We start from the raw sequence: 53705 nt of genomic DNA, 5'->3' as shown, positions 1-53705 counted from the left end.
TGCGCCAGGACGATTGCCTTCGTCGAGGGTATCGATCCGGCCGCATTGGCCTCAGGTGCGGAGCGCGAGGTGGAGCTGAAGTTCCCGAACGGCATGGGATACCGCTTCAACGGGCAGGCCTATCTCACCGGCTTCGCGCTACCGAACTTCTTCTTCCACGTGACCACCGCCTACGGGATCCTCCGCAGCGCTGGAGTGAGCCTCGGCAAGCCGGATTTCCTCCAGCATCTCGGGCCGCCGAACATCCACTCCGCGAAGTAATCGTTCAAGCCTCCCACGCCCAAATCCGATCTGCGGGATTAGGCGAACGCGCGCATGAGGATTTCGCCACCCGAAACCGGACTGGCCGGAAACCACCCCACCCGGACGTAGGTCATCCTCTACCAAGCTGCCGCGAAGCGGGCCTTCCGAGCGGCTCTGAGCGGGCACAAGCGGGCTGGGCCGAGCTGTCAAGCTCTGACCACGAGAGCCTGCGGCCCCTTGCACCTCACGCCGCCGCCGGCGGCTCCGGAGATTCGGGCTCCTCCGGCGAGTTCAGGATGTCCTCGAGTTCGTCCACCAGCATGTCGATCTGCTCCGGCGTCGCCAGAACCCGCAGGGTCTGGCCGGATTCGGTGGCGAGGGCCAGCTCGATGCCGCCGCCGGAGCGGCTGGCGAGGATGCGGGCGAGTTTCTGCGGCGTACTCATGCGCGGGGTCTCTCTTCAGGACGTCAGGTGGGATCGGCGGCCAGCAGCGCCACGGAGACGGCGGGGCCGCAGGTGGAGGCCCAGTCGGCCCCGGCCTCGGCGCGGGGGCCGGCGACGAGGTCGGTGAAGGCGAGGGCCGGCCGGCCGAGGCGCGCGGCCAGGCGCTCGGCCAGGAAGCGGCCGGCGCCGCACACCACCACGGGCGCCCCGTCTGGCAGGGGCCGGCGCGACAGTACCAGGCCGGCCGCATCGTGCAGAAGCCGGAGCTGCCGTTCGGCGAAATGGGCCGCCAGGGCGCGCCACTCGGCGGCGCTGCCCTCGTCCCGGTCGCGTCCGACGATGCGGGCGAGGCGGGTCTCGCTCTCGGGGATCGACTTGCCCTTGAGGTCGACGCTGTGCTGCTGGTCGGCGCCCTCCGGCAGATCGCCGAGGATGCGGTGGATGTCGGCGGCCGTGGCGAAGGTCTCGGCCATCAGCCCGGTGCGCCGGCCCCGGAACGGGGCGTGGTCGGCCAGCGCCACGAGGTGCGAGCGCACCACGCCCGTATAGACGAGCTCCCCCGTCTCCAGGCGCTCGGCGTCGCTGTAGCCGGCCGCCACCGGCGCCCCGGCCGCGATCGGGATGAGGTCGGCGGTGGTGGAGCCGATATCGACGAGGAGCCCCTCGGCGAGGTGGCGGCCGATCAGGGCCGCGGTGGCGTGCCAGTTCGCCGAGGCGATGTCGGCGGCGTGGGCCGCGGCGGCGGCGGGGGCGAGGAGGCCGGAGCGTCCGCCATAGATCCGCACCCGGCCGGTGAGGGTCGTCCCGGCCCAGGCGGAGATCTGCCGCACCCCGTCGGTGCGCCCGGCGAAGCAATCGGTGAGTTCCCCCGTCATGGTGACGACGTGGTCGGCCGCCCCGCGCGCCCAGTCGGGCAGTTGCGCCAGGGTCTCGTCGAGGGCGGGCAGGCCGCGCCAGAGGCGGCACGGCGCCTGAACCACGTCGACCAAGCGGCCGTCGCGGACGAGGGCCGCCTTGACATGGACCCCGCCGAGATCCCAGCCGATCACCGGCGCGTCTGCGGACGCGGCGGGAGATCCAGAGGCGGGAGATCCAGACGGTGGTGTCACGGGCGGGCCTGAACGCGGGAGGAAGCCGGATGGCGGACGAATTCGAGATCATTCCGGTGATCGACCTGCGCCACGGAATCGTGGTGCGGGCGCGGGCCGGGGACCGCGCCTCCTATGCCCCGATCGTCACGCCCTTGGCAAAGGGATCGGCGCCGGCGGACGTGGCCCGCGGGCTCCTGGGGGCCGTGCCGGCCCGGATCCTCTACGTGGCCGACCTCGACGCGATCGTCGACGGGGCCGCGCCCGACCACGCGAGCCTGGCCGCCATCGCGGCCGCCTGCCCCGGCACCATCCTCTGGGTCGATGCGGGATTCGCCGCGGCGGCCGGGGTCGAGGCCTTCCTCGACGCCGGGCTCGGCCGGCCGGTGCTCGGCAGCGAGAGCCAGGCGGATGCCGCGCTCGTGCGCGCCCTGGGCGACCGGGCGGTGTTCTCCCTCGACACGCGGGACGGCGAGCCCCTCGGACCGGCCGCCCTGCACGAGACGCCGGCCCACTGGCCGCGCGACGTCATCGTGATGACGCTCGGGCGGATCGGGGTCGGGGCCGGGCCGGACCTCGACCGCCTGGCGGCGGTGGCGGCGGCGAGCCCGGGGACGCGCCTCTACGCGGCGGGCGGCGTGCGGGGGCCGGCGGACATCGCGGCCCTACGGCACCGGGGCGTGGCCGGCGCCCTCGTGGCCTCCGCCATCCATGACGGGGCCTTGCGGAACGGAGGCCCGTGCGTCTGACGCCCGGCGCAAAAGAGAGGGGCGGCCCGAAGGCCGCCCCGTCATGTGTTCATCGTCCGAGGAAGATGGAAGCCAGTCGCTGGAGCAGGCCCCGCGGTGCGGGCGGAGGCGCGCTCTGCCCAGGACTGCCCCCGATCTAAGCGTTCGACGCGAAGGGGTGCGAAGCGGAGTTGCGCTGCTCGGTGACGACGGCGGCGGTGGGCTCGCCCTTGACGGCGCGCTCGATGGAGAGCTTCACGGCGTCGTAGTTGTACTTCTGGATCTTGGCGTCGTCGGCCGCTTCCCAGTGGATGAACACGCCGACCAGGATGAACAGGTCGTCGGCCTCATCGGCGGGGATCGTGCCCTCGGCCACGCAATCCTGCACGGCCTTGGCGACGCCGTGCTGGGCCGGGCCGAACATCTGGACGGCCTGACGGGCGTCGTTGATGGTGACCTTGTTGAACATCAGGGTGTTCGGCTTGCAGGGCAGGTTCGGCGCGATGACCGCGAGCAGGCTGGTGAAGCCGTGCTTGTTGTTCACGAGGCCGTTGCAGAAAGCGGCCTCGGCCGGCGAACCGCGCGGTCCGATGATGAGATCGATGTGGGCGACCTCGTTGCCATCGCCGACGAGGGCCTCGCCGACCAGAACCTTGTTGATCTTCGCCATGTGGGGTTTCTCCCAAAGTCTTGAAAAGACGTGACCGCCCCCGAGCTTCAGGCGCGGTCGGCAGCTATCCTTGTTCACGGCGTCCAGTCCATCGAGGGACCGGACCGGTTAGCCCGGATCGCGGCGCGGACCCTACTCTGGGGCCTTGCCGGGAACAACCCTGCGCGGGGCGTACGGCCTGGCAATTTATTCATCGCCGGGCGGAACCTTCGTTTGAGTCGGCGAAATCTTGACCGGGCCGATCGGTTTCGGCCCCGGCCTCGAGGAGGCGGGCGAGAAACAGCGTGGCCACCGTGAAGTCCGCGCTGGTGCCGGGGTTGAGGCGGGCCGCCTTCCAGGCCCGGTCCCGGTCGAGCAGGGCCTCCACCGGCGCCGCTTCGAGGTCGAGGGCGAGCAGCGCCTGCGCCTCGGCGCGCAGGGCCTCCGCCCGGTCGAGGCCGTGCTTGCGGGCCACGTGGCTGTCCGGCACCCGGGCGAGGTAGGCGAGGTAGACGGCGGTGGTGCACCAGGGCGGCGCCAGACCCCGCGCACGGGCGGCCGCCAGGGCCGGCAGGCCGATCGCGAACAGATCGGCGAATCCGGTCACGTAGGCCCGCGCGATGGCGTCGCGCGGGGCGGCCTCCGCCATGGCGGCCCGGAGCGAAGCCGGGGCCGCCGCATCGGTGACGTCGTGGCGCTCGGCCCGGCCGAGGCCGCCCGGATTGGCCCGGCGGATCGCGGCGTAGACGTCGCGCGCATCGGCGGAATCGAGGCCGTCGAGCAGGGCCGCGAGGGCCGGGCGCAGGGGCGGGGCCGCCTCGGCCGCCAGGGCCAGGGGCGCGCAGAGGAGCAGGATGCCGAGGTTGGTGTTCTGGCCGACCCGGTCGATCGTCGCCGCGACCGCCCCGCGCACGCGCCGGCCGACCGGCGCCCCGGCCTCGGCGAGGTACGGCGCGGAGACCTCCGCGCTCGCCACGAAATCCGCCACCGCCATGCGGTGGCCGTCGGCGAAGGCGTGGACGTTGCCGGGCTTGAGGGCGTCGAGCTCGTCGAGGCAGCTCGCGCGGTAGGCGGCGGCGATGGCCTCGGGTGCGATCATCCGAGGGCCGAGACGAGGCGGGGCGGGCGGGCCGCCCGCACGGCGTTCAGGAAGCCGCGGGCGACGGCGAGCGCGATGTCGACCTCGGTGACTCGCTGCAGCCCGGACCAGGCCGGCATCGAGTTCACCTCCAGCACGAGGTAGCCCCCCTGCCCGTCCTCCACGAGATCGATGCCGGAATAATCGACGCCGACCGCGGCGGCCGCGCGCTCGGCGAGCTCGGCGGCGGCGGGCGGCATCGCCCAGGCCAGGGGCCGGCCCCCGCGATGGACGTTGGTGATCCAGCCGTCGCCCTCGCGGATCATGCCCGCGATGGCGCGGCCCTCGCAGACGAAGACCCGGTAGTCGCGCCAGAGGCCGTCGGCGCGGGCGATGTAGCGCTGGAGGTAATAGACCCGGGACACCGCCTCCTCGTCGGGCAGGTCCTCCGGGCGCTCGATCAGCTGGAGTCCCTCCCCCTGCGAGCCGAACAGCGGCTTCAGCACCAGGGGACGGCCGGGCCGCGCCTCCCGCGCCACGATCTCGGCGGCGGCCTCGCGCTTCGAGAGCACGTAGGTCTCCGGGGTCGGCAGGCCGGCCCGGGCGATGAGCAGGCTCGTCATCGCTTTGTCGACCGAGCGCTCGATCGCGCCGGGGGAGTTCCACACGGTGGTGCCGGCGGCCGCCAGGGCGTGCAGGACACCGAGGCGCATGGTCGTCGCCTCGAAGGTGCCCCCCGCGATGGTGCGCAGGAGGACGCCGTCCGGCAGGGTCGCGAAGCCGGGCACCCGCAGGGGCTCGGGTCCCCCCGTCACCACCGCGACGTCGGCCATGGAGAACAGCACCGGCGCGGCGCCGAGCTGTTCGAGGGCGGCCTTCAGGCGCGCCTTGTGCCAGTTGCCGTTGTCGGCCGCGAGCCCGATCCGCATGGGTTTCCCATAGCCTCGACGTGAATGGCGTCTCCCTCTTGCGGGAGAAGGTGGCCCGCGCGGCGGGACGGATGAAGGGAGCGCCGAATCCGGAGCGGTCGTCCCTTCCCCCCGCCTGCCCTGCGGGCACCCTCGCCCGCACCGGGGCGAGGGCTTGGAACCGGCGCTTTACCGGAAGGACGCCTCGACCAGCTCCGGCATCAGCTTGCCGCCGCGGAAGCTCCTGCCGGTGGTGACGGAGGTGACGATCACCTCGGCCGGGCTGAAGAGGGCGCCGTCGATCTTGTAGAAGTCGCCGTTCACCCGGGCGAAGATGTCGGCGAAGGGGGCGCCGTGATCGGCCGAGTTCGACGAAGGGACCTGCTCGGCGAGCTGCTGCGCATCGGCGTCGTCGGCCTCGACGAAGAGCTGCACGCGGCCGCCGTAGATGATGGCGTCGTTGGTGCGGCCCATGGCCTGGATGAAGTCCGGGTGCTGCGGCGAGAGCGGGGCGGAGCCGATGCCGTCGACGATCCTGTGGAGGTCGAAGCCGACGGTGTGGGCCTTGTGCAGGGCGACCTCGAGGACGCGGGCGACGACCTGGGTCGAGCCGGCCAGGCTCTGGGTCGGGGCGTAGATGAAGGTCAGCTGCTCCGGCGCCAGGCCGGTGGCCTCGGCCACCTTGGCGACGACGGAGGCCGGCGGGCCGCCGGCCGCCTCCAGCACCAGGGCGGTCTGGGTCGCGGTGTCCTTGTAGCCGAGCTCGCCGTAGAGGTCCTCCACCACCGCCACGGCGCGGCCGGGGCCGGAGCCGAGGGCGAAGAAGCCGGAATCCCCGATCTCGTCGGCCAGGGACCAGCCGGCATACTGGCTGCCGAGGCAGGCGATGACCGGATCGGCGGCGTGCACGATCACCGAGTAGGGCCAGGACGCGATCGGGCCGGAGGGCGCGATCGAGACGGTGCCGAGGCCGCCGAGGCAGATCTCGGCGATGCGGCGCCCGGCCTCGATGGAGCCGCGCACGGTCGCGCCGGCATCGACCATGCGGGCGCCGTTCTCGGTGGTCACGGACAGGCGCAGGGCCTCGGCATCGGCGACCAGCCGCTCCACCAGGGGCGCGGTCAGGGCGTTGACGCTCGGAAACGGGAATTTCGCGCCGCTCGGGCTGGTGGTCATGGGTGTCCCTCCGTCAGGGCGAGCAGGGTCCGCAGTTCCGCGGCCCGGCTTCGCAACATCGCTCTCGTGGCGGCCGAGTCCGGCCCTGTGGCGAACAGGGTGCACAGCGGTGCGTGGCGCGCCACCGTGGTGCCGGGTCTTGGGCGGTCGCGCACGAAATCCGGCCAGGAGATCGGCGGCATCGGCGCGTAGCCGCTGGCCGCGTAGCAGATTTCCGACGCCGCCGCATCCATCGGTGCGGGTTCCGGATCGGGCAGACGGCCGAGGCTCGCCGCGATGTGCTGGGCGAGGAGCGGGGTCCGGCGCCGGTCGAGCACGTCGAGGGTGGCGCCCGGGCGCGGGTTGATCTCGGTGAGCCACCAATCCCGCCCGTCCACGAGGCAATCGGCGCTGGCGAGCCCCCTGAGGCCGGTCGCCGCCGCGAGGCACGCGACCCCGGCCGCCATCGTCGCCAGGAGTTCGGCCCCGAGCACCGGCGGCTCGTGGGGCGCCCGCTCCAGGGCGCCGGCGTAGCGGAAGGGCCGGAGGGGAGACGGGGCGCTCCATTGCTCGGTGACCCCCACCACCCGGATCGCGGCGCCGTCGGCCAGGACCGCCAGCGACACGGCCCGTCCCGGCGCCCGGGCCTGGAAATAGGCGCCCGGCGGGGCGGGGCCGCCCGGCGCGGCGCGGATATGCGTGCCGCCCGAACCCCCGGCCCGCTTGAGCAGCCAGGCGGACCTGTCGGGCACGGGATCGCGGGTGACGGCCGGGTGCGGGACGGCCTGCGCCCGACACAGCGCTGCGAGGGCGAAGGGATCCTTGAGGGCGGCCACGCAATCCGGACCGGCGCCGAGGAGGCGGTGGCGTCCCGCGATGGTCCGCATCAGGTCGGGGGCGGCCTCGAAGCCGCTGCCGAGGACGAGGCCGAGGGGTTCGCCCGGCCCCTCGGCCGCGAGGATGTCGAGATGGCGCAGGATCGCGTCGCCGCCGAGCAGCCCGGCTCCGAACCGTCCTTCGGCCTGGCGGTAGCCCTCGGCCAAAGCGCGGGTGTCCGCGTCGCCGAACAGGTCGAGGACGAGGGGCGCCAGGCCCGCCCGCCGCGCCGCCTGGGCGAGGGCGCGGCCGGACTGGGCGGCGATCAGGAGGGTCCGACCGGCGAGGGCCGGTGCCGGCTCCGACGGTTCGGGCGTCAGCCCGCCACCTCGACCGCCAGCGTGTAGGCGTCGCGGAAGTCGAGGCAGAGCGGCTCGTCGGCCTCCAGCATCCGGCGGAAGAGGCGGGATTCGGTCTGGTACTTCACGTTGCCCACTGCCAGCGCCCCGATGCCGACGCCCCGACCCGTGGGCAGGGGCACGTCGACGGCGTTGACGTCGATGCCGGCGATGCCGGCGGGCGGCACGGCGTTGACGTCGGAGGCCACGAGCAGCTTCGGGGCGGCTTCGAGGTCCTCGGCCGTGAGGATCGGGATGCCGGCCGGGCCGGCCGAGAGGATGACGTCGGCGTTCACGATGGCGGCGCGCCGGGCGGCCACGGTGGAGCCGTCCACCGCCTCGACCTCGACGTCGAAGCGCCAGCGCATGGTGTTGGCGATCTTGCTGACGCGCTCCTCGCCGTCATGGCCGACGAGGACGGCCTTGGCGCCGTGCAGGGCGCCGATCACCGCGGCGACGTAGGCGACGACGCCGGCGCCGCCGAAGATGACGATGCGCTTGCCCTCGAGGCCGGTGTCGAACTTCGCCTTCAGGGCGCGGGTCACCTCCGCGACCATGGCCGCGCCCGTGGTGAAGGAGCCGGCCGGATCGGCGAAGATGTGGTTGGCGAAGGGCGGCACCAGGGCCTTCTTGGCCCGGTCCATCATGTCGAGGGCGTCCTCGGCGTTCTTGCCGCCGATGAAGATCCCGGTGCGCACGCCGTCCTGGGGGGCGCGCGAGAAGATCGAATCCTGCACGAGCGTCGTCACGTCCGCGAGCGTCGCATTCGCGTAGGTGGCGATGGTTTCGAAGCCCGCATCCACGGCCATGTTCACGTCGAACGGGCTCATGTGCTTGAGAGGCGTGATCATGTGCAGGATCGAGCGGGCCATCGTCGGACTCCCTTCGTGCTGTGACGCGGCCCGATCGTGCGCCGAGGCGTCGAATTGTCAAAGCCTGCCCGGTGCGGGCGGCCCGAAGCTCGGATCTACAGGACGTCGTCTTAAAGCGCGGTGACCGTCGCGCCGGTGTTGCGCCCCCGGGCGACCAGGAACTTCAGCGGGCCGGGGCGCTCCAGCATGGCCACCAGGGCGCGGGCCTCGGCCTCCGAGGGCACCAGGGCGAAGCCGGTCGGTCCCCAGGAGCTCTGGCCGTAGCCCACGATCCCGAATTCGGCGATGGCGGCGAGCGCCTCGGCCACGGCCGGGCTGGCGAAGCGGCCGCCCTGGTGGGGCGCGAAGTGGTCGCCGATGAGCTGCTGGATCCGGGTGATGCCGGCGCCGAACCCCTCGGGCTCCGCGGTGACCGCGGCGGGCAGCACCTGCATCAGCACGATGCGGCAGATCTCGGCGGCCTGGGCTTCCGGGAAACGCGGCAGGTCGCGGAAGGCCGCGACCTCGCGGGTGCCGTGGACGCCGGTCATGCCGGTGTCGAGGATCAGCACGACGCGCCAGGCCTCCGGATAGGCCAGCCGGGCGATCACCGGCGGCGGGTTGCCGTCGGGGTCACGCCCGCCATCGACGATGAGGCCGCCCTGCGTGAAGGCCGCCAGCCCGACGCCCGAGCGGTTGCCCCGGTCGAGGGCGTTGGCGAAGTCCTCCGGCGCGAAGGGCCGCCCGGCGAGGCCGGCCAGGGCCGCCGCCACGCTGAGCGCCAGCTGGGTGCCGGAGCCGAAGCCCGCATGGGCGGGAATGGCGGATTCGATGGTGAGCGCGGCGTGACCGGCGATGCCGAGATGCCCGGCGGCCGCCAGGGCGTAGGCGGCGGCGCGCCGTGCCTCCGGCCCGGTCACGTCGAGGCGCCCAGCCGGTCGCGCCGTCAGGGTCACGGCCGGGGCGTCGAGGGCGAGGCCGATGCTGCCGAAGCGCCGGCCGAGCCCGCCATGCAGGTCGAGGAATCCGAAATGCAGGCGGGCGGGAGCGTGCACCCGCAGGCCGGTGCCGGGTTCGCCCGGCCCGCTCGGGGGCCGCATCACGTCGATCCCCTCCATCGCGACCCGTCCTCCCGTTCCATGCGGCCCCGTGCCCCGTCGGGCCGCCGATCCCGCGCCGCCGGCTTCTCCCACGGAGCGCCGACCCGTCGCAAGCGCATCGGGCAAATCTCCCGGCGCGGCGCCGGGGTCCCGATGTCTCCCCCCCGCGGCGCCGGGCTCCTGATTCGCGCCGGACGGTCCTGGGGGGTTGCCTGGGGGGCGGCGCCGATGCAAACGTGCCGCCCCAACGACATGGACTGGCTCAGTCCCGCCGCGCGCGACGCCGAATACGGTGCGCGCCGGGCCCTCGATTTTCCAAGGTGCAACGCATGGCGGCCTGGGTGAAGGGTGGTGCGACGGATGCGGACGCGGCGGTGGAGGCCGCCGCCACGCTCCTCGCTTCAGCGCAGACGGCTGTCCTGGCGGGTCTCTGCGCCGAGTTGAGCGCGGTGCGCGCGGCCTATCACCTGGCCGACGCCCTCGGCGCCTCCGTCGATCCCGTGGCCGGCCCGAGCCTCTATGCCGAGCTCGGCTCCCTGAGCCGCACCGGCGCGATGACGACGACGCCGGCCGAGGCCGTCGGCCGGGCCGACGCGGTCCTCATCGTCGGCAACGCGCCCTGGGACCGCCCGATCGTCCAGGACATCGCCGGCTCGCAGGCGACCCGCGGCCGTGCCGCCGGCTCGGAGCGGGTCATCCTGTCCCTCGGCGGCCCGCGCAACGGCGCCACCCGGCACGTGGCCTACCCGGCCGAGGCCGGCGGCCTCGCGGTCTCGATCGCGCATCTGCGCGCCTTCCTGAAGGGCAATCTCGGCGGCGAGGCGGCCTATGCCGACCTCGCCCGGCGCCTGAGCACCGCGCAGTACGGCGTCGTCCTGTACGACCCGGCCGAGATCGGCGAACTCGGCGTCGAGATGCTCCAGGGCATGATCAAGGACCTCAACGAGGTCACGCGCTTCTTCGGCCTGCCCCTCTCCGACCCGTTCCAGGGCCGCGCCCTCCTGCAGCTCGCCGCCTGGACCACCGGCCAGGCCCCGCGCGTCGGCTTCGGCCGCCACGTGCCCGAGCACGATCCCTGGCGCTTCGACAGCGCCCGCCAGATCGCCGCCGGCGAGGCCGACGCCGCCCTCTGGCTCGCCTCCCTGCCCGCCCCGCGTCCCGACTGGCTCGGGACCCTGCCGAGCGTCGCCATCGTGGGCGTCGGCAGCCCCGAGGCCGGCGGCGACGTCGCCGACGTGGTCTTCGCCGTGGGCGTGCCCGGCGAGACCGCCGGCGGCAGCCTGTGGGACGAGCGCCGGGCCGCGATCACCTATACGCCGGCCTCCGGCCAGGCGGCCGAGCTGAGCGCGGCCGGCATCCTCACCGCCATCCAAGATCGTATCCAACAACGCCTCACGCAGAAGAAGGGCGCCGCATGCTGATCCGGATTCACGGGGGCCGGGTCGTCGACCCGACGGCCGGCCGCGACGCGGTCGGCGAGGTCTGGATCGAGAACGGCCGCGTGGTGGCCGCCTCCGACCGCGCGCCCGACCGGACCATCGACGCCACCGGCTGCGTGGTGATGGCCGGCGGCGTCGAGGTGCACTCGCACATCGCCGGCGGCAACGTGGTGATGAGCCGGCTGCTCCTGCCCGAGCTCTACGCCAGCGAGGCCGCGCCCGAGGGCCATCCCTTCGCCCATGCCGGCGGCTCGGCCGCCTGGATCGGCGCGAACTACGCGCGGATGGGCTACACCCTGGCGGTCGAGCCCGCGATGCCGCCCGCCAATGCGCTGGCCACCCAGCTCGAGCTCGCCGACATCCCGCTCCTCGACCGCGGCGCCCTGACGGTGATGGGCAACGACGACCACCTGCTCCAGCTCCTGCGGGCGCGCGAGGGCAAGGCGGCGGTGCGCGACCTCGTCGCCCTGTCGGTGGCCACCTCGCGGGGCCTCGGCGTCAAGTGCATCAATGCGGGCGGCGCCTCGGCCTTCAAGGACGGGATGCTGAAGCTCGGCCTCGACGACGAGATCCCGGTCTACGGCCTCTCGACGCGCCGGATCATGGGCGCGCTCCTCGACGCGGTCGAGGAGATCGGCGTGCCGCACCCGCTGCACGTCCACTGCAACAACCTCGGCATCCCGGGCGCCGACGAATCCTTCGTGGCGACCCTGGAGGCGGCGGAGGGCCGGCGCATCCACTTCGCCCACGCCCAGTTCTACGGCTACGGCGTCGCCGACCCCGAGAATCCCCAGACCGGGGGCTTCCGCTCGGCGGCCGAGCGCATCACCGAGGCCATGGAGGCGCACCCCAACGCGACCTACGACGTCGGCCAGGTCGCCTTCGGTCAGACCGTGACGATCTCGCTCGACATCCTGCGCCAGTTCGCCGGCCGCAAGGGCGCCAACCCGAAGAAGTGGATCCTCACCGCGGGCGACGCCGAGGGCGGCGGCGTGGTGCCGTTCCTCTACAAGCCGCGCGGACCGGTGAGCTCCCTGCAATGGGCGATCGGCCTCGAGCTGATGCTCCTCTCGAAGGAGCCGGAGCGCACCATCCTGACCACCGACCACCCCAACGGCGGTCCCTTCACGGATTACCCGCGGATCATCCACTTCCTGATGGACAAGGAGGAGCGCGACCGCGAGATCGCCTCCCTGCACAAGGTCATCGCCGAGCGCTCGGGCCTCTGCGCGATCGAGCGCGAGTACAGCTTCTCGGAGATCGCCCAGCTCACCCGCTCGGGACCCGCCAAGCTCCTCGGCCTCGCCGACCGCGGCCACCTGCGCGAGGGCGCCCGGGCCGACGTCGCGGTCTATCGCGACGACCCCGACCGCACGGCGATGTTCGCCCGCGCCAGGCTGGTCCTGAAGGACGGCGAGACCATCGTGGAGGACGGCGAGGTCGTGGCCTGGCGCTCCGGCCGCACGCTGGAACTCACCGTGGAATCCGACAAGGCGATGGCGGCCCGCGCCGAGACCTACCTGCAGGACCGCTTCGGCACCGGCCTCAGGAGCTTCGCGGTGCCCGACGAGGCCTTCCCGAAGCCGGACGTGTTCGCGGAGGTCGCATGTCGTTCCTGAGAAGCATGTCGGACCTGAGAAGCCTGCCGGGCTCGATCGAAATGCGTCGCGTGGGGACCGGTGACTGAGATGACGGACCTCACCCTCAACGGCATTCCGGTGATCGACACCTTCGCGGAGGCGTTCGACGTCGCCGGCACCGCGATCGTCATCACCAACGACACGCCCAAATGGGCGATGATCGCCGCCACCGTGATGACGGGCTTCGCCACCTCGGTGATCGGCTGCGGCGCCGAGGCCGGGATCGACTGCGAGCTCTCCCCCGAGGAGACGCCGGACGGGCGCCCCGGCGTGCGTGTGCTGCTGTTCGGCTTCGAGCCGAACGGCCTCAAGGACCAGCTCCTCAAGCGGGTCGGCCAGTGCATCCTCACCTGCCCGGGCACCGCCTGCTACGCGGGCGTCGACGGGCCGACCAAGATCAAGCTCGGCGGCGCGATCCGCTACTTCGGCGACGGTTTCGCCGTGGCCAAGCGCCTGACCGACCCGGTGACCGGCAAGGCCCGGCGCTACTGGCGCATCCCCGTCATGGACGGCGAGTTCCTGTGCGAGGACTTCGTCCGCGCGGTGGACGGCGCGGTCGGCGGCGGCAACCTGCTGTTCCTCGGGCGCAGGCACGCCGACACCCTCAGGGTCGCCGAGATCGCGGTCGAGGCCGCCCGCGCGGTTCCGGGCGCGATCCTGCCCTTCCCCGGCGGCATCGTCCGCTCCGGCTCGAAGGTCGGCGCCCGCACCAAGGGCATGATGGCCTCCACCAACGACGCCTATTGCCCGACCCTGAAGGGCCGGGCCGGCACCGAGCTCTCGGCCGAGGTCGGCGTCGTGCTGGAGATCGTGATCGACGCGCTGACCTCCGACGCCGTCGCGGAATCGATGCGCGCGGCCCTGCACGCGGCCACCGAGGCCGGGGCCGCCCACGGCCTCGTCGCGGTCACGGCCGGCAATTACGGCGGCAATCTCGGCCGCCACCACTATCACCTGAAGAACCTGCTCTCGAAGGAGCCGGGCAGCGAGGCCGGAGCGGCATGAGCACCCTCACATGAGCACCCTCACCCTGCGCCAGGAGCCGCCGGAGCGGCTCGACCTCCTGCACGTCACCCCGCTGTCCCTGAGCGGCCTCAGCGAGGCCGAGGCGGCCAGGCTCCCCGTCGGCACCAGCCGGCGCGGCCTGACGCTGGGCGATTGCTTCACGCTCGCCCTCGACGGCTCGGACGACCTCGTCATCGAGGGCGGCTCGTCCCGCCTCGACCGGGTCGGGGCCTCGCTCGGCGGCGGAAGCATCCGGGTGATCGGTGATGTCGGCCAGCGCCTCGGGGCGGGCATGCAGTCTGGCTCCGTCACCGTCACGGGTTCGGCCGGCCCCTTCGCGGGCTCGGGCGCCACCGGCGGCACGATCACGATCGAGGGCGATGCCGGCGACCATGCCGGCGGCGCGGTCTACGCCGCCAAGGCCGGGCTCGACGGCGCCACCCTGGTGATCCACGGTTCGGCGGGCGACCATCTCGGCGACCGCATGCGGCGCGGCCTGATCCTGGTGGGCCGGGCCGGCGCCTATGCGGGCGCGCGGATGATCGCCGGCACCATCGCGGCCACGAGCCTCGGCGACCATCCGGGCTTCGGCATGCGCCGCGGCACCATCCTGGCCGGCGGTGTCGGGGCCCTGACCCCGAGCTTCGTGGAGACCGGCACGCACGACCTCGTGTTCCTGCGGCTGCTGGCGCGCTCGCTCCGGCCCCTGAGCCCCGCCCATGCCGATCTCGCGGCCGGGGCGCTGACCCGCTACTCGGGCGATCTCGCGACCCTGGGCAAGGGCGAGCTCTGGGTGGCGGCGGCCTGAGGGCCGCCCCGCCATCACGAGTCCGGTCGATCTGGCCGGCGGACTTGCACAATCCTCCCGATCGGACGACCTTCGTCGGCCGCGGGATGGCACCATTGTGCCGGCCTCCCGCGCCTCCCCCGCGCGAACCCGGCGTCACCGATGCTCATCCTGCTCTCGATCTGCCTCCTGTCGCAGCCCTCGCAATGCCGCGAGGACAAGATCGACCTCTCCTACGAGGCGCGCAGTCCCTTCATCTGCCTGCGCAACTCCCAGAGCGCCATCGCCAAGTGGCAGGAGGAGCACCCGGAATGGCACGTCACCAAGTGGCGCTGCGCCGTCCGGGGCAGCCAGCCGCGCGACCTGTGAAGGCGCGCGGGTAGGTAGTCGGGAGCTTCGTCCGAACCCCGTCGCCTTGCCTCACCGGCGGAGCTCGGCCTAGAGAACTCGGCCTGGAGAACCTGCCGGGGACGGAACGGATCGGCGCATCCGGCAGGACGCGGAACGCGTCGGGACGAACGCAGGATAGGCTGGCAGAACCATGCGCTCGCTGAAGGTCCGGTTCGCGCTGCTCCTCGGCGCCACCGCGCTCCTCGTCGTCCTGGCCGCCCTCGGGGTGCTCGCCTCGATCAGCGCGGCCGAGCGCACCATCGACCGGACGCTCGCGGCGCAGGGACGCCTGGAACTCCTCGTCGAGCTGTCGGGGCGCATGACCCAGTACGGCCTCGCCGCCCTGGAGGCGGTGAGCAACCCCGACGCGCAGCCGGAGGGCCTGGCGGTGGCGCGCACCAACGTCGACCGGGCCCTGGTGGCGGTGGACGAGGCCCTCGGGCGCTCCATCGCGTCCAGCGACGATCCCCTCGACCGCACCCAGTACGCCGCCCGCACGCGGCCCCTGGCGCAGCTGCGCGCGGCGCGCGCGATCCTCGACCGGCAGGTGACCCAGGTGCTGCGCCAGTCCGAGGACGAGTCGCGCAAGGCGGCGATCCGGGGCGCCCTGAACGGCTTCGGCGCCATGACCGGGCAGCCCCTCTCCTTCCTGATCGAGGTGGAGCGGCGCTCGATGATCGCCGGCTCGGACGCGGCGCGCGCGCTCTCCAGCACCCTGCGGGTCGCCTCGCTCGCCGCCGTGGCGGGGGCGCTCGCCATCGTGCTCCTGCTCTACCGGGCGGTGACCCGTCCCGTGCTGGCCCGGATCGAGGCGGTGCGCCGTGCCGCCAGCGCCGTCGGCCGCGGCGAGCTCGACACCCGCCTCTCCGTGGCGACCCGGGACGAGCTCGGCCTGCTGGTCGCGAACTTCAACCGCATGGCCGCCCGCCTCGCCCGGCGCGAGGGCCGCCTCGCCGCCGACCGCGCCGCTCTGGAGGACACCGTGGCGGTCCGCACCCTGGATCTGCGCGCCGCCAATGCTCGGCTGGAGGCGGTGGACCGCTCGCGCCGGCGCTTCTTCGCCGATGTCAGCCACGAGCTGCGGACGCCCCTCACGGTCATCCTCGGCGAGTGCGACATCGCGGCCCGCTCGGCCGGGCGCCAGCTCGACGTCACGCCCGTCTTCGCCACCATCCGCAAGCGGGCGCTCCGCCTGAAGCGCCGGGTCGAGGACCTGCTGCGCGTCGCCCGCTCCGAATCGGGGCAGATCGAGCTCGACCGCCGCCCGGTGGGCGCGCGCGAGATCCTGGCCGACGCGGTCGACGGCATGGCCTCCGAGGCCGCCCGCCGCCGCGTGGCGCTGAGCCTCGATCCGTCCGAGGCCGACCCGACGCTGCTCGCCGACCGGGAATGGCTGCGTCAGGTGGTGGAGAGCCTGATCGACAACGCCCTGCGCCACGCCACCGGGCTCACCCGAGTGGTGGTCACCCTGGCGCGGGCGGAGGGCGGGCACGCGGTGGTGACCATCACCGATGACGGGCCGGGCTTTCCCGACCTCGGCGACGGCCTGTTCGAGCGCTTCCGCCGCGACAGTCCCACGGGAGAGGCCGGCTTCGGCATCGGACTGGCCCTGGCGCGCTGGGTCGTCGAGCGGCATGATGGCACCATCCGCCTCGGGGCGGGGCCGGGCGGGCGCGGTGCGCAGGTCTGCCTGGACCTGCCCGCGCTGTCGGCCGGCGGCGCCGAACTTCCCCCTTCGTCGTCCCCGACGGGCACCCAGGAGACCGTGGCATGACGCGCGTACTGATCGTCGAGGATGACAGCGACATCCGCGCCATGCTCGCCCGCGGCCTGGAGGCGGAGGGCTTCATCGTCGGCGTCGCCGGCCGGGTCGACGACGCCCTCGCGGTCGCCCGCGCCGAGGCGCCCGAGGCGGTGGTGCTCGACATCACCCTCCCGGACGGCTCGGGCCACGACGTCTGCCGCTCCCTGCGCGAGGGCGGCTATCCGGGACCGATTCTTTTCCTCTCGGCCCGGGACGAGGTGCGCGACCGCGCCGAGGGACTGGCGCTGGGGGCCGATGACTACATCGTGAAGCCCTTCGTCTTCGACGAGCTGCTGGCCCGTCTCCAGACCCACCTCCTGCGCCGCAAGGCCTCGGAGGAGCCGCGCAGCATCGTCACCGCCGGCAAGCTCATGCTCGACCTGACCGTCCGGCAGGTGGGATTCGCCGATGCGACGGCGCGCCTCACCCCCCGTGAGGCGGAGCTGCTCGCGCTCCTGATGGACAACGCCAACCACCCCGTTTCCCGGGGCGACATCTTCGACAAGCTCTGGGCCGGCCAGGGCGGCCTCTCCCTGAATGTCGTTGATGTCTACGTGGGTTACCTGCGGACCAAGCTCTCCGACTTCGTGCGGCTCGGCGGCCCGGTCCTCGTCACGGTACGGGGCAAGGGCTTCATGCTCGATCTCAAGGGACAGGATTTCCGCCACTGATTCCGGCACCGCGCGTTAACGGCGGCAGCGGATTCGCGGGGGTGGCTGGGAGAAACCGGCAATTTAGCGCTTGAACTGCCGAGCCAAATTGTCGATATCAACTCGGCGACAGAAATCACTGCGCCGTCAGTGTCTTACGATCTTCTTAGAGGCGATCGGGATGCTGCTGACGTTCAGAAGAAACTTTCAGGAGAAACACCATGACCTGGGCTGCCCCCATCGTTTCCGAGATCTGCGTCGGCATGGAAGTCACCAGCTACGAGTCGGCTGAGATCGACACCTTTAACTGAGCCCTCGCAACTCAGTTTTCGTCGAACCCGAGGATCTCAAGGCAGCGTCGGTTCCACCATGCATGTCCTGATCCTCGGTTCGGCCGCGGGCGGCGGCCTTCCCCAGTGGAATTGCCGCTGCCCGATCTGCGCCCTCGCCCGCGAGGACGAGACCCGCGTCAGGCCGCGGACCCAGTCGAGCATCGCCGTCTCTCCCGATGGAGAGCGCTGGCTCCTGGTGAACGCCTCCCCCGATATCCGCCAGCAGCTGTTCGACAACCCGGCGATGCATCCGCGCGACGGGCTTCGGCACTCGCCGATCCATGCCGTGCTGCTGACCAACGGCGACGTCGACCACGTCGCCGGCCTGCTGACCCTCCGGGAGGGCCAGCCCTTCACCCTCTACGGAACCAGCGGAATCCTCGAATCGGTCGGCGCCAACCGGGTGTTCGACGTGATGGCCGCCGGCGTCGTCGCCCGCGAGCCGATCGCCCTCGACCGGCGCTTCGAGCCGGTGCCGGGCCTGCACGTCACCCTGTTCGCGGTGCCCGGCAAGGTGCCCCTGTGGCTCGAGGACGAGACCCTGGAGATCGGCGCCGAGACCGAGACGACGGTCGGCGCGATGATCGAGGCCGGTGGCCGGCGCCTCGCCTACATCCCCGGCTGCGCCCGGGTCACCGCGGATCTGAAGGCCCGCATCGGCGGGGTCGACGCCCTGCTGTTCGACGGGACCGTGCTCCTCGACGACGACATGATCCGCGCCGGCGTCGGCACCAAGACCGGCTGGCGCATGGGCCACGTGCCGATGACCGGCGAGGGCGGCTCCATCGCGGCCCTGTCCGACGTGGCGATCGGCCGACGGGTCTTCGTCCACATCAACAACACCAACCCGGTGCTGGTCGAAGGATCCGGCGAGCGCCGCCAGGTCGAGGCGGCGGGTTGGACCGTGGCCCATGACGGTTTGACGCTGACCCTTTCGTGAGGCGTCCATCTGGCAGTTTAGTGCCGACGGCATACATTGTGTCCGATTGAATTGCGTCTGCGCGCCCGCGGCCTTCACGGGGTGCGGCGCGATTGATAAGAAAAGTTCCTAAAACCGCTCCACGCTGATCCGCGAGCCACGCCATGACCGCGCCCTTCCCCACGCCGCAGACCGACGAGGCCCAGCGCCTGCTCTCGCCCGAGGAGCTGGAGGCGGCCCTGCGCGACATCGGGGCGCGCCGCTATCACAACCTGCATCCGTTCCACCGCCTGCTGCACGACGGCAAGCTGAACAAGGATCAGGTCCGGGCCTGGGCGCTGAACCGCTACTACTACCAGGCGATGATCCCGGTGAAGGACGCCGCCGTGCTCGCGCGCATGACCGACGCGTCGCTGCGCCGGGTCTGGCGCCAGCGCATCGTCGACCATGACGGCGACGCGCCCGGCGACGGCGGCATCGAGCGCTGGCTCAAGCTCGCCGAGGGCGTGGGCTTTGCCCGCGACTACGTGGAATCGACGCACGGCATCCTGTCGGCGACCCGGTTCTCGGTCGATGCCTACGTGCATTTCGTGAAGGAGCGCTCGCTCCTCGAGGCGATCGCCTCCTCGCTGACCGAGATGTTCTCGCCGACCATCATCTCGGAGCGGGTGGCCGGGATGCTGAAGAACTACGACTTCATCACCAAGGACACGCTCGCCTACTTCGACAAGCGCCTGACCCAGGCCCCGCGCGACGCCGATTTCGCCATCGCCTACGTCAAGGAGCACGCCACCACGCCGGCGCTGCAGCGCCAGGCGATGGAGGCGCTGACGTTCAAGTGCAACGTGCTCTGGACGCAGCTCGACGCCCTGTACTTCGCCTACGTCGCCCCCGGCCTGATCCCGCCGGATGCCTGGACGCCCGGCACCGGGCTGGTGCCCGAGCCGGTGGCGTCCCAGGCCGCCGGCACCGGCACCCTCACGGCGCAGGACGTGCCGCGCCTGCCCCGCGGCGTGCGCCTGCGCCACGACGCCGTGCGCGACCAGCACGTCCTCCTGGCGCCCGAGCGCACCTTCGACCTCGACGCCAACGCGGTCATGGTCCTGGAACTGGTCGACGGCCGACGCACCGTGCGCGACATCGCCGGGGTGCTGGCCGAGAAATTCACGGCGGACGTGACCGTGATCGAGGCCGACATCCTCGTGATGCTGAACGATCTGGCCACGAAACGGGTCCTGGAGCGATGAACGCGATCACGCCGAACGCCCCCGCCCTGCCGGCCCCGGTCGGGCTCCTCGCGGAGCTCACCCATCGCTGTCCCCTGCGCTGTCCCTACTGCTCGAACCCGCTCGAACTCGACCGGCGCTCCGGCGAGCTCGACACCGCGACGTGGCAGCGGGTGCTGACGGAGGCGGCGGCCCTGGGCGTGCTGCACGTCCACCTCTCGGGCGGCGAGCCGACGGCACGCAACGACATCGTCGAGATCACCGCGACCTGCGCGAAACTGGGCTTGTATTCCAACCTCATCACCTCCGGTGTCGGGGGCGCCCTGCAGAAGCTCGACGCGCTCTACGATGCCGGCCTCGACCACGTGCAGCTCTCGGTGCAGGGCGTCGACGCGGCCAATGCCGAGAAGATCGGCGGCCTCAAGAACGCCCAGCCGCAGAAATTCGCCTTCGCCGAGCGGGTGACCCAGCTCGGCCTGCCGCTGACGCTGAACTCGGTGATCCACCGGGGCAACATCCACGAGGTCGAGGGGTTCATCGACCTCGCGGTGAAGCTCGGCGCCAAGCGCCTGGAGGTCGCCCACACCCAGTATTACGGCTGGGCCTACGTGAACCGCGCCGCTCTGATGCCGAACAAGGCCGAGGTCGACCGGTCGATTCGCATCGTCGAGGCCGCGCGCGAGCGCCTGAAGGGCCAGCTCGTGATCGATCTCGTGGTGCCCGACTACTACGCGAAGTACCCGAAAGCCTGCGCCGGCGGCTGGGGCCGCAAGCTCATGAACGTCACGCCCCAGGGCAAGGTGCTGCCCTGTCACGCGGCCGAGACGATCCCGGACCTCGAATTCTGGTACGTGTCCGACCATTCGCTCGGCGACATCTGGGCGAACTCTCCGGCCTTCACGGCCTATCGCGGCACGGACTGGATGAAGGAGCCCTGCCGCTCCTGCGACCGGCGGGAGAAGGATTGGGGCGGCTGCCGCTGCCAGGCCCTGGCGCTCGCCGGGGATGCCGCGGCCACCGACCCGGCCTGCTCCCTGTCGCCCCTCCACGCCAAGGTGCGCGATCTCGCCACCGAGGAGGCGGCCGAGACGCCGCCCGACTACGTCTACCGGACCATCGGCAGTAACGTGCAGCCGAATGTGCGTACGCCGCTGAATGAGGAAGCGCCGCTTTGAAGCCCGTCACACTTGCCGCGTTCTTGATGCTCGCGGGCGCGCCTGCGCTCGCCCAGACCGTGCCCGCCGCACCCCAGGCATCCGAGGCACCCGCCGTCACCAAGGCCAATACCGCGACGCCCCCGAACGCCTCGGACCTGCTCTTCGAGCAGCCGCAGATGAAGAACGTTCCGCCCGGGACGAAGCTCACCTACGATTACCTGCGCCGCAGCGGCATTTCGAAGGGCCCGTTCGGGCCGCCGCTGAACGATACGATCAAGCTCGGGGTCGAGCCCGGCAACGCGGCGGACAACCGCAACATCCGTGTGGAGATGTTCTCCGGCGCCAACCGCTTCCCGGCCGGCCCGTTCGAGGACATGCCCGGGAACCCGGTGATGATGCTCTTCCTCGAGCATCACCTCATCGACCTCGCCCGCGTGCTGATGGCCAACCCGCGCTATATCAAGAACGCCATTCGCAAGGGCCTGCGCGACAACGCCACCGTGACGCCGACGCAGGTCGACTTCAAGGGACGCAAGGTCGACGGCTGGCGCATCGAGACGCAGCCCTTCCTCGACGACAAGATGAAGGAGCGCATGCGCGGCTTCGAGAACCTGAAATACACCTTCGTCACGTCCGAGGCCGTGCCCGGTGAACTCGTTTCGATCGAGGCGAGCTCGAAGAACGCCGAAGGTGGCGAACTCCTGCAGGAGAACCTGACCTATGATCCGAACGCTGGTTGAGCGGCTCCCGCACCTCGTCGCCGTCGCCTGCGCCGCGGCCCTCGTGGCGAGCGCGGCGGCCGCGGCCGAGCCCGAGAACGACTATCCGACCGAGGCGCGGGCCGACTACATCTTCGGCTGCATGGCCGCCAACGGCCAGTCGCGCGAATCGCTCTCGCGCTGCTCCTGCTCCCTCGACGCCCTCGCCGCTGTGCTGCCCTACGACAAGTACGTCCAGGCCAGCACCGTGCTGTCGCTGCGCCAGGGCATCGGCCAGCGCACCACCGCGTTCAAGTCGACCAAGGTCTTCGACGACCAGGTGGCCGAACTCCGCCGGGCCCAGGCCGAGGCCGAGATCCGCTGCTATCGCGGCGGCACCTGACCGGGGTTTCGGACCCCGTAGCGTCGCTGCCCGGAGCGGCGGCGCATGACCAGGCGCCGTCCGGCGCCGGCAGGGCGTTGCTCCGATCCGGCATTGGGTTCAAGACAGCGGCATCCCGTCCGAGGACGCGCCCCGGACGCGCCCGCCTTCGAACCCGAGCATCCCGTGCCCCCAGACTTGCCGGCCCCCCTCACGACGCTCCTGCCCGATCTCGGGCGGCGCGTCCTCGTGATGGGCATTCTCAACGTCACCCCCGATTCCTTCTCCGATGGCGGCCGTTTCGCCGGCCTCGAGGCCGCCCGCACCCAGGCCGAGGCCCTGGTGGCGGAGGGCGCGGCACTGGTCGACATCGGCGGCGAATCCACCCGCCCCGGCCACGTGCCGGTCTCGGCGGAGGAGGAGCAGGCCCGCATCCTGCCGGTGATCCGCGATCTCGCTCCACGCCTGCCCGTCCCGATCTCGGTGGACACCTACAAGGCCTCGACCGCGCGGGTGGCGCTGGAGGCCGGAGCCCGCATCGTCAACGACGTCTGGGGCCTTCAGCGTGAGCCCGACATCGCCCGGGTCGCCGCCGACCACGGCGCGCCGGTGATGATCATGCACAACCGCGAGGCCATCGATCCGGCCCTCGACATCGTCGCCGACATGCTGCGCTTCTTCGAACGCTCGCTCGCCATCGCCCGCGCCGCCGGACTCCGCGACGGTGACATCGTGCTCGATCCCGGCATCGGCTTCGGCAAGAGCTGGGCGCAGCACCTCGAAGCCCTGCGGCGCCTGCCCGAGATCGTGGCCCTCGGATTTCCGGTCCTCGTCGGCGTCTCGCGGAAATCCCTCCTCGGACGCCTGCACGACGCAGAGACCAGGCCGGTGGACCGGCTCTTCGGTTCGATCGGCAGCCACGTGCTCGCCGCCACCCTGGGGGCGCAGATCGTGCGCGTCCACGATGTCCGCCCGCACGTGGACGCTCTGCGGGTGGTCGATGCCGTGATGGGACGATCCGCATGAGCGACCGCATCCTCGTCGACCGCATCGCGGTCTTCGCCTTCCACGGCCTCCTGCCCGAGGAGGCCCGCCTCGGGCAGCGCTTCTACGTCTCCGTCGACGTGCGCCTCGATCTCGGGGCGGCCGGGCGCTCCGACGACGTCGCCCGGACCGTGAGCTACGCCGACCTCACCGAGATCGTGACCCGGATCGCCACGCAGCGGCGCTTCGCCCTGATCGAGGCCCTGGCGGAGGCCATCGCCGGCGAGATCCTCGACCGGCACAATTCCATCACCGAGATCCGGGTGCGGGTGGACAAACCGAGCGCGCCGGTGCCGGCGGTGATCGACGGCGTCGCCATCGAGATCGTGCGCCGTCGCGAGGCCACCCGATGAGCGGCGGCCCGCGGATGCACGCCGCCTATCTCGGACTCGGCAGCAACATCGGCGACAAGGTTGCGACCCTGGCCGACGCGGTGGCGCGGCTCGCCGCGACGCCGGGCATCCGAGTCACCGCGCGCTCGTCGGACTACCGCACCCCGCCCTGGGGCGACACCGACCAGGACTGGTTCCTCAACGCCGCCGTCGGGATCGAGACCAGCCTGACCCCCCACGAACTCCTGGAGGCGGGCCTCGGCATCGAGACCGCCATGGGTCGGGTGCGCGTGCGCCGCTGGGGGCCGCGGGTGATCGACATCGACGTGCTGTCCTACGAAGGGGCGGCGATCTCGGATGCCCGCCTGGTCCTGCCGCACCGCTTCGTACGGGAGCGCGCCTTCGTGCTGGTGCCCCTGGCCGAGATCGCGCCCGATCTGCGCATCGGGCCGGAGACGGTCACCGAGGCCCTGGCCAAGCTCGACGCCCGTGGAATCGTGCCGGCCTGATCAGGGCCGGATCTCGATCGGGGTGCCGGTGTCGACCCGGGCATAGATCGCCGCCATCTCGGCATTGGTGACGCCGACGCAGCCGTTGGTCCAATCGATGAGCCGATGCAGGGGGCCGAGCCAGGACAACCCGTTGAACAGGCCGTGGATCATGATGTCGCCGCCGGGGGCATGACCCGCGGCCTTGGCGCTGCGGGCCTGGTCCGGCGTCGGGTACGAGACCTTCAGCGAGAGGTGAGCGACGCTGCGCGGGTTGCGATAGGCGATCGCGTAGATGCCCTCCGGCGTTCGGCCGTCGCCCTCGCGGGATTTCTGGCCCTCCGGTGCGAAGCCCAGGGAGACCGGGTAGGTGGCGAGGACCCGGCCGTCGCGCAGCAGCGTCAAGCGCCGGGCGGCCTTCTCCACCAGGATGCGGTCGGCCCGGTCCGGTTCGGCTACGAGGGCCGGCTCGACCCGCAGCCATTGGCGCCGGTCGACGACGACGAGGGCGAGCAGGGCGAGAACGACGATGGCGGCGCCGGAGCCGATCCGCCGCCGCCATCGCAGTCTGCCTGTCCTGTCGACGCCCACCATTTCAGGGCGCCGGAGAGGCGAGGAGCTTGTTGCCCTCCTCCTCCAGGAGCGGCACGTCGTAATCGCGCAACACCTTCTCGATGTCGGCGCGCCGCTTGCGCAGGATCGTGTTGAGCGTGCGCTTCCAGTCGTTCTCCTCCAGGCGAACCCCGAGGGCGATCCGGAAGGTCAGCGGCGGCCGGTCCGGCTCCTGCAGCAACGGCACGACGGCCATCGGCACGCCGCTCTGCTTGGCCAGCCAGCCGGCGGCCGGTCCCCAGAGAATCGCCGCGTCGATGCGCTTCTCGGCCAGATCCGCGATGACCTCGGCCGAGACCGTCTGGTGCTTGCGGGCCGGATCGAGCTGGTAGGGCGCGTAGGCCTTCATTGCGCTGACGAGGCCGACCTCGCCCATGCGGTTCACCGGGGGCGTGCCGCCGATGACGCCGATGGACTTGCCCTTGAGCTTGGGGTCGTCGAGGCGGGTGACCCCGTCGAACTCGCCCGTGCGGGTGACCAGCGTGTAGGCGGAGCGATAGTACGGGTTCGAGTGCTGGACGAGTTCGCCGCCGGCGGCCGAGCCGATGATGAGGTCGCACAGACCCGTGCCGAGGGTGTTGCGGACGAAGCCCGGACCCTGGGTCAGCCAGTAGTATCGGATCTTGACCTTGAGTTCGTCGGCGATGATCGCCGCGATCCGGTTCTCGAAACCATCCTCCTTACGCTCGGAGAACGGCATGTTGCCGGGGTCGCCGCAGACGCGCAGGGTGTCCGTGGTGACGAGGTCGGGAAGCGACTGCGCCGAGGCGCCTCGCACCCCTGCCGACATCAGCAGGAGCGCGAGGGCGAGACGTGTCCTGGTGCGTGAGCGCGCCATCAGCCGCCCAGGCACTCCTTCTCGGCCGTCTTGGCAGCTTCCGGCTTCTCTTCCTTGTCGGTCGGGCGGACACGCGGCATCGCGCCGGAGGCCCGGGCCTTGAGGTAGACGTAGAGGTCGTCGGCGTAGCACATGACGTTCTTGTTATCGCCGAAGGCCGGCATCACGCGCTCCTGACCGGCCTGCGAGTCGCGCTTGCCGCCGGCGAGGATGCCGATGAACTCCTCATAGTTGATCGTCTTGAGCGAGTCCTTGAGAGCCGGGGCGTAGGTCGAGCCCATCGCATCCGGACCGTGACAGACGTGACACTCGGCGTGGTAACGGCGGTAGCCCGAATAGGCATACCAGTCGAACTTCTTGCCATCGTTGGTGATGTGGAAGGTCGGATGGCCCTCTGCGTCCTGATACTTTCCGTCCTCGACCTTCACGGCCGCGAACTTGTCGATCAGCTTGGCATCCTTCTCGGGCGCATTCGGGTCGAGCTGATTGGCCAGGGCCGGGTCAGCCTTCTTCGCATCCTGTGCCTGGACGGTGAGGGTCGAGATGGAGGCGAAGGCGAGGGCCGCCACGAGAGGACGGATGGCGGCTTTGCTGATGGTGTGCAACGACGTTTCTCCCAGGAACTCCACGTCGGCTGAGCAGCCGCGTGTTTCACATCTTGTTCTTCCAACTCTAATCATAAAGGTGCCGGCGCGGAAACCCGCGCCGGCACCCAAGGTCTTACCGTAACGTGCGACCGATTAGTTCGGCAGCGAGAACACGGTCAGCTGACCACCGAGGTTGGTGTAGTTCGAGAGGGCGGCGTAACCACCCACCGCACCGAGGCCGGCGTTCGGGTCGGTCAGGCCGGCCGCGAGGCCGATGCCAGCCCAGCCACCGACACCCGACAGGATGCCGACGAACTGCTTGCCCTTGTGGCTGTAGGTCATCACGTTGCCGATGATGCCCGACGGGGTCTTGAACTTGTAGAGTTCCTTGCCCGTCTTGGAGTCGACAGCCTTCAGGTAGCCTTCCAGGGTGCCGTAGAACACCACGTCACCGGCGGTGGCGAGTGCGCCCGACCACACCGAGAACTGCTCGGCGTTCGACCACTTGATCTTACCGTTTACGCCGTCCCAGGCGATGAAGTTACCCATGCCGCCGTGGCTGTTGGGGGCCGGGTACATGGCCAGGGTCGCACCGACGTAGGGCTGGCCGGGGGTGTAGGAGACCCGGAACGGCTCGTAGTCCATGCAGACGTGGTTGGTGGGCACGTAGAACAGGTTCGTCTTCGGGGAGTAGGCAGCAGGCTGCTGGTCCTTGGTGCCGAGAGCGGCCGGGCAGATGCCCTTGGAGTTGGTGTCCTCACCGTTCTGCTCGGTGGAGTACTTGGCCTGGACGAGCGGGCGGCCGTAGTTCTTGGAGCCCTTGTCCATGTCGACCTTGGAAGCCCAGTTCACGACCGGATCGAACTTCTCGGCGACCAGGAGCTCGCCGGTGGCGCGATCGAGGGTGTAGCCGAAGCCGTTACGGTCGAAGTGGGTCAGGAGCGGACGCTCCTTGCCGTCAACCTTCTGATCCGTGAGGATCATCTCGTTGATGCCGTCGTAATCCCACTCGTCGTGCGGGGTCATCTGGTAGACCCACTTGGCGGCGCCCGTGTCGGGGTTACGCGCCCAGATGGTCATGGACCACTTGTTGTCGCCCGGACGCTGCTTGGGGTTCCAGGTCGAGGGGTTGCCCGAGCCGTAGTACATCAGGTCGAGCTTGGGATCGTAGGAGAACCAGCCCCAGGTGCAGCCGCCGCCGGTCTTCCACTGATCGCCTTCCCAGGTCTTCAGCGAAGAGTCCTTGCCGACCGGCTTGCCGAGCGAGGTGGTCTTCTCGGGGTCCATCAGCATGTCGGCATCGGGGCCCTGGGAGTGGCCGCGCCACACCTTCTTACCCGTCTTGGCGTCGTAGGCGGTGACGTGGCAGTTCACGCCGAACTCGCCGCCGGAGATGCCGACGATGATCTTGTCCTTCACCGGGAGAACGGTGGCGGTGTTGGTCTCACCCTTCTTGGGGTCGCCGTTGACGACGGACCAGTTCACCTTGCCGGACTTGGCGTCGAGCGAGACGACCGTGGTGTCGGCCTGGTGCAGGATGATGGCGCCATCGGCGTAGGCGAGACCACGGTTGACCGTGTCACAGCACATCACCGGGATGACCGACGGGTCCTGCTTGGGCTCGTACTTCCAGGCGATCACGCCGTCCTTGTCGAGGTCGAGGGCGTAGACGATGTTCGGGAAGGGGGTGTGGACGTACATCATGTTGCCGACGACGAGCGGGGAGCCCTCGTGGCCGCGCAGCACGCCGGTCGAGAAGGTCCAGGCAACCTGGAGCTGCTTGACGTTGCTGGCGTTGATCTGGTCGAGCTTCGAATAGCGCGTGTTGGCGTAGTCGACGGTCTGAAGGACCTGCTCGGCCGGGTTGGCCGTGCGCTTCAGGACGTCTTCGTTGGCGAACGCCGTGGTCGAAGCGACCATGCCGGCGCCGAGTGCGAGAAGATGTACCGCTCTCATGGATTCCTCCGACAGATCTTGCAGCCGTCATCATGCGGAAAATCCGCAGGATCACGCTGTGATCTGACTGTTTGCGACAGGGATAGGTTCGCCTCGGTAGCGGACACCAAACCCTTGGAACCAAACCTGGAAAGGTCGGTGCTGGGTCTGTGTGGTCAGGGGCCGCTATCCCTTTGCGGCGCCCCTCGAAACCGAAGCTTGAATGAACTCTAAGAAAAATTCTGTCGGCGTCAACACGCTTGCGCACCGTCCTCCCAGGCTTCGCACAAGACCTCGTGAGCCTCCCAACGACATTCCGACCGGCCCACGCTTCGCACCATAAGATTGTGCGGCGCAATATTCCGATTTGGTAAGACAAAGCGATTTGAACAGCTTCGCCGCATCTTCATGCATCCTGTGCATGCTCGCGCAGCTTGGCAGGAGGCGATATGTCCGTGACGAGGTTTCAGCGTTCGATCCACTGCACCGCCATTCAGCGGCTTAGAAATAAAGCGCCAAAACTGTTATATAATGCAAAAACGTCGGCGGCTTAGGATCGGGAGCGCGCGTCGGTTGTGAAGAATACTGAAACGGTGCGGTGACGATCCGATGCGCGGTCTCGCCGCATCCGAGCCCTGGCGATGTGGGGACATCGCGCCGTCCGGACGCGAACCGAGGGCGAATCAGCCCGCGATGACGCTGGGAAACCGCCCGGCGAGGGAGGCACGGTTCGCCTCGATCCAGGCACGGTCGCGCTGCCCCCGAGGCCGATCGAGGGGGATGGTGCCGAGCAGGCTCGCCGGACGTCCGGAGACGAGGAGCAGGCGGTCGGCGATCTCCAGAGCCTCGGCGACGTTGTGGGTCACCATCAGGACGCCCATGCCCGACGTGCCGACCGCCGCGACCACGAGGCCGCGCAGGGCGGCGGCGGCGTTGTCGTCCAGGGACACGAAGGGCTCGTCGAGGATGAGGATGCGTGGCTTCTGCGCCAGGGCCCGCGCCAGGGAGACCCGTCGGGCCATGCCAAGGGAGAGCGCGCCGGGATAGCGTCCGCGCCAGGGGGCCAGTCCGAGGGATTCGAATAGGGCGTCGAGGTTCTGTCCGCGTGCCGGCCTCGGGAGGGCGAGGCGGACGTTCTGCTCGACGGTGCGCCAGGGCAGCAGGCGCGGCTCCTGGAACGCCATGGCGATGCCGGCCTCGTCGGGCGGCGGCGTGACGCTGCCCTCGTAATCCGGGTCGAGACCGAGAAGGATGCGCAGGGTCGTGGTCTTGCCGGCCCCCGACGGGCCGATCAGGCACGTGATCGCGCCGGTCGTCACCGTGAAGGCGAGGCCGCGCACCGCCTCTACCGGTTCCGGGCCGGTGCCGCCATAGACCTTGCGGACGATCTCGACCCGGAGGGCTGCGCCGTCGGGGCCGGTCACGGCCCTGCCGTCAGCGCCAGCGTCGGACATAGGCTTCGAGCCGCTGGAGGATGAGGATGTCGATGGCGATCATCACGCTCATGAACACGATGCTGTAGCCGACGATCGCCGCCACGTTCAGGCTCTGGACGAAGTAGTAGTTGATCGCGAAGCCGACGCCGTTGGGGCGGCCGAGCAGCTCGATCACGAGCACGATCTTCCAGGCGAGCGACAGGCCGGAGCGTGCGGCGGCCACCGCGAAGGGCTGGAGCTGCGGCACCAGCACGTGGGCGATCCAGGTCCGCCGGTCGAAGCGGTAGCTGCGCGCCATCTCCTCGAGCTGCGGGTCGAGGCCGCGGGCTCCCTCTCGCAGGATCACGGCGACGTTCGGCAGCTTGTTCAGCACCACGGCGACGATGGCGGCCGCCTCGTTGAGGCCGACCCAGATGTAGGCCAGCACCGTGATCACCAGGGCGGGCGTGTTGAGAAGGATGAGGAGCGGCGTGTCGAGGACGAGGTTCAGCCGGCGCGAGCGCCCCAGGGCGATCCCGAGCAGCACCCCCAGGGTCATCGCCAGGAAGAAGGAGATGCCCACCCGCGACAGGGTGATGCCGACGTTCCACCACAGGTCGCCGGTCGCGGATTCGCGCGCGATGAAGTCCAGGATCGCCAGGGGCGCCGGCAGCAGCCGCGAACCGGCGGCCGAGGCCGCGACCTGCCACCCCGCGAGGAGGACCAGCACGGAGGCGAGACGGGTGGCAAAGCCCATGGGGTCAGGGTGTCGGGCGCGCGGCGGACCGGCGCGGGGCGGCTTCAGCCATTGCCGGTGCCGTCGAAGTACAGGCCGGTGGGGAGAGTCGTACCCGCGCCGACGAGGCGCTCGCCGCCGAGGCGCGCCATGACGGTGAACAGCTTCTCGCCGTCACTGCGCTCCGTGGCGAGGGGCCGGCGCGGGATGCCGGCGAGGAAGTCGCGCTTGAGCGCCTGGAACGTCGCCTCGTCCTCCGCCGACATCAGCGGGCGCACCACGTCCCAGGCGGCGGGGTCGTTGGCGAGGATATCCTTGGCGGCCTTGGACGCGCGGGTGAAGCCCATGACCGCCTCGCCCTTGTCCTTCACGACAGCGTCGTCGAGGAGGTAGCCGATCAGGGCCATCGAACCGGTGGCGCCGAAGGCGCGCATGATGTCGTCGGAGCCGATCAGGCGGCGGAACCCCTTGGGCTCCAGGCGGGCGCAGTAGGTCCAGTACAGCAGCCCGGCATCGAGCTCGCCCTGCTCCAGCTTGAGCGCCAGGAGGGGCGGCGCCCCGAAGGCGATGGTGGCCTGGGTCTCGAGGTCGATGCCGGCGGTGTCGCGGGCCTGGGCCTTGAGCAGGAGCCAGTTCTTGTCCAGGGGACCGCCGGCGACGCCTAGGCGCTTGCCCTTGAGATCGGCCAGCGTCCGGATCGGGCTGTCGCCCGGCACCATCAGGGAGCCTTCGGTGGTCGAATAGGGGAAGAAGCGGATGGCGCGCCCTTCGTTGCCGAGTCTCGCGGCCCAGAGCAGGTCGCCCACGATGGTGTCGACCTGGCCCCCGAGGAAGGCGATCCGCGCGGCGTCGTTGCCGGCGAGCTTGACCACGTCGAGGGTGAACCCGTTGGCGCTGTCGAGGCCGCGCGCCTTGATCACCGCCGCCTCCCAGGAGACCGTGCCGAAGGGCAGGCTGCCGACCCGGAACGCCGGCCCCGCCGCCCGCGCCGGACGGGCGAGGCTCCAGGGCAGGGGCAACAGTGCCGCCGTCGCGAGCAATCCGCGCCGTGACAGCATGAGGGACTCTCCCTGGATTCGAAGTCGAACGCTCGGGTTGTCCCGTGAAGGCCGGCGCTGGTTGGCAATCTTCATAGGAGGTCGGGCACAGGGCGTCCACAGGACGAATTGGCAAGTCCGCCGGGCGGATGGTCGCCCCCGGACTCGCAGATCTCTCCGAACGGGCTCAGATACCTTGCGCATGGCAGGGGGGCGGCGCAGGATTTCAGCCGGTTCGACATCGATGCTTGTTCGAGGGAGATTTTAGACCATGGCCGGCACGCGGGACGACGTGATCGACGACGCCACCGTCACGGAGCGCCTCGCGCGGGAGCTCCCGGCCTGGCGCCTCGAAGAGGGCTGGATCCGGCGCACCTACAAGACCGCGGGCTGGAAGGGCACGCTGATGGTCATCAACACCGTGGGCCATCTCGCCGAGGCCGCCTGGCACCACCCGGATATCACCGCCTCCTACGCATGGGTCGAGGTGCGGCTGACCAACCATGCCGCCAAGGGGATCACCGAGAAGGACTTCGCGCTCGCCGCCAAGATCGAGGAGGTGGTCGGCTGGCAGCCCGGCACCGAGGGCGGCGCGCTGGAGGGCACGCCCACCGACCCGCGCTTCGCCTACATCAAGTACGACCGCTAGATCCGGGCGGCCGCTCAGTCGGCCTGCTTCACCCGGCGGCACTCGGTCTTGAGGTAACTCGTCTTGCCGACCTCGTCCCGCAGATCGGTGCGGGCGATGATCTCCTGCCAACCGTTGGTGCAGCCGAGCTCGTTGGCGACGCGGACCTTGCGGACCTCGCTCGCCTTGTCGTCGGTGCAGGCCTCGATCGGGATGCCGTTGGCACAGACGAGGACGACGGCGATGAAGGCGTTCATGGGCGAACCGTCATGGGTGAACTCCAGCGAGGCGACGCCCGACAGGTACGCGGCCGGGCGGCGTCCGGTCTCATTCGATCGTGAGAATGTGATCGGCGGAGAAGTCCCGCCCCTCCACCGGGTTCGCCACCCAGCGGGTGCGCCCGATCCGCAGGTCGTGCCCGGCATGGAAATGGCCCGAGACCCAGAGGTCCGGCCGGACCGCCTCGGGCAGATCCTCGAGGACGGTGGTGGCGTAGAAGGCCGGGATCCACCAGGGCACCCCGAGCACATCCCGGAACGCATCGGCCGCGCGCGGGCTCGCCGGGTGGTGGGTGACGCAGACGGTCGGCCCGTCATGGGTCTGCGCCAGGGCGGCCGCCAGCTGGGCACGTTCCCGGTCGTGTGCCGCCATCGCGTCGGCGGGCGACCAGACCGTTCCGTCGCCGTTGCGGATCGAGCCTCGAAATTCGCGCGAACCGGTGATCGGGTCGGTCATCCGCGCGGCCGCGTAGGCAACCGGGTCCTCCGGCGCGTCGGCGATGCGCCCGTCGAGCCAGCGCCCGGCCAGAGACCAGTCGCTCCACAGGGTGGTGCCGACGAAGCGCACGCCGCCGAGTAGGACGGCCGACCCGCGCTGGAGGAGGTGGATCTCCGCCCCCTCCCCGTTCAGACGAAGGACCTCGGACTCCAGGTCGGCGAGGAGTTCCGGAGCCGTGCGCCCGTCGCCGGTCGGCGCGTAGTGCTCGTGGTTGCCCGGCACGAGCACGATCGGGCGGCCCTGCGCCAGGGTCATCAGGGCCGCGAGCCCCGATTCGGGCCGGCCCTCGTGCAGGTCGCCGGGGCAGACCAGGACGTCGAAGGGCTGGCTCGGGCGCGGGATGACGTCGAGGCGTCGGCGCTCCAGGTGCAGGTCGGAGATGGGGAACAGGCGCATGCTGGGCGTGGAGCCTCTCAGGGGACCGGATTCTCGGGCGCGGCCTTCGCGGCGCGCCATTCGGCGCGGGCGGCCTTCAGGATGTCGCCGGCCGAATCCGCGTTGAGGATGGCGATGCCGGCGGCCGCGATGAGATCCGGCCAGGCCGACAGGGTCAGGGCCGTGGCGAGGCCGGCGGCGATGATCGCGAGGTTGGCGAAGGCGTCGTTGCGGGCCGAGAGGTAGGCCGCTCGGGTCAGGCTGCCGCCGCCCGCGCGGTGCCGGGCCAGCATCATCGCGCAGGTGAGATTGACCGCCAGCGCCCCGAGGCCCGTGAGCGTCAGGGGGAGTGGAGCCGGGGGCGCCATCGTGGCGAACTTGACCCAGGCGGCGTAGGCGGTGGCGAGTGCCGGCAGGAGCAGGATGACGGCGAGGACGGCTCCGAGCCGGGCGCGGTTGCGCACGCTCCAGCCGATGCCGGCGAAGATCAGCAGGTTGATCGCCGCGTCCTCGAGGAAGTCGAGGCTGTCGGCGATGAGCGCCAGCGACCCGATCGCCAGGGCGACGCTGATCTCGATGCCGAAATACGCGAGGTTGAGCCCGGCGACGCGGGCGACCACCGGGCGCAGGGTGGCGGACGGGGTGGGCGTGGCGGACAAAGCGGCGGCTCGACCTGTCTGGAGGGGGAGATCGGCCCGGACCCGGACCCGGCACCTCGCGACGACGGTCTCCATGGCGCGAGATGCCTCCGGCTGTCGAGGCTCAAGATCCGGCCCGGTGCTTTTCGGGCGCCGGATACTGGATTTGGCCCGCCGCCTGTGCGAGGCGAAACGCCAAGCCGCACGAGACCTGCGTGCAAGCAACCAAAGTCAGGGGAAACCGCCGATGATGCCCGAACTGCGCGTCCTGTACTTCGAGGATCTCGAAGTCGGCCTGTCCGAGACGCTGAACAAGGTCATCGCCGCCTCCGACGTGGTGGGCTTCGCCGAGATCACCGGTGACCGCAATCCGATCCACCTGTCCGAGCACTTCGCGGCGCGCACGCCCTTCGGCACCCGCATCGCCCACGGCCTCTACACCGCCGGCCTGATCTCGGCGGTGCTCGGCACCCGCCTGCCCGGACCCGGCGCGGTCTACATCAGCCAGACCCTGAACTTTCGCGCGCCGGTGCGCATCGGCGACACGGTCGAGGTCACCGTCGAGGTGGCCGAGCTGGTGCCGGAGCGCCGCCGCGCCCGCCTGAAATGCACCTGCTCGGTGGCGGGCGAGGTCGTCCTCGACGGCGAGGCGCTCGTGAAGGTGCCGACCAAGGCGGAGGCCGATCCGCTCGCGGTGCGCATGGGCGGGCGTCCGGCGAGCGCCTGACGCCCGCCATGGCCGCGCTGCTCCGGTCCGCGCCGATCGCCATCGACGATCCCGCCGACCCGCGTCTCTCGCCCTACACGGCGATGCGCGAGCGCGACCTCGTCGGGCGTGCCGGCCGCTTCATCGTCGAGGGCGAGGTGACCCTGCGGGTGATGCTCTCGGGCCGGGCGCGATTCGGCCTCGAATCGGTGCTGCTGGCGCCCGAGCGGCTGGCCGGTCTGGAGGCGGCCCTGGTCCGGCTGCCCGAGGGGGTCCCCGTCTACACCGCGGCAAAGCCCGTGATGAGCGCGATCACGGGGTTTCCGATCCATCGCGGCGTGCTCGGGATCGGCTTGCGCGAGGGGGAGGCACCCGGTGATGCGCGCCCCGACCTGCCGCCCGCCCCGGCCCCGGCCCTCGTGGTCGGTCTCGTCGGCTTGACGAACCACGACAATGTCGGCGGCCTGTTCCGCAACGCCGCCGCCTTCGGGGCCGACGCGGTGCTCCTCGACGGCGGCACCTGCGATCCACTCTATCGCAAGGCGATCCGGGTCTCGGCCGGCGCCGCGCTGGTCGTCCCCTTCCTGCGGCTCACGAACGCCGACGCGATCCTGGCCTTCGCGGAACGCCATGCCCTGGAGCCCCTGGCCCTGAGCCCCGGCGGGGCCGAGGCCCTCGCGGCCCTGGCGCCGCCCGACCGAACCCTGCTCCTCCTCGGGAGCGAGGGGCCGGGCCTGCCGTCCGACCTGATGGTGCGCCTGCGCACCCTGCGGATCCCGATGGCGCCGGACTTCGATTCGCTCAACGTCGCCACAGCCGGCGCCATCGCCCTGCACCACCTCGCCCGGACGGGATAGCGCGGAGCGGGCGGCCCGGCTGCGAAGTGGCCTCTACGCGCGACACTGCGCCCCCATTGCCGCGCGCCCCGCTACGGTCAAGATTACGGACCGGGCCCTGCGAGCCCTGGACGGACCATTCTTGCGCGCCACATGCGCTCAGAGATGGAGCGCGGACGAAGGAGTTGCGAGCGTTGTTGCAGTCACGGGACGGCTTGCGGACCCTGTCCGGACGCCGCGTCATCATTGTCGGTGCCGGTCCCGGCGGCCTCGCCACCGCACTCCTCCTCGCCCGGGCCGGCGTCCACGTCACGCTGCTGGAGAAGGATCCGGCGGTGGGCGGACGCACCAAGACCGTCGAAGCCCCAGGCGGCTTCCGCTTCGACATCGGCCCGACTTTCTTCCTCTATCCGCAGATCCTCGCCGACATCTTCGAGACCTGCGGCGAGCGTCTCGAGGACCACGTCAAGCTCGAGCGCCTCGATCCGCAGTACCACCTCGTGTTCGAGGCCGGCGGCGAAATCCGCGCCACCAACGACATGGACCGGCTCGAGGCCGAGGTGGCGCGCATCGCGCCCGACGACGCCAAGAACGTGCGCAAGTTCTTCGCCGACAACCGGGTCAAGCTGAAGTTCTTCAAGCCGGTCCTGGAGCAGGCCTTCCACACCCTGCGGTCCATGGCTTCCCCGGCGATGATCGCCGCCCTGCCCCATCTCCATCCGGGGCGCAGCGTCGACAAGGACCTACGGCGCTACTTCAAGGACCCGCGGGTCCGCCTCGCCTTCGCATTTCAGACCAAGTACCTCGGCATGTCGCCGTTCCGGTGCCCGAGCCTGTTCACCATCCTGTCGTTCCTCGAATACGAGCACGGCGTCTATCACCCGGTGGGCGGCTGCGGCGCCGTCTCGGAGGCGATGGCGGGCCTCGCCCGCCGGATGGGCGTCGACATCCGCCTCGGGGCGGGCGTCGAGCGGGTGCTGTTCGAGGGCAAGCGCGCCAGCGGCGTCGTTTGCAACGGCGAGACGCTGCAGGCCGATGCGGTGGTGATCAACGGCGACTTCGCCAAGGTCATCCAGGATCTCGTGCCGCAGCAGCACCGCCCGCGCTGGCGCGACGCCAAGATCGAGAAGGCGCGTCTCTCCTGCTCGACCTTCATGCTCTATCTCGGCCTCGACGGGCCCATGCCTGAGGCGCTCGGCCACCACACCATCCTGCTGTCGGAGGATTACGCCCGCAACATCCGGGAGATCACCGACGGGATCCTGCCGATGCAGCCCTCGCTCTACGTGCAGCATGCGGGCTTCACCGACGGGGGCATGGCGCCCCCCGGCCAGACCAGCCTCTACGTGCTGGTGCCGGTGCCGAACCTGAAGGCCGGCATCGACTGGAAGGGCCTGCGCGTCAGCTATCGTCAGCTCGTCCTCGATCGCCTGAAGCTTCTCGGTCTCGGCGATATCGAGGAGCGCATCCGCTACGAGCGCATCGTCGATCCGACCGAGTGGCGCGACGAGTTCTTTGTGCACGAGGGTGCCACCTTCAACCTCGCCCACGACCTGATGCAGATGCTCTATTTCCGCCCGCACAACCGCTTCGGGCCGGGGCTCTACCTTGTGGGCGGCGGCACCCATCCGGGCTCCGGCCTGCCGGTGATCTACGAGGGCGCGCGCATCACTGCCCGCCTGCTCATCGAGGAACTCTCGGCCGGACGCGTCGGGGCCGCGAGCGCCGGCATTCCCACGACCGCACCGCTCGCCGCCTCGGGCGACGCCACTTGAGGCGGTCGCCGAGGCTCCTGGCGGTCGGCTGCGCCCTCTTCCTCGTCTCAGGGGCGGCCCGGGCCGCCTCCGTGACGGTGGAGGTCGAGGGCATCGAGCCCGGCGGCCTCCTCTCCGTCGCCCTGTGCCAGGACGGGCTGTCCGAGGCCGATTGCCGGACCGGGCAGCAGGCGCCGCCCCGGGCCGCGGCGCAGCGCTTCGTGTTCCAGAACGTGGCGCCCGGGATCTACGCCGCGGTGGCCTACCAGGACACCAACGGCAATGGCCGCCTCGACCGGACCGGCCTCGGCCTGCCCCTCGAGCCCTATGGATTCTCCGGCGATTCGGCCCGCTCCGCCCGCCCCGACTTCGCGCGCGCGCGCTTCACCGTGCGGGAGCCGGGCGTGGGCGTGCGGGTTCGCCTGTCGCGCGCCCTGCCGCCTCGCTGAGCGCCGCGTGAGCGTCCGTTCCGAGCCGCTCCTGCGGGTGGCCGGCGCCGCCCTCGCCTATCGGGGCACCCGCGTGCTGGAGGGCGTGGACCTCGCCCTCGGCGCCGGCGAGACCCTCGCGCTCCTCGGCCCCAATGGCGCCGGCAAGACCTCGCTGATGCGCCTCGTGGCCGGCCGGCTCGCCCCGAAGGCCGGGAGCGTCCGCGTGGCCGGCGACGATCCCCACCGGACTCCATCGGCGCGCCGGGCGATCGGCTGGGTGCCGCAGGAGATCGCACTCTATCCCCGCCTGTCGGTCGCCGAGAACCTGTCGGTCTTCGCCCAGCTCGCCGGCATCGCCCGACGCGAGCGCGCCGAGGCGGTGGCGACGGGCCTCGCGCTCTGCGCCCTCGCCGAGGTCGCCCGGCGCCCGGTCGGTCAGCTCTCGGGCGGCTATCAGCGCCGCGTCAACATCGCCGCCAGCCTGATGGCACGGCCTCGCCTCGTCCTCCTCGACGAGCCCACGCAGGGGGTCGACCTCCACGCCCGCGCGGCGATCCACGCGGTGCTCGGGCGCCTGCGCGAGGCGGGCACCGCGCTCCTCGTCGCCACCCACGACTTTGCCGAGGCCGAGCGCCTGGCCGACCGGGTCGCGATCCTGGTCCGGGGCCGGATCGTCACCGACGGCCGCCTGTCCGACCTCCTGGCCCGCATCCGCGCCGATGCGCCCGAGCACGAGGCGGTCCTCGTCGCGCCCGCCGATGCGGCGGCGGAGACGGTCCTGCGTCGGGCGGGCTTCGTTCCCGTCGATACCGGCTCGACCTGGCGGGCGCGCCGCCTCAGCGGCACGTTCCGCGACGGCGCGAACCTGCTCGGCGGCCTTCGGGACGCGGGCGTGCCCATCGCCGAGATCCGCATCCGCGCCCCCGGGCTGGAGGCGGTCTATCGCGAGGCGCTGGCAGGCGACGGGGCCGGTGTTCAGGAGAGCGCCGCATGATCTCCGCCGCCTTCCGCGTGATGCTGCTCGGCCTGATGCGCGATCGCGCCGCCCTGGTCATGGCCTTCGTGCTGCCCACCGTGATCTTCACGATCTTCGCCGCGATCTTCTCGGGGGCGCTGGGCGACCGCATCCGCATCCATGCCGGCCTCCTCGATCTGGCCCGGACGGCGACGACGCAGCGCCTGATGCAGGCCCTGGAGGCGGATCCGTCCCTGCGCGTCGGGCGGCTCTCCGCCGCCGACCTCGACGGCGCCGTCGCGGCGGTGCGCCGCGGCGAGGTCGATGTGGCCCTGGTGCTGCGCGGCGACCTCGATGCCGGCTCGACCCGTGCCGACCAGCCCGTGGTGCTGATCGAGAACCCCGCCAAGGCCCTGGCCACCCCGATCGCTCTCGGACAACTCCAGCGCGTCCTCAACGAGGCCCTGCCCGACGTGGTCCTGGCCCGGATCGTCGCCGACGTGGAGCGCTCGGGCAAGATCGGCCCGGACGAGCGCGCCTTCCTCAACTCCGCCTTCGCCGAACAGCGCGCCCGCAAGGAGCCCTTCGCCTTCGCGTCCCTGGTGGAGCGGCGCAGCACCGCCTCGGGCGCCACGAACGACCGTGTCAGCTACTATGCGGGGGCGATCACGGCGGTGTTCCTGCTCTTCGCCGCCATGCAGGGCGCCCTGTCCCTCGTCGACGAGCGCCAGTCCGGCCTCGCCGACCGGCTGATGGCGGGCCCCGGCGGGCTCAGTGTGGTGGTGCTCGGCAAGTTCCTGTTCTTGGTGGGCCAGGGCCTCGTCCAGGCCGGGCTGATCTTCACCGCCGCCGCCATCCTGCACGGGGTCGACATCCTGCCTCACGCGGGCGCTTGGCTGGTGACCTCCCTCCTGGTCTCGGCCATGGCGGCCGGCCTCGCGCTGGCCGCCTGCGCGGCCTCCGCGACCCGTCAGCAGGCGCACCTGGCGGCGACCTTCGGCGTCCTGCTCCTCTCGGCGGTGGGCGGCAGCATGGTGCCCCGCTTCCTGATGCCGCCCTGGCTGCAGGAGGCCGGTTGGCTCACCCCCAATGCCTGGGCCATCGAGGCCTACCAGAACGCCCTCAGCGAGGGCTGGGCCGCCGCCCTGCCCGCCTGGGGCGTGATGGCCGCCGTGACGGTGGTGGGCTTGGGGATGGCGCTGGGGCTGGTGTCGCGGCGAACGATCTAGGATGGTGCGGGCGAAGGCGGCGTCTCCGCGCCGCGACCGGTTAGCGCGTTGACCGCGCGGCCATCCGGTCTAGCTTCATGCAGGGTAAGGGCTTTCGGACCGGCCCGGGGAGTGACACGAACATGCGGGCTGGGTCTTCGGTCGCCGTCGTCGGCGCAGGGTTGGGCGGCCTGGCGGCTGCCTGCGTGAGCGCCGCGCGCGGCCACAACGTCACGCTCTACGACAAGAACGATTGGCTCGGCGGCAAGGCCGCAGTCCTGCACGAGGGCGGCTTCCGGTTCGACATGGGGCCGACCATCCTCACGGTGCCGAAGGTGCTGGAGCGCATCTTCCAGGAGGCCGGGCGCAACATCCACGACTACCTGGACCTGCGCCGTCTCGATCCGCAATGGCGCTGCTTCTTCGACGACGACACCCAGCTCGACCTGATGGCCGATGTGCCGACCATGGCCGCCGACATGGAGCGCTTCGCCCCCGGCATCGGCGCCGGCGAGGGCTACAAGAAGTTCCTCGAGATCTCCGAGCACCTGCACGACGTCTCGAACAAGTTCTTCTTCTGGAAGCCGGTCGAGGACCTGTTCGACACGATCAACATCCGCGCCAACATGAATCCCGGCACCCTGCGGGACGTGCTGTCCCTGCGCATGGGCTCGTCGGTTGCTGGCACCATCCGGTCGAAGGTGAAGGATGCGCGTCTCGCGCAGATGCTCGACCACTTCGTGCAGTATGTGGGTTCCTCGCCCTACGGCGCCCCGGCCGTGCTCTGCGCTATCGCGCACATGCAGACCGCCGAGGGGGTCTGGTATCCGATGGGCGGAACCCGCGCGGTGGCCGAGGCCCTGACCAAGCTGGCTTCCGAACTCGGCGCCACCCTGCGGCCCGGCGACGAGGTCTCCGGCCTCGCCATCGAGCAGGGCGTGGTCAAGGGCGTGCGGACCGCGTCCGGCGTCACCCCGTTCGACGCCGTGATCTCGAACATGGATTCGGTGCGCACCTATCGGGAACTCGTGGGCGGCGACGTCGGCAAGTCCTACGAGAAGAAGAGCTTCGAGCCGGCCTGCTCCGGCGTGGTGCTCTATCTCGGGCTGAACAAGCGCTACGAGCACCTGAACCACCACGACTTCGTCTTCTCCCGCGACCCGGAAGAGGAGTTCGACTACATCTACCACAAAGGCGAGCCGGCCCCGGACCCGACCGCCTACCTCGCGGCGCCCTCCTCCACCGACCCATCGGTGGCGCCCGAGGGCGGCGAGGCGCTCTACGTCCTCGTCCACACGCCCTATCTCCGCCCGCACCACGACTGGTCGAAGATGTTCCCGGCCTACCGGCAGGTCATCCTCGACAAGCTCAAACGCACCGCCAACATGCCGGACCTCGAGGAGCGCATCGTCGTCGAGCGCCACCTCACACCACAGGACATCCACGAGCGTTACAAGGTGCTCAACGGCGCGATCTACGGCCTCGCCTCGCACGGCAAGTTCATGGGCGCGTTCAAGCCGGGCAATCGCTCGCGGCAGGTGCGCGGCCTCTACCTCGCCGGCGGCGCGGCCCATCCGGGCCCGGGCATGCCGATGGTGATGATGTCGGGCTGGATCGCGGCGGATGCCCTCGACACCGATGCCCGGGGCGAGGAGCGCGCCAGCGCCTGAGGGCCGTCCCATGTCCCGCGAGGACGGCCCCGCCCGGTCGCCCGCCCTGTGGCGGTTCATGGTCGGGTATTTCGACCGCTACGTGCGACGCCACCTCAACGCCCTGCGGCTCGCCCGCTGGGGCGTGCCGGCCTGCGCCGACCATCCCGGCCCGGTCGTGGTCTACTGCAACCATCCGGCTTGGTGGGACGCCGCCGTGGTCATCCTGCTCGCCGGGCGGCTGTTTCCCCGCCGCGAGAGCTACGCACCGTTCGACGCGCGGATGCTGGAGAAATACGCGGTCTTCGCCCGGATGGGTGCCTTCGCGGTAGACCTCGAATCGGCCCGCGGCGCGGCTCAGTTCCTGAAGGCGACGCGGCGAATCCTGGCGGCGCCGAACCGGATGATCTGGATCACCGCGCAGGGGCGCTTCCAGGACGTCCGTGCCCGGCCGCTCGGCCTGCGCGCCGGCGTCGGCCGCCTGCCCGAGATCGCCCCCGACGCGCTGTTCGTGCCGCTGGCCCTCGAATACGCCTTCTGGGAAGAGCGCGGCGGCGAGGCCTTCGCGGCCTTCGGCACGCCCGTGACTGGGGCCGCCCTCCTCGCCCTGCCCCGGCCGGAGCGGCTCGCCCGGATGGAGGCGGAGCTGACCGCGACCCTCGACGCCTTGAGCGCCGACGTGGTCTCGCGCGAGGCGGGGCGCTTCACGCCGCTCGCGTCCGGTGCCAAGGGGATCGGCGGGATCTACGATCTCTGGCGGCGTCTCGGCGCGGTCCTCGCGGGGCGGCGCTTCGAGCCGGCCCACCGCCAGAAGGGAGATCCGGTTCCGTGATGCTCGGTCTCGCGATCCTGGCCCTGGCCTGCGCGGCGCTGCCCGCCCTCGTCGCCTGGGTGAACCTCTCGATCCTGCGCACGCCGGAGCCGGACCTCGATGTCCGGGCCCGGGTCTCGGTGCTGATCCCGGCCCGCAACGAGGCCGCGGTGATCGCCGCGACGGTGCGGGCGGCCCTCGGCAGCGCCGGGGTCACCCTCGAGGTTCTCGTCGGCGACGACCATTCCACCGATGATACCGCCGCCATCGTCTCCGCCATCGCCGACGAGGATCCGCGCCTGCGCCTCGTTCCCATCCCGCCCCTGCCCGAGGGCTGGACGGGGAAGAACCACGCCTGCGCGCGCCTGGCCGAGGCCGCGACCGGGACACATCTCCTGTTCGTCGATGCGGATGTGAGCCTCGCACCGGCGGCGGCGGCCTCCCTCGCCGCCCATGCGCGACGGACCGGGAGCGCTCTGGTCAGCGGCGTGCCGCGCCAGAACATGGGCTCGCTGGGCGAGCGCCTGACGGTGCCGATGATCAACTTCCTCCTCCTCGGCTACCTGCCGATGGCGATGATGCGGGCGTCCCTGCGCCCCAGCCTCGGGGCCGCCTGCGGCCAGCTCGTCCTCGTCGGGCGCGAGGCCTATGCGGCGATCGGTGGCCACGGCGCCGTGCGCGGCAGCCTGCACGACGGCGTCGTGCTGCCGCGCCGCTTCCGCCAGGCCGGCTACCGGACCGATCTCGTCGCCGGGCACGCCCTGGCGACCTGCCGGATGTACCGCGGCTTCGACCAGAGCTGGGCCGGCTTCTCGAAGAACGCCCACGAGGGCATGGCGACGCCGCGGGCCCTGCCGGTCTGGACCCTGCTGCTGGCCGGCGGACACGTGCTCCCGTGGCTCCTCCTGCTGGCGGGTCTCTTCGGTCTCGGTTCCGGCCATGCCGTGTTCCTGGCCTTCGCGGCCGCCCTCGCCTCCCTGGCGACCCGGGCCGCGATCACGCTCGTCACCCGCGAGCCCCTGGGGACGATTCTCCTACATCCGGCGACGGTCCTCGTCGCCCTGGCGATCCAGTGGAACGCCCTCCTCCGGCGCAAGGGCAGCGGCACGCCCCTGTGGAAGGGTCGGAGCTACCCGATCGGTGGCCCTTGAGTCTCTGCCGCGATCCAGGCCGCGGTGTCGGGGTCGGCCCCCGCCACGGGCAGGTGCAGGATGATCGGCGTCTCGTAGGGGTGGCGGGCCTTCAGGGCTTCGCTCAGGGATTCCGCCAGGCCCTCCCGGCTCTTCAGGATCGCGACGACCTCGGATCCGTGCTCCACCGCGCCCTTCCAGGCGTAGACGGAGAGCATCCCCGGCAGGACGTTGACGCAGGCGGCGAGGCGCAGCCGCACCAGCGCCTCTCCGACTTTCAGGGCGGTGCCGGCATCCGGGAAGGTGGTGTAGACGAGAAGCGGCCGCTCCATGCTATGGGTCTCCGACCAGGGCTCTGCCGTTCCACCGGCGGGAACGGGCCGGCGGGAACGCCGGCAGGACTGGAATCGGGACGCTGGAGCGAATGCTCCGCGTCGGCAAGGTGGTCGGCAAGGCGGATGTGAGCCCATGGCCCGGCGTTTCGAACGGCTCGCCTTCGTCGCGAGTCCCACGGAGGACGCCCGCCAGGCGGCCGCGACCCTGATGCGCCGCTACGACCACGTGCCGCCCGACGAGGCGGACGTGGTGGTGGCGCTGGGCGGCGACGGGCTGATGCTCCAGACCTTGCACCGCTTCATGCATGCCGGGAAGCCGATCTACGGCATGAATCGCGGCACCGTCGGCTTCCTCATGAACGAGTTCCGCGAGGACGGTCTGATCGAGCGCCTGGAGAGCACCAAGCGCAGCATCATCCACCCGCTGATGATGGAAGCCGTGGACACCGAGGGGCGCCGGCATCAGGCCCGTGCCCTGAACGAGGTCTACATGTTGCGCCAGACGCACCAGACCGCCAAGCTGCGGATCTCGGTCGACGGCCATGTCCGCCTGCCGGAGCTCATCGCGGACGGCGTGCTCGCGGCGACCCCGGCCGGGTCCACCGCCTACAACCTGTCGGTGGGCGGTCCGATCCTGCCCCTCAACGCCCGGCTCCTGGCCCTGACGCCGATCTCGGCCTTTCGGCCCCGGCGCTGGCACGGGGCCCTGCTGCCGGATTATGCCCGCATCCTCATCGAGGTGCTCGACGCCGCGCACCGGCCAGTGGCGGCGGTCGCCGACCACACCGAGTTCCGGCGGGTCTGCACGGTGGAGACCTGGCTCGACCATGCTACCAACCTGACCCTGCTGCACGACCCCGGCCACAGCCTCGACGAGCGTATCCTGCGCGAGCAGTTCGGCTGATCGCCGGTCAGGCGGCGAGCCGCGCCCGGTCCTCGCGGTAGCTCGCGATCAGCGCCTCGGGGATCGCATCGAGCACGACCTCCGTGGCGAGCGCGCGGTTGCGCGCGCGGCTGCCCTCGAACTCGGCGAGCAGCGCGTCGGAGAGACCGTCGAGGATCAGGCCCACCGGATCGGTGCGGGTCGCCTCGGCCTCGGCCGGTGCCTCGGCCGGAACGGCGGCCAGACTTTCGGCGACCGCGACGGCGTCCGCTTCCACCGGCGCCTCCGGAACCGACAGGTCCGTCACCGTCGGCAGATGTTCCGTCGTCGGCAGGTCTTCCGGAGCGGAGACGGCCGCCACGGTCGGGTTCTCGTCCGCAATCTCGTCGGCCTTCTCGGCGCCGCCATCGGGGGCCGCTCGGTCCGGCGCGGTCTCCACCGCCTGCGGTACGTCCCAGTCCGCGAGGACCTGACGCTGAGCCTCTCGCCACTCGCCGTCGAGGATCTCGCGCTCGATCCGCAGGATCTCGCTCCGCTCGGCCTCGGCGGCCATTTCGCGGGCGAGCACTCGCGCCTCGTCCCGGGCGGCCTCCGCCTCGAAGCGGGACAGGAGCGCCATGACGCTCTGCGCCTCGGCGAAGGGCATCGTCTCACAAGCGGTCAGCGCCCGCTCGATCATCAGGCGCGACAGGCCCGCCCCGGCGCTGGTGATGGCGCCCTGCCCGGCCTCGCGCCAGGCCGAGAGCGCCGCGCTGAAGGCCGGCAGCAGCACCGGTGGCAGGCCGGCCTTGCGGTGGAGGGCCGCGAAGGCGCCGCTCGAGGCATCGTGCATCAGCCCGGCCACCCGTCGGACCGGGAGACCGGCGAGGTCGGCGAGCGCCGTCTCGGCGAAGGCCATGTTGCCGGAAAGGATCGCCCGCAGCAGCAGGCCGGCATTGAGCTGGCCGTCGGCCTTGAGGTGGGCGACGAGCCGGGCGAGGTCGACGGGATGGGCCTCGGCGCAGAAGGCCAGGGTCGTGCGCTCCTGCGCCTCGCGGCTGGCGCGCGCGCTGCGGGCCGGCGTGAGCCAGCCGGACGACACCGCGAAGGCGGAGAGCGATTCGGCGAGGCGCGTGGTCACGCTCTGGCGCACCTCGAGGGGCAGGTAGGGCCGGGCCAGGACCGCCTCCCGCAGGGCGGCGACGTCGCCGTGGCGTTCCACCATCCGCATCAGGCTGCCGGTGGTGATGTGTGCGTTGCGGTTGCGGGCCAGCACGACCAGAGCCTCGGCCTCGGCGATCTCGGCCAGCGCCCCGGCGACGGCCGGGGACAGGTCGATCCGGCTCGCGATGGCGCGGCGGGCGGCGGCGCACCCGATGGCGACGCCGTCGACGAGGTCGGCATCGCTCAGGACCGGCGAGCGGGCCAGCACCAGGGTGGCGATCTCGGCCTGATCGCCCGCCAACGCCACGATCAGGGGGCGCGGAGCGTTCGCGCAGGCCGCACAGGCTTCGGCCAGGGCCCGGCGCACCAGGCTGGAGGGATCGTCGAGGAGGGCGAGGAGCGCGGCCTCCGCCTCCCATGCCACGTCCTCGCCGAGGCCGCCGTAGAGATAGGCGCGGGCCAGGGAACCCGCGGCCTCCGCCCGTCGCGCCGCGGAGGTGTGCTGCGTCCAGGCGAGGAATTGGCGGATGATCATGAGCCGCTCCGGATCGTGAAGAGGGACAGGTCGAGGGGAGCGCCGGCGCGGGCCGGCTGGACGGAGGGGCCGAATTCCGCCGGACGGCGCGGCGGCAGGGGCGCTCCGACGAGGGCCGCCGTGGCGGCGGGTGCGACGGTGGCGGCGACCGTTGGGGCAGCGAGGGACGCGGTCGTGCCTTCGGTGCCGTCCGAGCGCGGAAAATAGGTCGGTGCGGCGCGCGCGGGCTCCGGCCGGCTCGCCTCCTGTCCGGCGCCGCGACCCTGCCAGAGGCGTGCGACCCCGGCCGAGACGCCGCCCTGCTGCCGCGGGTCGGTCTGGAACATCGAGCGCAGGCCGCCCTCGTTGAGGGAGGCGTAGGCGGTGGTCCCTTCGGGCAGCGCGATCGTGGCGGCGGGCGTGCTCGGCGCGGTGCCCGCGCGGGCCGTGGCGAGGTGGGCGTAGAGTTCGGCCGCGCCGCGCGGACGCCCGGTCCGGTCGTAGAACAGGCCGCGATTGGCGGCGGCCGCTTCCGGCATGTCGAGGGCGGCGGCCCGGGCGGGGCTCGCCTGTGCCGTGGCGATGAGGGCGGCGGCCCCGCGCGCGCCGAGGACGTGGGCGGCGTAGAGGTCGCCGCCGGTGGGTTCGCGCCCGAGGGCCGTGGTCAGGGCCTCGCGGTTCCGCTCGGTGAGGGCGCCCGCCATGGTGGCGGCGATGCGGGGATCGCGGCGCAGGTCGAGAATGGTCTGCTTGGCCGCCGGATCGCTCACCGTATAGGTGCCGTCGGCCCCCTTGGTGATCGCGTCCGCGTAGGTCCCGAGGCCGAGCCGGGGCCCGGCGGTCTTCATGGTGCCGAGCCAGGTCTGCTCGATGAATTGGAACAGCCCGGTGGCCGAGGAGGTCGCGGCCTTGGCGGAGGGATCGAGCGAGGATTCCCGCTGCGCCGTGGCCAGGAGATAGTCGAAGCCCGCGCCGGAGGTCTGCGCCCCGTCGCGGATCGCTTCGACGACCCCGCCCTGTGCACCCGCGCGCCCGGCCGCGCCGTCGCGTGTACCCAGGTCCCGGCTGGCACCGGTATCGCGGGCATTGGCGGGAGGCGTGGTGAACAGGAACATGGCCGTCCGGCTGGGGGCGGACCCAGGCGCCGCCCCGACGGCAACTTTGTTCTCCCTATGGTAAAGGAAGGTTGAAGAGCCGACCGTCCTGTGCTGCCCGATTTCAGGATTCACCCATCGGCGAAAGGTCTTCGGAAAAGGTCAGGCCCTCGTCGGCCCAGCCCGTGAGCCCGCCGAGCATGAGCTTGACCGGTCTGCCGAGCTCGGCGAGCCGCAAGGCCGCCCGGTCGGCCCCGTTGCAATGCGGTCCGGCGCAGTAGACCACGAACAGCGTGTCCGTGGGCCAGGCGGCGAGCCGCTCGGCGGTGATCAGGCGGTGCGGCAGGTGTACGGCGCCCGGGATGTGACGGCGCCGGAACGCCGCCTCCGACCCGACCGCGTGCAGCAGCACGAAGTCGGGCGGACCGGACGCCAGGGCGGATGCCACGTCGGCACAGTCGGTCTCCAGCGCAAGGCGACGCCGGAAGTGGTCGCGCGCGACGGCGGGCGGGGAGGCGGGGATGGCGGTCACGGCACTCATCGTCGGTCTCCGTCTCGGGGTCGGACAGACCTAGCAGCGGGCGCGGGACTTGGCGGTGACCCGGATTGCCAGTTAGCGTCGCGATCATGCCAAAGCCGCAGGCTCGCCTCTCCCCCGCCGACCGTCTCGTGGTGGTGCTGGCCTACGACGGTCTCTGCACCTTCGAGTTCGGCGTCGCCGTGGAGATCTTCGGGCTGGCGCGGCCCGAAATGGGACCGGACTGGTACCGCTTCGCCGTGGCCGCGGTCGATCCCGGTCCGATGCGGGCCGAGGGCGGGGTGCGCCTCCTCGCCGATGGCGGCCTCGATCTCCTGGATCGGGCCGGCACCATCGTGGTGCCGGGCTGGCGCGGCGCGGAGATGCCGGTGCCCGAGCCCCTCTGCGCCGCCTTGCGCCGGGCCGGCGCCCGCGGAGCGCGCATCCTGTCGATCTGCTCCGGCGTCTTCGTCCTCGCCGCGACGGGTCTCCTGGAGGGGCGCCGCGCCACCACCCATTGGCGCCATGCCGCGGCGCTGGCGGCGCGCCATCCCGGCATCCGCTTCACCCCCGGCGTGCTCTACGTGGACGAGGGTGCGATCTTGACCTCCGCCGGCTCGGCCGCCGGGATCGACCTCTGCCTGCACCCCGTGCGCCGCGATTTCGGGCCGGCCGCCGCCAACGCCGTCGCCCGGCGCCTCGTCGTCCCGCCGCACCGCGACGGCAGCCAAGCCCAGGTCGTCGCGGGGGCGGTCCCGGCGCTCCACGAGGCGGCGCGGATCGGCCCGCTGCTCGACGCGATGCGGGCGGAGCCGGCCCGTGACTGGCCGGTCGCCCACCTCGCCGACCGCGCCGGCATGAGCGCGCGGACGCTGCTGCGCCGCTTCTTCGCCGCCACCGGCACGACGCCGGCCCGCTGGCTCCTCGACCTGCGGCTCGCCCGCGCCCGGGACCTGCTGGATCAGGCGGACGAGTCTCTCCAGGCCATCGCCGAGGCGGCGGGCTTCGCCACGGCCGCGAGCCTGCGTCGGCACTTCCGCCGCCGCTTCGCGGTGACCCCCGCGGCCTACCGGGCCGGCCGTCTCGCGGATTTCGGAACGCCTTGCACGGCCGCCGACAACCCACGGCTCTGAAACGCAAAAACGCCCCGAAGGGCGCTGGGTCGGTTGGTCGTGGTTGGGAAATTTGGAGCGGGCGAAGGGATTCGAACCCTCGACCCCAACCTTGGCAAGGTTGTGCTCTACCCCTGAGCTACACCCGCTCACACCCGTCATGGCCGAGGGAACCCTCGCGCCGGGACGGTTCGTCGTCTCAACGAAGCAAAAAGCCGCCTCTCAGCGGCTGTCGCTCCGGTCGTCTCGTTCGGTAAATTGGAGCGGGCGAAGGGATTCGAACCCTCGACCCCAACCTTGGCAAGGTTGTGCTCTACCCCTGAGCTACACCCGCTCACAACCGCGCCGCTGATGGGAAAGGACCCGCCGGCGGTCCCGGACGGCGTCTCTAAACACCATTCCGCCGGGCGTTGCAAGCGCTGAATCCAAGCGCGGAAGACCGGGACCGTTTGCCGGCGTCATGCCGGCGTCATGCCGGCTGCTCACGGCTGCCACTGCGCGGGCGGGGCCAGGCCCTCGCGGATCTCGCGCAGGCGAGCCCGGGTGGCGGCGGTGGTTTCGGCCGGCAGCGCATCCAGGGGGAAGAAGCCGCAGGCCGCGATCTCGCGGTCGGGGCGCTTCGGGGCCAGCACCGAGAAGCCGGCGGCCACGTAGAGGGCGACGTGGTCGCGGCCGACCGCCGAGAGGTTGTGGTAGAATCCGTGCAGCCGCATCGGACGGCCGGGATCGACCACGATCTCGGCCTCCTCGCGGAACTCCCGGACCATCGCCGTCACCGCGCTCTCGCCCGCCTCGATGCCGCCCCCCGGCAGGTGCCAGCCCGGCACGTAGGTGTGGCGCACGAGGCAGACCCGCCCCTCCCCGTCGATGGCGACACCCCGAACGCCCAGCGTCATGCCGCGCGTGGCCAGGGCGCCGTAGTGGATCAGGCGCCGCATCCAGGGCTTCTGGAGGAGCATGCGGCTCAGACGACGCGCAGGCGGATGGCGCCAAGTCCGTCGATGGCGGCCGTCATCGTCTCCCCGCGCCGGACCCCGCCGACGCCCGAGGGCGTGCCGGTGAAGATGAGGTCGCCCGGATGCAGCTCGAAATAGGTCGACAGGAGCGCGACCTGCTCGGGGATCGACCAGATCATCTCGGAGAGATCGCCGCGCTGCCGCTCGGCCGCATCCACCGCCAGGGTGATGGCGCCCCGCACCGGATGGCCGATGGCCGAGGCCGGATGGAGCGGCCCGATCGGCGCCGAGGCGTCGGCGGACTTGGCGAGGTCCCAGGGCCGCGCCAGGCGCTTGGCCTCGTCCTGCACGTCGCGCCGGGTCATGTCGAGGCCGACGGCGTAGCCGTAGACGTGGTCCAGGGCGGAGGCCTCGGGGATGTCGCGGCCGCCCAGCCCGAGAGCCGCCACCAGCTCGACCTCGAAATGGTAGTTCTCGGTGCGCGGTGGATAGGGATGGTCGAGCGCCGCGTCGCCGGTCACGATCTGCAGGGTGTCGGCGGGCTTCATGAAGAAGAACGGCGGCTCGCGGTCGGGATCCTTGCCCATCTCGCGGGCGTGCGCGGCGTAGTTGCGGCCGACGCAGTAGACCCGCCGGACCGGGAAGAAATCGTCGCTGCCGACGATCGGCAAGGCGGTGCGGGGCGGGTTCGGGATCACGGACAGCATGGGTCTCTCCAACCTCGTCTCTCGGCCGATGCGGCGCGGCGCCCCGTCGCTCGCCCTGCACAGGACGCCGCGCCATCCCTATCATAGGCGTGAGGCCCGGCCGCGCCATCCCGCCGCCGCCCGCGGCCTGCCGTTGCGAGACCCGTGGTGACCGACCCTTCCCGCCTGCTGGCGCAACTCGCCGCGCATCTCGGCGCCGACCACGTCCTGACGGACCCGGCCGACCTCGCGCCCTACCTCGCCGAGACCCGCGGCCTGCAGCGCGGCCATGCCCTGGCGGTGGTGCGGCCCGCAGACACGGAGGCGGTCGCCTTCGTGGTGCGCGCCTGCGCCGAGGCGGGGGTGCCCGTGGTGGCCCAGGGTGGGAATACCGGCCATGTCGGGGGCGGCCTGCCGCAGGGGGGCATCGTCCTTTCCCTGGCGCGGCTGAACCGGCTGCGCGCGCTCGATCCCGTCAATGCCAGCATCACCGTTGAGGCCGGAATGGTGCTGGCCGACGTGCAGGCGGCCGCTTCGGCCGCCGGGATGCTGTTTCCGCTCTCGCTGGCCTCGGAAGGATCGTGCCGGATCGGCGGCAATCTCTCCACCAACGCGGGCGGCACGGCGGTGCTCGCCTACGGCAATGCCCGCGACCTAGTCCTCGGCCTCGAGGTGGTGCTGGCCGACGGCCGGATCTGGAACGGGCTGAAGGGACTGCGCAAGGACAATGCCGGCTACGACCTCAAGCACCTATTCCTCGGCTCGGAAGGAACGCTCGGCCTGATCACGGCGGCGGTGCTGAAGCTCTACCCCCGGCCGATCTCGCGATCCGTGGCCTTCGTCGGACTCACCTCGGCGGAGGCCGCCCTCGCCCTGTTCCGAAGCCTGCGGGCCGAGGCCGGCCCGGCCCTGACCGCCTTCGAGTACATCGCGCCCTTCGGCCTGGAGATCGTCCTGCGCCACCGGGCCGGGGCGCGCCGGCCGCTGGCCGGGTCGCACGCGGCCTACGCCCTGGTGGAGCTCTCGACCCACCGACCCGGCGAGGATGCCGGCGCGTTGATGGAGGTGCTCCTCGCCCGGGCCCAGGACCAGGGGCTTCTCGACGCCGCCGCCCTGGCGGCGAGCGAAGCGCAGGCGAACGCCTTCTGGGACCTGCGCGAGAGCCTGTCGGAGGTGCAGAAGGCCGAAGGCGCCTCGATCAAGCACGACGTCTCGGTGCCGCTTTCCCGCCTGCCCGCGTTCCTCGCGCGGGCGACGCAGGCCTGCGAGGCGGAGATGCCCGGGCTGCGCGTCTGCGCCTTCGGCCATTTCGGCGACGGCAACATCCACTTCAACCTGAGCCAGCCCCCGGGCATGGACCCCGCCGCCTTCCTGGCCGCCTGGGAGCGCTTCAACCGGATCGTCCACGACATCGTCGCGGCGCTCGATGGCTCGATCGCGGCCGAGCACGGCGTCGGCCTGCGCAAGCGCGCGGAACTGGCGCGCTACGCCGACCCCGTCGCCCTCGACCTGATGCGCAGCCTCAAGGCCGCCCTCGACCCGGGCAACATCCTGAACCCCGGCAAGGTCCTTTCGGATGAGGCTCCGCGGGTGGAGGTCGCGCCCGGGCCGGTGTCGTCCGGCTTTTTGGAAGGCTCAACAAAATTTTAGCCGGAACCGCATGTGGATCGCATGGATTGATGTTGTGCGGCGCACAAAGCCTTGCCAGATTGTGGACGGCAATGCGCCATAAATCGGCGCCGCTGCGGGCGGAAGAGGTTGCGAGACCACGACGGACGGTTGGTTGCAGTGCGGTCGGTTAGCCTGGTCTTAACCCTTCCGGCCTCTCTTAAAGAGAGAGCAGATCATACGTCGCGATCGAAGACCGAGCAGGAGACACGTTCGATGCCGACTTCCCAGGCGAGAGTCCCGACGGCCGAGGCAAGCCGCTACCTCAAGCAGCTCTGCCGCCATTGGAGCCACAAGTTCCCGGTGGAAGCCACCGAGGATGCTGGCCGCGTGCCCTTCGGCGAGGACCGGGTCTGCACCTTCGAGGCCGGTCCCGACGCCCTTCTGATGCGGGTCGCGACCCCCGATCCGGCTGCCCTGACGCGGCTGGAGAACGTGGTTTCCGACCATCTCCTGCGCTTCGCTTTCCGCGAGAACCTCGGCGAGATCACCTGGTCCCGCGCCGCCTGACCCGCCGCCACGGCCGACCCGTCCGGCCCGCGCCCACCGAGGGTTGACCTGCCGTCCCGAGACCTGATCTTGAGCGCACGTCGCTGAAGGCAGCATCGGGAGACAGGCATGGACGGGATCGCGCAGACAACCGCAGGGTCCACACCGACCGGGGATGCGCATCCGCTGGGATCTCAGCATGCCGAGCGCCTGCAGCGCCTGGCCGAGGTCGCCGTGAAGGTCGGCCTGGGCCTCCAGCCCGGCCAGGAACTCGTGATCACCGCCCCGCTCGAGACGGTGCCGCTGGCCCGGCTGATCACCGAACAGGCCTACAAGGCCGGCGCTTCCCTGGTGACCACCTTCTACGCGGACGACGCCGCGACCCTGGCGCGGTTCGCCTACGCCCCCGACGCGGCCTTCGACACCGCCCCCGGCTGGCTCTACAGCGGCATGGCCGAGGCCTACCGCAACGGCGCGGCCCGCCTCGCCATCGCGGGCGACGATCCCTCCCTCCTCGCCGGCCAGGATTCGGCCAAGGTGGCCCGTGCCAACCGGGCCCGGTCCAAGGCCTACGTGCCGGCCCTCGAACTCATCGCGAACTTCTCCACCAACTGGACGATCGTCTCGGCGGCGACGGCACCCTGGGCGCGCACGGTGTTCCCGGATCTGCCGGAGGCCGAGGCGGTGTCACGCCTGTGGGATGCGATCTTCGCGGCCTCGCGAGTCGACGGCCCCGATCCGGTGGCGGCCTGGGAGGCGCACAACGCCGCCCTGCATGCCCGGATGACGGCGCTCAACACCCATCGCTTCGCGGCCCTGCGCTTCTTCGGGCCCGGCACCGATCTCACGGTGGGCCTCGCCGACGACCACGAATGGTGCGGCGGCGCCTCGGCCTCGCGCAGCGGCATCGTCTGCAACGCCAACATCCCCACCGAGGAGGTGTTCACCACCCCCCACAAGGACCGGGTGGACGGCACCGTCACCAGCACCAAGCCGCTCTCCTACCAGGGCACCCTGATCGACGGCATCAAGGTGCGCTTCGAGGGGGGGCGCATCGTCGAGGCCACCGCCCGCACCGGCGGCGACGTGCTCGCCAAGGTGCTGGAGACCGACGAGGGCGCGCGCCGCCTCGGGGAGGTCGCCCTGGTGCCGGCCTCCTCGGCGATCTCCGCCTCGGGCCTCCTGTTCTACAACACCCTCTACGACGAGAACGCCGCGAGCCACATCGCCCTGGGTCAGGCCTACAGCAAGTGCTTCCGCAACGGCGGCGTGGACTTCAGCGAGGACGACCTCGCGGCGCGCGGGGCCAACCGCAGCCTGATCCACATCGACTGGATGATCGGATCGGACCGGATCGACGTCGACGGTCTCTCCGCCGAGGGCCGGGCGGTCCCGGTGATGCGGGCCGGCGAATGGGTCGCCTGAGCCGGCCCCAACGGCCCGATCGGGTCTGACTTCGCTCGGCGTGCGTCCGCCCATCGTGTGCGGGCGCACGCCG

At 71.4% G+C, this 53705-nt stretch carries 58 protein-coding genes and 2 tRNA genes (1 of these 60 only partly in view); 33 read left to right on the top strand and 27 right to left on the bottom strand.

Annotation, left to right across the window (positions count from 1 at the left end; translation table 11 throughout):
* Positions 1-261, top strand: the 3' end of a protein-coding gene (locus ASF49_RS05660; RefSeq protein ID WP_056469094.1) for a DUF1993 domain-containing protein. Its footprint begins 261 nt before the window's first position; only the last 261 of its 522 coding nucleotides appear in the window; its start codon lies off the left edge, out of view; the stop codon is at positions 259-261.
* Positions 262-487: 226 nt separating this feature from the next.
* Here ASF49_RS05660 and ASF49_RS05655 read toward each other — a convergent pair whose 3' ends face one another.
* Positions 488-688 carry a hypothetical protein gene (locus tag ASF49_RS05655; protein ID WP_056469091.1) on the bottom strand — a complete coding sequence of 67 codons (201 nt, stop codon included), beginning with the start codon at positions 686-688 and terminating at the stop codon, positions 488-490.
* Between the two features lie 23 nt (positions 689-711).
* Positions 712-1737 carry a hydantoinase/oxoprolinase family protein gene (locus ASF49_RS05650; protein ID WP_056469089.1) on the bottom strand — a complete coding sequence of 342 codons (1026 nt, stop codon included), beginning with the start codon at positions 1735-1737 and terminating at the stop codon, positions 712-714.
* A gap of 89 nt (positions 1738-1826) precedes the next feature.
* On the opposite strand from ASF49_RS05650, the gene ASF49_RS05645 reads away from it, so the two are divergent.
* Positions 1827-2525, top strand: a complete 699-nt coding sequence (locus ASF49_RS05645) for a HisA/HisF-related TIM barrel protein (protein ID WP_056469087.1) — start codon at positions 1827-1829, stop codon at positions 2523-2525.
* A gap of 136 nt (positions 2526-2661) precedes the next feature.
* On the opposite strand, the gene fae is transcribed toward ASF49_RS05645, so the two are convergent.
* The 7 genes from fae to ASF49_RS05610 form a co-directional block, all read right to left on the bottom strand.
* Positions 2662-3174 carry a formaldehyde-activating enzyme gene (gene fae, locus ASF49_RS05640; protein ID WP_056220318.1) on the bottom strand — a complete coding sequence of 171 codons (513 nt, stop codon included), beginning with the start codon at positions 3172-3174 and terminating at the stop codon, positions 2662-2664.
* 190 nt (positions 3175-3364) lie between these two features.
* On the bottom strand, positions 3365-4252 hold the full coding sequence (locus tag ASF49_RS05635; protein ID WP_056469084.1) for a triphosphoribosyl-dephospho-CoA synthase: 888 nt from the start codon (positions 4250-4252) through the stop codon (positions 3365-3367).
* Positions 4249-5160 (bottom strand): ATP-grasp domain-containing protein, encoded by a 912-nt coding sequence (locus tag ASF49_RS05630; protein WP_056469081.1) that lies wholly within the window; start codon positions 5158-5160, stop codon positions 4249-4251. The genes ASF49_RS05635 and ASF49_RS05630 overlap by 4 nt, the downstream gene beginning before the upstream one ends.
* A gap of 168 nt (positions 5161-5328) precedes the next feature.
* A complete protein-coding gene (gene mch, locus ASF49_RS05625) occupies positions 5329-6315 on the bottom strand; it encodes a methenyltetrahydromethanopterin cyclohydrolase (protein WP_056469077.1) in 987 nt (328 codons plus the stop codon).
* Positions 6312-7337 (bottom strand): ATP-grasp domain-containing protein, encoded by a 1026-nt coding sequence (locus tag ASF49_RS05620; protein ID WP_335338453.1) that lies wholly within the window; start codon positions 7335-7337, stop codon positions 6312-6314. Before ASF49_RS05620 ends, mch begins: the two co-directional genes overlap by 4 nt.
* A 149-nt stretch (positions 7338-7486) precedes the next feature.
* Positions 7487-8380 (bottom strand): NAD(P)-dependent methylenetetrahydromethanopterin dehydrogenase, encoded by an 894-nt coding sequence (locus ASF49_RS05615; RefSeq protein ID WP_056469072.1) that lies wholly within the window; start codon positions 8378-8380, stop codon positions 7487-7489.
* A 110-nt stretch (positions 8381-8490) separates the two neighbouring features.
* A complete protein-coding gene (locus ASF49_RS05610) occupies positions 8491-9477 on the bottom strand; it encodes a beta-ribofuranosylaminobenzene 5'-phosphate synthase family protein (RefSeq protein WP_082510898.1) in 987 nt (328 codons plus the stop codon).
* A 311-nt stretch (positions 9478-9788) separates the two neighbouring features.
* Between ASF49_RS05610 and ASF49_RS05605 the strand changes: the two genes are divergently transcribed.
* The 16 genes from ASF49_RS05605 to folK all read left to right on the top strand — a co-directional run bounded on the left by ASF49_RS05605 (position 9789) and on the right by folK (position 23773).
* Positions 9789-10880 carry a hypothetical protein gene (locus ASF49_RS05605; protein ID WP_056469069.1) on the top strand — a complete coding sequence of 364 codons (1092 nt, stop codon included), beginning with the start codon at positions 9789-9791 and terminating at the stop codon, positions 10878-10880.
* Complete coding sequence (locus tag ASF49_RS05600) at positions 10874-12517, top strand: formylmethanofuran dehydrogenase subunit A (protein ID WP_056469066.1); 1644 nt, start codon at positions 10874-10876, stop codon at positions 12515-12517. The genes ASF49_RS05605 and ASF49_RS05600 overlap by 7 nt, the downstream gene beginning before the upstream one ends.
* 69 nt (positions 12518-12586) lie before the next feature.
* Positions 12587-13543 (top strand): formylmethanofuran--tetrahydromethanopterin N-formyltransferase, encoded by a 957-nt coding sequence (gene fhcD, locus ASF49_RS05595; RefSeq protein ID WP_056469062.1) that lies wholly within the window; start codon positions 12587-12589, stop codon positions 13541-13543.
* Positions 13544-13553: 10 nt separating this feature from the next.
* The gene (locus ASF49_RS05590) at positions 13554-14351 is read left to right on the top strand and encodes a formylmethanofuran dehydrogenase subunit C (protein ID WP_056469060.1); all 798 of its coding nucleotides are present in this window, start codon (positions 13554-13556) and stop codon (positions 14349-14351) included.
* A 141-nt stretch (positions 14352-14492) separates the two neighbouring features.
* Positions 14493-14699: a hypothetical protein gene (locus tag ASF49_RS05585; protein WP_056469054.1), complete on the top strand. Its 207-nt coding sequence runs from the start codon at positions 14493-14495 to the stop codon at positions 14697-14699.
* Positions 14700-14871: 172 nt separating this feature from the next.
* A complete protein-coding gene (locus ASF49_RS05580; RefSeq protein ID WP_056469052.1) occupies positions 14872-16494 on the top strand; it encodes a sensor histidine kinase in 1623 nt (540 codons plus the stop codon).
* A complete protein-coding gene (locus tag ASF49_RS05575; protein WP_056469049.1) occupies positions 16491-17195 on the top strand; it encodes a response regulator transcription factor in 705 nt (234 codons plus the stop codon). Before ASF49_RS05580 ends, ASF49_RS05575 begins: the two co-directional genes overlap by 4 nt.
* A 200-nt stretch (positions 17196-17395) precedes the next feature.
* A complete protein-coding gene (pqqA, locus tag ASF49_RS05570; RefSeq protein WP_055889187.1) occupies positions 17396-17485 on the top strand; it encodes a pyrroloquinoline quinone precursor peptide PqqA in 90 nt (29 codons plus the stop codon).
* 58 nt (positions 17486-17543) lie between these two features.
* Positions 17544-18446: a pyrroloquinoline quinone biosynthesis protein PqqB gene (pqqB, locus tag ASF49_RS05565; RefSeq protein ID WP_056469046.1), complete on the top strand. Its 903-nt coding sequence runs from the start codon at positions 17544-17546 to the stop codon at positions 18444-18446.
* 143 nt (positions 18447-18589) lie between these two features.
* A complete protein-coding gene (gene pqqC, locus ASF49_RS05560) occupies positions 18590-19672 on the top strand; it encodes a pyrroloquinoline-quinone synthase PqqC (protein ID WP_056469043.1) in 1083 nt (360 codons plus the stop codon).
* Positions 19669-20826 carry a pyrroloquinoline quinone biosynthesis protein PqqE gene (gene pqqE, locus ASF49_RS05555; protein WP_056469039.1) on the top strand — a complete coding sequence of 386 codons (1158 nt, stop codon included), beginning with the start codon at positions 19669-19671 and terminating at the stop codon, positions 20824-20826. The genes pqqC and pqqE overlap by 4 nt, the downstream gene beginning before the upstream one ends.
* A complete protein-coding gene (locus ASF49_RS05550; protein WP_243214400.1) occupies positions 20823-21548 on the top strand; it encodes a hypothetical protein in 726 nt (241 codons plus the stop codon). Before pqqE ends, ASF49_RS05550 begins: the two co-directional genes overlap by 4 nt.
* Positions 21529-21909, top strand: a complete 381-nt coding sequence (locus ASF49_RS05545) for a hypothetical protein (protein WP_056469034.1) — start codon at positions 21529-21531, stop codon at positions 21907-21909. The genes ASF49_RS05550 and ASF49_RS05545 overlap by 20 nt, the downstream gene beginning before the upstream one ends.
* Positions 21910-22140: 231 nt before the next feature.
* Positions 22141-22914, top strand: a complete 774-nt coding sequence (folP, locus tag ASF49_RS05540; protein WP_156652872.1) for a dihydropteroate synthase — start codon at positions 22141-22143, stop codon at positions 22912-22914.
* Positions 22911-23285: a dihydroneopterin aldolase gene (gene folB / locus ASF49_RS05535; RefSeq protein ID WP_056469028.1), complete on the top strand. Its 375-nt coding sequence runs from the start codon at positions 22911-22913 to the stop codon at positions 23283-23285. The genes folP and folB overlap by 4 nt, the downstream gene beginning before the upstream one ends.
* A 14-nt stretch (positions 23286-23299) precedes the next feature.
* On the top strand, positions 23300-23773 hold the full coding sequence (gene folK, locus ASF49_RS05530; RefSeq protein ID WP_056469212.1) for a 2-amino-4-hydroxy-6-hydroxymethyldihydropteridine diphosphokinase: 474 nt from the start codon (positions 23300-23302) through the stop codon (positions 23771-23773).
* Here folK and ASF49_RS05525 read toward each other — a convergent pair whose 3' ends face one another.
* The 7 genes from ASF49_RS05525 to ASF49_RS05495 form a co-directional block, all read right to left on the bottom strand.
* Positions 23774-24346 (bottom strand): L,D-transpeptidase family protein, encoded by a 573-nt coding sequence (locus ASF49_RS05525; RefSeq protein ID WP_056469025.1) that lies wholly within the window; start codon positions 24344-24346, stop codon positions 23774-23776. It lies immediately after the preceding gene.
* Position 24347: 1 nt separating this feature from the next.
* Positions 24348-25202, bottom strand: coding sequence for a rare earth element methanol dehydrogenase accessory protein XoxJ (xoxJ, locus tag ASF49_RS05520; protein ID WP_056469022.1), 855 nt, complete (start codon positions 25200-25202; stop codon positions 24348-24350).
* Positions 25202-25807: a c-type cytochrome, methanol metabolism-related gene (locus tag ASF49_RS05515; protein WP_056469018.1), complete on the bottom strand. Its 606-nt coding sequence runs from the start codon at positions 25805-25807 to the stop codon at positions 25202-25204. The genes xoxJ and ASF49_RS05515 overlap by 1 nt, the downstream gene beginning before the upstream one ends.
* A gap of 135 nt (positions 25808-25942) precedes the next feature.
* Positions 25943-27745 (bottom strand): lanthanide-dependent methanol dehydrogenase XoxF1, encoded by a 1803-nt coding sequence (gene xoxF1 / locus ASF49_RS05510; RefSeq protein ID WP_056469015.1) that lies wholly within the window; start codon positions 27743-27745, stop codon positions 25943-25945.
* A 662-nt stretch (positions 27746-28407) separates the two neighbouring features.
* Positions 28408-29178: an ABC transporter ATP-binding protein gene (locus ASF49_RS05505; protein ID WP_056469012.1), complete on the bottom strand. Its 771-nt coding sequence runs from the start codon at positions 29176-29178 to the stop codon at positions 28408-28410.
* On the bottom strand, positions 29159-29896 hold the full coding sequence (locus tag ASF49_RS05500; protein WP_056469008.1) for an ABC transporter permease: 738 nt from the start codon (positions 29894-29896) through the stop codon (positions 29159-29161). Before ASF49_RS05500 ends, ASF49_RS05505 begins: the two co-directional genes overlap by 20 nt.
* Before the next feature lie 44 nt (positions 29897-29940).
* A complete protein-coding gene (locus ASF49_RS05495) occupies positions 29941-30933 on the bottom strand; it encodes an ABC transporter substrate-binding protein (protein WP_056469005.1) in 993 nt (330 codons plus the stop codon).
* A gap of 250 nt (positions 30934-31183) precedes the next feature.
* Here ASF49_RS05495 and ASF49_RS05490 point away from each other — a divergent pair, with 250 nt between their 5' ends.
* Positions 31184-31561, top strand: coding sequence for a 4a-hydroxytetrahydrobiopterin dehydratase (locus tag ASF49_RS05490; RefSeq protein WP_056469000.1), 378 nt, complete (start codon positions 31184-31186; stop codon positions 31559-31561).
* A gap of 14 nt (positions 31562-31575) precedes the next feature.
* Here the strand turns inward: ASF49_RS05490 and ASF49_RS05485 are convergent, their stop codons facing one another.
* From ASF49_RS05485 to ASF49_RS05475, 3 genes are all read right to left on the bottom strand, one after another.
* Positions 31576-31797: a hypothetical protein gene (locus ASF49_RS05485; protein WP_055949561.1), complete on the bottom strand. Its 222-nt coding sequence runs from the start codon at positions 31795-31797 to the stop codon at positions 31576-31578.
* A 70-nt stretch (positions 31798-31867) separates the two neighbouring features.
* Positions 31868-32713: a metallophosphoesterase gene (locus tag ASF49_RS05480; protein ID WP_056468997.1), complete on the bottom strand. Its 846-nt coding sequence runs from the start codon at positions 32711-32713 to the stop codon at positions 31868-31870.
* Between the two features lie 17 nt (positions 32714-32730).
* Entirely contained in the window at positions 32731-33351 is a 621-nt protein-coding gene (locus ASF49_RS05475) for a cation transporter (protein WP_056468992.1), read from the bottom strand.
* A gap of 226 nt (positions 33352-33577) precedes the next feature.
* Here ASF49_RS05475 and croR point away from each other — a divergent pair, with 226 nt between their 5' ends.
* The 9 genes from croR (at position 33578) to ASF49_RS05430 (ending at position 42831) form a co-directional block, all read left to right on the top strand.
* Positions 33578-34057, top strand: coding sequence for a 3-hydroxybutyryl-CoA dehydratase (gene croR / locus ASF49_RS05470; protein ID WP_056468990.1), 480 nt, complete (start codon positions 33578-33580; stop codon positions 34055-34057).
* A gap of 8 nt (positions 34058-34065) precedes the next feature.
* Positions 34066-34893 carry a TrmH family RNA methyltransferase gene (locus ASF49_RS05465; protein WP_056468987.1) on the top strand — a complete coding sequence of 276 codons (828 nt, stop codon included), beginning with the start codon at positions 34066-34068 and terminating at the stop codon, positions 34891-34893.
* A 173-nt stretch (positions 34894-35066) separates the two neighbouring features.
* Positions 35067-36647, top strand: coding sequence for a phytoene desaturase family protein (crtI, locus tag ASF49_RS05460; RefSeq protein ID WP_056468984.1), 1581 nt, complete (start codon positions 35067-35069; stop codon positions 36645-36647).
* A complete protein-coding gene (locus ASF49_RS05455; protein WP_056468980.1) occupies positions 36644-37075 on the top strand; it encodes a DUF2141 domain-containing protein in 432 nt (143 codons plus the stop codon). The genes crtI and ASF49_RS05455 overlap by 4 nt, the downstream gene beginning before the upstream one ends.
* 7 nt (positions 37076-37082) lie before the next feature.
* A complete protein-coding gene (locus ASF49_RS05450; protein ID WP_056468976.1) occupies positions 37083-38051 on the top strand; it encodes an ABC transporter ATP-binding protein in 969 nt (322 codons plus the stop codon).
* Positions 38048-39241 (top strand): ABC transporter permease, encoded by a 1194-nt coding sequence (locus tag ASF49_RS05445; RefSeq protein WP_056468975.1) that lies wholly within the window; start codon positions 38048-38050, stop codon positions 39239-39241. Before ASF49_RS05450 ends, ASF49_RS05445 begins: the two co-directional genes overlap by 4 nt.
* A gap of 122 nt (positions 39242-39363) precedes the next feature.
* Positions 39364-40890 carry a phytoene desaturase family protein gene (locus tag ASF49_RS05440; RefSeq protein WP_056468972.1) on the top strand — a complete coding sequence of 509 codons (1527 nt, stop codon included), beginning with the start codon at positions 39364-39366 and terminating at the stop codon, positions 40888-40890.
* A 10-nt stretch (positions 40891-40900) separates the two neighbouring features.
* On the top strand, positions 40901-41701 hold the full coding sequence (locus ASF49_RS05435; protein ID WP_056468969.1) for a lysophospholipid acyltransferase family protein: 801 nt from the start codon (positions 40901-40903) through the stop codon (positions 41699-41701).
* Positions 41701-42831 carry a glycosyltransferase gene (locus ASF49_RS05430; RefSeq protein ID WP_056468967.1) on the top strand — a complete coding sequence of 377 codons (1131 nt, stop codon included), beginning with the start codon at positions 41701-41703 and terminating at the stop codon, positions 42829-42831. Before ASF49_RS05435 ends, ASF49_RS05430 begins: the two co-directional genes overlap by 1 nt.
* On the opposite strand, the gene cutA is transcribed toward ASF49_RS05430, so the two are convergent.
* On the bottom strand, positions 42810-43142 hold the full coding sequence (cutA, locus tag ASF49_RS05425) for a divalent-cation tolerance protein CutA (RefSeq protein WP_056468965.1): 333 nt from the start codon (positions 43140-43142) through the stop codon (positions 42810-42812). The two genes, ASF49_RS05430 and cutA, sit on opposite strands and share 22 nt — an antisense overlap.
* Before the next feature lie 136 nt (positions 43143-43278).
* On the opposite strand from cutA, the gene ASF49_RS05420 reads away from it, so the two are divergent.
* The gene (locus tag ASF49_RS05420; RefSeq protein WP_056468962.1) at positions 43279-44049 is read left to right on the top strand and encodes an NAD kinase; all 771 of its coding nucleotides are present in this window, start codon (positions 43279-43281) and stop codon (positions 44047-44049) included.
* A 7-nt stretch (positions 44050-44056) separates the two neighbouring features.
* Here ASF49_RS05420 and ASF49_RS05415 read toward each other — a convergent pair whose 3' ends face one another.
* The 3 genes from ASF49_RS05415 to ASF49_RS05405 form a co-directional block, all read right to left on the bottom strand.
* Complete coding sequence (locus ASF49_RS05415; protein ID WP_056468960.1) at positions 44057-45706, bottom strand: DUF2336 domain-containing protein; 1650 nt, start codon at positions 45704-45706, stop codon at positions 44057-44059.
* The gene (locus ASF49_RS05410) at positions 45703-46800 is read right to left on the bottom strand and encodes a lytic transglycosylase (protein ID WP_056468954.1); all 1098 of its coding nucleotides are present in this window, start codon (positions 46798-46800) and stop codon (positions 45703-45705) included. Before ASF49_RS05410 ends, ASF49_RS05415 begins: the two co-directional genes overlap by 4 nt.
* 103 nt (positions 46801-46903) lie before the next feature.
* Positions 46904-47320, bottom strand: coding sequence for a rhodanese-like domain-containing protein (locus tag ASF49_RS05405; protein WP_056468951.1), 417 nt, complete (start codon positions 47318-47320; stop codon positions 46904-46906).
* Positions 47321-47406: 86 nt separating this feature from the next.
* Here ASF49_RS05405 and ftrA point away from each other — a divergent pair, with 86 nt between their 5' ends.
* On the top strand, positions 47407-48429 hold the full coding sequence (gene ftrA, locus ASF49_RS05400; RefSeq protein WP_056468948.1) for a transcriptional regulator FtrA: 1023 nt from the start codon (positions 47407-47409) through the stop codon (positions 48427-48429).
* 53 nt (positions 48430-48482) lie between these two features.
* On the opposite strand, the gene ASF49_RS05395 is transcribed toward ftrA, so the two are convergent.
* The 4 genes from ASF49_RS05395 to ASF49_RS05380 form a co-directional block, all read right to left on the bottom strand.
* Positions 48483-48557, bottom strand: a tRNA-Gly gene (locus ASF49_RS05395).
* A gap of 110 nt (positions 48558-48667) precedes the next feature.
* Positions 48668-48742, bottom strand: a tRNA-Gly gene (locus ASF49_RS05390).
* Positions 48743-48890: 148 nt separating this feature from the next.
* Positions 48891-49367 (bottom strand): NUDIX domain-containing protein, encoded by a 477-nt coding sequence (locus ASF49_RS05385; RefSeq protein ID WP_056468945.1) that lies wholly within the window; start codon positions 49365-49367, stop codon positions 48891-48893.
* A 5-nt stretch (positions 49368-49372) separates the two neighbouring features.
* Positions 49373-50071 carry a fumarylacetoacetate hydrolase family protein gene (locus ASF49_RS05380; protein WP_056468942.1) on the bottom strand — a complete coding sequence of 233 codons (699 nt, stop codon included), beginning with the start codon at positions 50069-50071 and terminating at the stop codon, positions 49373-49375.
* Between the two features lie 147 nt (positions 50072-50218).
* Between ASF49_RS05380 and ASF49_RS05375 the strand changes: the two genes are divergently transcribed.
* The 3 genes from ASF49_RS05375 (at position 50219) to ASF49_RS05365 (ending at position 53632) form a co-directional block, all read left to right on the top strand.
* Positions 50219-51700: an FAD-binding oxidoreductase gene (locus ASF49_RS05375; protein ID WP_243214404.1), complete on the top strand. Its 1482-nt coding sequence runs from the start codon at positions 50219-50221 to the stop codon at positions 51698-51700.
* 234 nt (positions 51701-51934) lie between these two features.
* Positions 51935-52228, top strand: coding sequence for a DUF2218 domain-containing protein (locus ASF49_RS05370; RefSeq protein WP_056468938.1), 294 nt, complete (start codon positions 51935-51937; stop codon positions 52226-52228).
* Between the two features lie 108 nt (positions 52229-52336).
* Positions 52337-53632, top strand: a complete 1296-nt coding sequence (locus tag ASF49_RS05365; protein ID WP_082510888.1) for an aminopeptidase — start codon at positions 52337-52339, stop codon at positions 53630-53632.
* Positions 53633-53705: the final 73 nt, after the last annotated feature.

This window comes from Methylobacterium sp. Leaf104 (genome assembly GCF_001422885.1).
Taxonomy (GTDB): Bacteria; Pseudomonadota; Alphaproteobacteria; order Rhizobiales; family Beijerinckiaceae; genus Methylobacterium.
This window is presented reverse-complemented; position numbering and strand designations above follow the sequence as displayed.

What these genes read in the sequence shown, in the direction of transcription:
- ASF49_RS05490 (WP_056469000.1), top strand. Translation starts at nt 31,184, where the DNA reads ATGGCCGGCACGCGGGACGACGTGATCGACGACGCCACCGTCACGGAG.
- ASF49_RS05410 (WP_056468954.1), bottom strand. Translation starts at nt 46,800, where the DNA reads ATGTTCCTGTTCACCACGCCTCCCGCCAATGCCCGCGATACCGGTGCC.
- ASF49_RS05445 (WP_056468975.1), top strand. Translation starts at nt 38,048, where the DNA reads ATGATCTCCGCCGCCTTCCGCGTGATGCTGCTCGGCCTGATGCGCGAT.
- ASF49_RS05500 (WP_056469008.1), bottom strand. Translation starts at nt 29,896, where the DNA reads ATGGGCTTTGCCACCCGTCTCGCCTCCGTGCTGGTCCTCCTCGCGGGG.
- ASF49_RS05645 (WP_056469087.1), top strand. Translation starts at nt 1,827, where the DNA reads ATGGCGGACGAATTCGAGATCATTCCGGTGATCGACCTGCGCCACGGA.
- ASF49_RS05505 (WP_056469012.1), bottom strand. Translation starts at nt 29,178, where the DNA reads ATGTCCGACGCTGGCGCTGACGGCAGGGCCGTGACCGGCCCCGACGGC.
- mch (WP_056469077.1), bottom strand. Translation starts at nt 6,315, where the DNA reads ATGACCACCAGCCCGAGCGGCGCGAAATTCCCGTTTCCGAGCGTCAAC.
- fhcD (WP_056469062.1), top strand. Translation starts at nt 12,587, where the DNA reads ATGACGGACCTCACCCTCAACGGCATTCCGGTGATCGACACCTTCGCG.
- ASF49_RS05365 (WP_082510888.1), top strand. Translation starts at nt 52,337, where the DNA reads ATGGACGGGATCGCGCAGACAACCGCAGGGTCCACACCGACCGGGGAT.
- cutA (WP_056468965.1), bottom strand. Translation starts at nt 43,142, where the DNA reads ATGGAGCGGCCGCTTCTCGTCTACACCACCTTCCCGGATGCCGGCACC.
- ASF49_RS05405 (WP_056468951.1), bottom strand. Translation starts at nt 47,320, where the DNA reads ATGAGTGCCGTGACCGCCATCCCCGCCTCCCCGCCCGCCGTCGCGCGC.
- xoxJ (WP_056469022.1), bottom strand. Translation starts at nt 25,202, where the DNA reads ATGGCGCGCTCACGCACCAGGACACGTCTCGCCCTCGCGCTCCTGCTG.
- ASF49_RS05600 (WP_056469066.1), top strand. Translation starts at nt 10,874, where the DNA reads ATGCTGATCCGGATTCACGGGGGCCGGGTCGTCGACCCGACGGCCGGC.
- ASF49_RS05580 (WP_056469052.1), top strand. Translation starts at nt 14,872, where the DNA reads ATGCGCTCGCTGAAGGTCCGGTTCGCGCTGCTCCTCGGCGCCACCGCG.
- ASF49_RS05585 (WP_056469054.1), top strand. Translation starts at nt 14,493, where the DNA reads ATGCTCATCCTGCTCTCGATCTGCCTCCTGTCGCAGCCCTCGCAATGC.
- ASF49_RS05420 (WP_056468962.1), top strand. Translation starts at nt 43,279, where the DNA reads ATGGCCCGGCGTTTCGAACGGCTCGCCTTCGTCGCGAGTCCCACGGAG.
- ASF49_RS05435 (WP_056468969.1), top strand. Translation starts at nt 40,901, where the DNA reads ATGTCCCGCGAGGACGGCCCCGCCCGGTCGCCCGCCCTGTGGCGGTTC.
- pqqB (WP_056469046.1), top strand. Translation starts at nt 17,544, where the DNA reads ATGCATGTCCTGATCCTCGGTTCGGCCGCGGGCGGCGGCCTTCCCCAG.
- folP (WP_156652872.1), top strand. Translation starts at nt 22,141, where the DNA reads ATGGGCATTCTCAACGTCACCCCCGATTCCTTCTCCGATGGCGGCCGT.
- ASF49_RS05525 (WP_056469025.1), bottom strand. Translation starts at nt 24,346, where the DNA reads ATGGTGGGCGTCGACAGGACAGGCAGACTGCGATGGCGGCGGCGGATC.
- ASF49_RS05545 (WP_056469034.1), top strand. Translation starts at nt 21,529, where the DNA reads ATGATCCGAACGCTGGTTGAGCGGCTCCCGCACCTCGTCGCCGTCGCC.
- ASF49_RS05465 (WP_056468987.1), top strand. Translation starts at nt 34,066, where the DNA reads ATGGCCGCGCTGCTCCGGTCCGCGCCGATCGCCATCGACGATCCCGCC.
- croR (WP_056468990.1), top strand. Translation starts at nt 33,578, where the DNA reads ATGATGCCCGAACTGCGCGTCCTGTACTTCGAGGATCTCGAAGTCGGC.
- ASF49_RS05605 (WP_056469069.1), top strand. Translation starts at nt 9,789, where the DNA reads ATGGCGGCCTGGGTGAAGGGTGGTGCGACGGATGCGGACGCGGCGGTG.
- pqqE (WP_056469039.1), top strand. Translation starts at nt 19,669, where the DNA reads ATGAACGCGATCACGCCGAACGCCCCCGCCCTGCCGGCCCCGGTCGGG.
- folK (WP_056469212.1), top strand. Translation starts at nt 23,300, where the DNA reads ATGCACGCCGCCTATCTCGGACTCGGCAGCAACATCGGCGACAAGGTT.
- pqqC (WP_056469043.1), top strand. Translation starts at nt 18,590, where the DNA reads ATGACCGCGCCCTTCCCCACGCCGCAGACCGACGAGGCCCAGCGCCTG.
- ASF49_RS05590 (WP_056469060.1), top strand. Translation starts at nt 13,554, where the DNA reads ATGAGCACCCTCACCCTGCGCCAGGAGCCGCCGGAGCGGCTCGACCTC.
- ASF49_RS05370 (WP_056468938.1), top strand. Translation starts at nt 51,935, where the DNA reads ATGCCGACTTCCCAGGCGAGAGTCCCGACGGCCGAGGCAAGCCGCTAC.
- ASF49_RS05635 (WP_056469084.1), bottom strand. Translation starts at nt 4,252, where the DNA reads ATGATCGCACCCGAGGCCATCGCCGCCGCCTACCGCGCGAGCTGCCTC.
- ASF49_RS05380 (WP_056468942.1), bottom strand. Translation starts at nt 50,071, where the DNA reads ATGCTGTCCGTGATCCCGAACCCGCCCCGCACCGCCTTGCCGATCGTC.
- folB (WP_056469028.1), top strand. Translation starts at nt 22,911, where the DNA reads ATGAGCGACCGCATCCTCGTCGACCGCATCGCGGTCTTCGCCTTCCAC.
- ASF49_RS05610 (WP_082510898.1), bottom strand. Translation starts at nt 9,477, where the DNA reads ATGGAGGGGATCGACGTGATGCGGCCCCCGAGCGGGCCGGGCGAACCC.
- pqqA (WP_055889187.1), top strand. Translation starts at nt 17,396, where the DNA reads ATGACCTGGGCTGCCCCCATCGTTTCCGAGATCTGCGTCGGCATGGAA.
- ASF49_RS05415 (WP_056468960.1), bottom strand. Translation starts at nt 45,706, where the DNA reads ATGATCATCCGCCAATTCCTCGCCTGGACGCAGCACACCTCCGCGGCG.
- ASF49_RS05655 (WP_056469091.1), bottom strand. Translation starts at nt 688, where the DNA reads ATGAGTACGCCGCAGAAACTCGCCCGCATCCTCGCCAGCCGCTCCGGC.
- fae (WP_056220318.1), bottom strand. Translation starts at nt 3,174, where the DNA reads ATGGCGAAGATCAACAAGGTTCTGGTCGGCGAGGCCCTCGTCGGCGAT.
- xoxF1 (WP_056469015.1), bottom strand. Translation starts at nt 27,745, where the DNA reads ATGAGAGCGGTACATCTTCTCGCACTCGGCGCCGGCATGGTCGCTTCG.
- ASF49_RS05630 (WP_056469081.1), bottom strand. Translation starts at nt 5,160, where the DNA reads ATGCGGATCGGGCTCGCGGCCGACAACGGCAACTGGCACAAGGCGCGC.
- ftrA (WP_056468948.1), top strand. Translation starts at nt 47,407, where the DNA reads ATGCCAAAGCCGCAGGCTCGCCTCTCCCCCGCCGACCGTCTCGTGGTG.
- ASF49_RS05495 (WP_056469005.1), bottom strand. Translation starts at nt 30,933, where the DNA reads ATGCTGTCACGGCGCGGATTGCTCGCGACGGCGGCACTGTTGCCCCTG.
- ASF49_RS05440 (WP_056468972.1), top strand. Translation starts at nt 39,364, where the DNA reads ATGCGGGCTGGGTCTTCGGTCGCCGTCGTCGGCGCAGGGTTGGGCGGC.
- ASF49_RS05575 (WP_056469049.1), top strand. Translation starts at nt 16,491, where the DNA reads ATGACGCGCGTACTGATCGTCGAGGATGACAGCGACATCCGCGCCATG.
- ASF49_RS05430 (WP_056468967.1), top strand. Translation starts at nt 41,701, where the DNA reads ATGCTCGGTCTCGCGATCCTGGCCCTGGCCTGCGCGGCGCTGCCCGCC.
- ASF49_RS05480 (WP_056468997.1), bottom strand. Translation starts at nt 32,713, where the DNA reads ATGCGCCTGTTCCCCATCTCCGACCTGCACCTGGAGCGCCGACGCCTC.
- ASF49_RS05385 (WP_056468945.1), bottom strand. Translation starts at nt 49,367, where the DNA reads ATGCTCCTCCAGAAGCCCTGGATGCGGCGCCTGATCCACTACGGCGCC.
- ASF49_RS05485 (WP_055949561.1), bottom strand. Translation starts at nt 31,797, where the DNA reads ATGAACGCCTTCATCGCCGTCGTCCTCGTCTGTGCCAACGGCATCCCG.
- ASF49_RS05615 (WP_056469072.1), bottom strand. Translation starts at nt 8,380, where the DNA reads ATGGCCCGCTCGATCCTGCACATGATCACGCCTCTCAAGCACATGAGC.